Raw genomic sequence first — 57671 nt, forward strand, 5'->3', positions numbered from 1 at the left:
ACGTCGAAGACGATCGTCGCGGTGAACAAGGACGAGGAGGCGCCGATCTTCGAGATCGCCGACTTCGGCATCGTGGGTGACCTGTTCACGGTCGCGCCGCAGCTGCAGGAGGAAGTGGCCAAGCGCAGGAGCTGACGCGCCTCCTGCTGCTCGAAACGGTCAGCCGTCGTCGGGGGTGTGACGGGGGTAGCCGGTGACGGTGACCCGCTGCATGCTCCGGCCCTGTGCGGGTAAGCCGTCCCCCATGACCGATCCCCGCACGCCGTCGCGCCCCCGGGGCGGCCCCACGTCCGGTTCCGAACCGTCGAGCAGCGAGGTGACGGCGGGGCCGGAGTCCGACCTCGTGTCGGTCCGGCCCTTCGCCGTCGACCCGCGCTTCCTCCCGGTCCTGCGGCCGTTCGGCGTCACGGCCGACTCGGGGGCGTACGTCGAGCTGGACCGGGAGCTGTTCCGGGTCCGATTCGGCCCGTGGACGCTGACGACGCCGGTGCGCAACCTGGCCGGTGCGCAGCTCACCGGACCGTTCAGCGCGCCGAAGGTGATCGGTCCGCACCTGTCCCTCGCCGACCGCGGCGCGACGTTCGGTACCAACACCGAGCGCGGGGTGTGCGTCCGGTTCCACCTCCCGGTGACCGGTCTCGACCCGCTCGGGATCCTCCGGCACCCGGGGGTGACCGTCACCGTCGGGGATCCGGAGGGGCTGGCCGCCGCCGTCGAACGGGTCGCCGCGGCGACCCGGATCTCGACGCGCCGGCGGGCGGACCCGACACCGCAGCCCGGACCGGTCCGCCGGATCGGCGCGGTTCTGAGGTACCCGGTGGGCCTGGCGACGAGCGGTCTGCGTTACCTGCGTTCCCTGCCCGGAGTGCAGCGCACCGAGACCGGGGGTGACGCGGGTGACCTGCCGCCCGCGCTGCCCGACGGTGCCCTCGACGCCCACCTGAAGACGATCGGGGAGGGCGCCGGCCCGCTGCTGCACCGCACGTTCCGGATCCGGATCCGGAACGCCGACCTGGACGCCGCGCAGCTGATGGACCGGATCTGTGCCGACCTGGACCGTGCCGCGCCGTCGGAGGTGGTCTCGTTCCGCAAGCTGCGGGGCGGTCTCGGCGACGTCGTGCCCGGTGACGAGTACGTCGTCCGGATGCCGGCGCCGTGGTCGGGCCCGGTGCGGGTGCTCTCCCGTGGGCCGACGTCGTTCCGGTTCGCGACGCTGGCCGGGCATCTCGAGGCGGGGCAGATCGAGTTCGGTGCCCGCGACGTCGGAGACGTGCTGGAGTTCGGCATCGAGAGCTGGTCACGCCCGGGCGACCGGGCCGCTGCGATCGTCTTCGACACGCTCGGTGTCGGCAAGGAGATCCAGCTGTACATGTGGACCCAGTTCTGCCTGACCGCCCGCGTCCTCGCCGGTGGTTCGGCGGACGGGCCGGTGCGGGTCGTCACGCGGCGCAGCGAGTGGCCCCCGCCGGAGACGGCGGGCTGACCGTGTCCGGGCGCCCGGACCGGCAGCATCCACCCCGCACCCACGCCCGCACCCTCGACGAACTCCAGCGGCTCCGACCGGCGGCCGGGCCCGATCGGACGCGCGGTCGGACTGGTCAGCGCGACTCGATCCGGCCGACCGGGCTGCCCGCGAACTCCGCGGCCGCCCTCGTCCAGGAGTCGTCGGCGGGGTCGAGTGCGCTGTGCAGGTAGGCGGTGCCGAGCGTCTGCACGGCGGCGACCCGGCCGGGGTCGGCGTCGGTGGTCTCGGCGGCGTCGTAGCCGGGGATGCCGCCGAGGGAGTGCTCGGCGCCGTACAGCGTGAGCAGGCTCTTGCCGGGCGGGGCGAGCCGGTACGGGTCGGCGGACCAGCCGGGGCCGACGGTGGTGAGGGGGCTGGAGTCGGCGTCACCCATGACGACGAGCGCGGGGGAGCGCATCGCGGAGAAGTCGACGTCGAGCCAGGGCAGCTGCTCGATCACGCCGGGTGCGAGGGCGTCCCCACCGCGGCCGGCGGTGGCGAGCAGCACCCCGGCGCGCACCTGCGGTCCGGGCAGGTCGACGGGTGGCTCGGCGGGTTCGCCGGTCCTCGGGTCGAGCACCCGCAGCCCGAGCAGGATGCCCGCGGTCTGACCGCCGAAGGAGTGCCCGGCGGCGACGACCCGGTCCCGGTCGAGTCGGCCGCGTACCTCGGGCACCGCCTGTTCGATCTCGTCGAGCCCGTCGAGTACCCGGACCGCGTCCCGGACCCGGTGCCGCCACAGGTCCGGTCGCCGCGGATCGTCGGGCGCGAGGCCGACCGTGCGCGAGTCGAGGAACTCGGGCTGGAGCACGACGAACCCGTGCGCCGCCCAGTGGTCGGTCAGCGGGCCGTAGGCGTGCAGCGACGAGCCGAAGCCGTGCGCGAACAGCAGCACCGGCGCCGGTCCGGTTCCGCCCGCCGGGGCGGAGACCCGCAGCCGCAGGTCGGGCCGACGGCCGCGGACGGGGAGCGTGACGGGTGCGACGGACACGACCGGGGCGGTGGGAGCAGGCACGGAGACCTCCGGATTCATAGAACGACTGTCCTAGCAATAGTTGGTAGAACGACTGTGCTAGAAAGTCAAGGACGTCGTACGCGGAGGTGGGGCACGCGATGGTGGGACGGCCGGTGGACCACCGGCGGCGGGCCGAGCTGCTCGACGCCGCGGTCGACCACGCGTCGGAGCAGGTCTTCGCCGAGCTGTCGTGGCGTTCGGTGGCCGCGGCGCTGGGCGTGTCCTCGACGACGCTGGTCCACCACTTCGGGACCAAGGAGCAGATGCTCGACGCGATCCTGGGGCGGTTGCGCGAGCGGGTCGCCCTCGTCACCGCCGGGATGGCGGGCGACGGGGCGGACCTGGCGACCGCGGCGCGGGCGGCGTGGAGGTGGTGCTCGGACCCGCGGCAGGAGGCGACGTTCCGGCTGTTCTTCGCCGTGTACGGCCGGGCGGTGCAGTCCCCGCAGGACTACGCCGAATTCCTCGACCGGATGGGGGCGGAGTGGACGGCCTCGCTGTGCGCGGCGCAGGGGCCCGGCGTCGATCCGGCGGTCGCCGCGGTCCGCGCGACGCTGGTGACGGCGACCCTCCGCGGACTGCTGGTCGACCTCCTCGCGGGGGGTGACCGGGCACGGGTGCAGCGGGCGGCCGAGCTCTTCCTCGACGGGCTGGCCGGCTCCGGCTGACCGCCGTGTCGGCGTCCCCCGTACGTCCGGCGCGCGCTCTCGGCGCCGCCACAGCAGCGCCACGGCACCGCTGCCCTCACCGCCGGTCCTCGGTGCCGGTGCGGGCGCCGGCGTCCGGCGTGGTCGAGCAACGTCCGGACCCCGGAGCCGGCGGGGGTCGGCTCCGCCGCGCGCGGCGGCGCAGGACGGCGCGGACCGCCGCCCCCGCGACCGCGAGGAGCAGGGCCGCGAGCAGGACGTTCGCCGTCACCTGCTGCGCCGCGACGAGCCGGGCCGCGGTCGTCGAGCCCCGGGCGAGCAGGCGCCCCAGGGTGAACGTGACGAGCCCCCAGGTGGCGGCCACCGGGATGCTGACCGCCGCGAACCGGTGGTACGGCAGGACACGGCTCGTGACGCGGGGGACCAGGGTGCGGACCACCGCGAACCACTGGCCGAGCGCCACTGCGAGCACGGGGCGTCGCTCGGCGAGCCGGAGGACCCGTGCCGCTGCGGCCGGCATGCCGCGCCCGCTCCGCAGAGCCGCCGGGCCGCCCCGTCGTGCTCGCCAGTAGCCCAGGCTCGGTCCGACGGCGCCGGCGACGGCGGCGGTGGCACCCGCGGCGACACCGGGCACCGCGCCGGTCCCGGCCAGGACGCCCAGCCCGACGGTCACGCTGATGCCGGGCAGCACGACACCGACCAGCAGGCCCGACTCCGCGACCAGGGCCATGGCGGCGACGAGGAGCAGGCCCGCCCCGAGGCTGCCCGCGAGTGCCGCCATCCCGTCGACGATCACGGGATCTCGCGACTCCCCGGTCGCCGACCCCCGTCGCCCCCCAGCATCCGGTCGGACGCCAACAGGGCCGACGGCCCGCCCGGTGCGCGACCACCCCACTGTGCGGCGGGACCCGGCGGACCCGGCGGGGACGGCCGGAGGGCCCGCGCGACCGCCGGCCCGGCCCCGGATCCCGGTGGCCCCCGGCCCCGGCGCGGCGGGACCTGGGCCCACGCCACGGATGCCGGCGCCGTCGAGGGGGACGACGCACCGCCTAATCGATAACGACATCCGGTACTGTCAGGGCGTGGCCCCTCCCTCCTTCGGCGTCATGCTGTTCACCCACCGCTTCCCCGGGCAGAGTGCGACCGAGGTGTTCGCGCTGGCCGCGGACGTCGCGCAGGCGGCCGAGGCGCACGGGTTCGCGTCGGTGTGGACCACCGAGCACCACTTCCTGACCGGCTACGGAATCAACCCCTCCGCGACGACGCTGGCCGCGTTCCTGCTCGGCCGCACCCGGCGGGTGCGGGTCGGCACGGCCGTGACGATCCTGCCGACGCACCCGCCGGTGCACGTCGCGGAGCAGGCGGCGTTGCTCGACCAGCTCTCCGGCGGCCGGTTCGATCTCGGCGTCGGCCGGGCCGGTCCGGTGGTGGACCACGAGGTCCTCGGCACCGGCATCGAGCGGTGGCGCACCGGGTTGCCCGAGGCGCTCCGCCTCGTCCTCGACTCCTTCACCGGGCGGGTGTCCGCCGACTCCGAGCACTACCGGTTCCGCGAGGTGGCGCCCGGCCCGGAGCCCTACACGCGTCCGCACCCGCCGGTGCACGTGGCCGCGACCTCGGCCACCGGGGTGGAGCTCGCCGCCCGGCACGGCCTGCCGATGCTGTTCTTCTTCTCCCAGACCGCCGACGAGCAGGCGCGGTTGGTCGCCGAGTACGAGCAGCTCACCGCGGCGCGGCCGGCGCACGGCACCGCGGTCCTGGCCCACGTCACCGACTCGGTCGCCGAGGCCGAACGGGTCGTCCACGAGCGGCTGGCGCCGGTGTTCGCCTCCGGCTACGCCGAGTACGTGATGGTCGAGGAGTACCGCGGCCCGCGGCCCACCCCCGACGAGCTGGCCGCGGGCATCCTCGCCCGCCAGCCGATCGGGCCGCCCGAGCTGTGTGTCCGCCGGCTCGTCGACCTGGTCCGGGGGAGCGGGGCCGGGCGGGTGCTGCTGCACGTCGAGTCCTCCGGCGAGCGCGACGCGGTGCTCGCCAACGTGGAACGCCTCGCGACCGAGGTGCTGCCCGCCGTCCGGAAGGAACTGGAGAACCCGTGAACGACACCTACGACGTGGTGGTCGTCGGCGGTGGGCCCGCGGGCCTGTCGGCGACCCTCGTGCTCGGCCGCCAGCGGCGCCGCGTCCTGCTCGTCGACGCCGGCGAGCCGCGCAACGCCCCGGCCGCCGAGATGCACATGTACCTCGGCCGCGACGGTGCGGACCCGGCGCAGCTGCTCGCCGACGGCCGCGCCGAGGTCGACGCCTACCCGACGGTGACCCGCCGGGCGGGCCGGGTCACCGGCGTGCGCGGCGCCCTCGACGACTTCACCCTCGACCTCGACGACGGCACCGCCGCGCGGGCGCGGCGGCTGCTGCTGGCCGGCGGCCAGGTCGACGAGCCGCTCGACGTGCCCGGGCTGGCGCAGCGGTGGGGCGTCTCGGTGTTCCACTGCCCGTTCTGCCACGGCTACGAGACCACCGGCATGGCGCTCGTGGTGATCGGCAACGGCCTGGCCGGGATGCTCGCCGCCTACGTGCGGGACCGGTTCAGCGACGACGTCGTCCTCGCCACCCACGGCCCCGCCGAGCTGCCCGGCTGGGTCGCGGCGAACCTGGAGGCGCGCGGGGTGCGGGTCGTGGAGTCCCCGATCACGGCGATCGAAGGAGACCTGGGGGCGCTCGAGCTGCGCTTCGCCGACGGCACCACCCTCGCCCGCGACGGCGTCTACCACCGCGCCCCGACCCGCCCCGGCACCGCGCTGGCCGGGAGCCTCGGCGCCACCGTGCTCGACGACGGCGCGATCGCCGTCGACGAGTGCGGCCGGACCTCGGTCCCGGGGGTCTCCGCCGCCGGCGACGCGGCCCGTCAGCCCGGCCTGCCCGACGGAGTGACGCTGGTGAGCGTGGGCGCCGGGAACGGCGTCGCCGCGGCGGTGTGGCTGGAGCAGGAGCTGTTCCGGACCGGCCTACCGGTCGCCCCCGGGCAGGGGTGAGCCCGCCGGGCGCCCCGGGTGCGCACCCGGGGCACCCTGGTCAGTACCGCAGCTCGTCCACCGAGGGGTCGGCGGACAGCCGGGCGGCCGTCGTCACCGGGTCGAGCACCTCGGCGGCCCGGCCGAGACCGGGCGGGACCCGGCCCGCCAGCACGTCGGTGACGGCGAGCGCGGTGAACGCGCCGGTCAGGGCGAGCGAGTCGGTGGACCGCAGCAGTGTCCGGCGGGCGCCGTCGGCGTAGCGCGCCGAGGCGAGCAGCGTGATGGCGACGCCGTGCGCGGCCACGTCGGCGTCGGCGGCGGCGATGACGGCGTCGACGTGCGCCAGCGGGTCCCCCGACGCCCAGGCCGACGCGAGGGTGTCCGGCAGACCCGGCCCCGGGAACACCGAGTAGGCCCGCAGCTGCGACACACCGGTGTCCGCGGCCAGGCGCTGCGCCTCGGCGGTGAGCAGCGGCACGGCGTGCACCGGACCGTCGAAGCCCGGCAGCGAGACCGCGGGCTGCACCGCCAGCGCGGCCTCGACCGGGCCGCCGTCGCGCCACAGCGCCCGGGACAGCCCGTAGCGGGGCGGGACACTCAGCAGCACGTCCGCCGCCGCGGCCGGGGTCAGCCGGTCGGCGCCACCGACGTAGAGGTCCAGCCGCCGGGCCCCCGGCGGGAGCAGGCGCGGCAGGAGCCCCGACAGCCCGGGCACCACCCCCGTGCCCAGCACGACCGAGCGGTCGCCGGTCGGGATCGGGTCCAGGTCGCCGGCCGGGTCGACGAGGTGGGCCCCCGCGGCGAGCGCCGCCGCCAGCACGACCGGGGTGAGCCGCAGCGACGGTCCCGCGCACTGCACGACGACGGCCGCGCCGGCGCAGAACCCGGCCAGGGCCTCGGCGTCACCCGCGTCGACCGGCACGGCCTCGGCCCCGAGCGCGGCCGCCGGTGCGGCGAGCGCGCCGGCGTCGCGGGCCCCGAGCCGCAGGCGCACCCGGCCCGTCGCGGCGAGCCGTCGCGCCGCGGCCCGCCCGGTCGCCCCCGAGGCGCCCAGCACGGCGACGAGCGGACGGGGGGCCCGGGCCATCAGGAGGCCCGCCCGGCCGCCGCCACCCCGGCGACCGTCGGGTCGGCGAGGAAGGCCCGTACCGGCACCGGGTGGTCCAGCTCCGCGGCGAGGCGGGCCAGCACCCGGATCGCGAGCAGCGAGTCGCCGCCCGCGGTGAAGAAGTGCACGGTGCGGTCCAGCACCGGGACCTCCAGGAAGTCCTCGAACACCTCGGCCACCGCCTGCTCCGCGCCGTCCGCGGGCGGGCCGGGAGCGTGCGTGCGACCGGTCCGGGGCAGCGCGCCGATGCGCAGCCCCTCCCCGGGGACGGGGTCGAGGGCCTCGGGCAGCTCCGGCACGGCGTCCCAGCCGGGTCCGTCGGCCAGCGCCGTCGCGAGCTCGACCAGCTCGGCGAACGCGGCCGTCACCTCGTCGTCGACGAACAGCTCCGCGACCAGGGAGAACACCAGGACGAGGTGCTCGTCGATCTCGAAGCAGCGGGTCTCCAGCGCCACCTGCGGGGTGCGCAGGTGGTGGGTGTAGTCCCCGGCGCGCACCCTGCCCAGCGGTCCGGCCTCGCTCGGCAGCGGGCTGCCCATCGCGGCGTCCATCCCGATCGTGGACTGGAACACCACCGGTGCCACCGGGCGGTGGGTCCCGCGCCGGCGCCCGACCTCCCGGGCCACCTCGACGCCCGGGACGAGCGCGTGCGCGGCGTGCTCGGCGAAGGTCCGCTGCACGGATCGGGCCAGCTCGGCGAACGACGCCCCGGTCTCCGGGACCACCGGCAGCAGCATGGTGGTGGCGAAGCCGCCGATCATGCGGTGCACGTCCGGGTGCAGCGGCAGGCGTCCGGTCTGCAGGGAGTTGAGCAGCATCCGCCGGTGTCCCGACCAGCGGGCCAGCACGACGGAGAACGCCGTGAGCAGCGCCGTCGCCGGGGTGACCCGCTGGTCGCGGCAGGCCGCGCGCAGCGCCGCCCAGCGGGCCGGGTTCAGCCGGAACTCGCGGTGCTGCATGACCGTGGGGGTGACCTCCTGCGGGTCGACGACCAGCGGCAGCGCGGGCGGGGCGGGCAGCGCGTCGATCCGCTCCCACCACCAGTCGCGGTCGGCGCTCCGGCCGCGGGTTCCGCGCAGCGCCCCGACCGCCTCGACGTAGTCGCCGGGGTCGATCTCCAGGGGGTCGAGCACCGCGTTCCAGTCCTGGGCGAGTGCCAGCAGCTCACGGGTGAGCACGCCGGCCGACCAGCCGTCGAACAGCAGCAGGCTGAACGCGCCGTGCAGCAGACCGGCGTCGCCGGGCAGCAGCGTCAGCCGGATGTCCAGGCCGGGGCCGGACACCGGGTCGGGCCCGCTGACGTTCATCAGGTCCCGCAGCGCGGCGAGCCGGGCGTCGATCTCCTCCGGTGCGGCGTCGCGCAGGTCCAGCACGGTCGGGGCCGGCAGTGCCCCCGGCGCCCCGGTGGGCAGCACGTACTGGCGGCCGTCGGCGTCGACCCGGGCGCGCAGGCCGGGCTGGCGCCGGGCCAGCCGCTCCAGGGCGTCGGTGAGGGCCTCCGCCGCCTCGTCGCCGTCGATGCCGTCGAGGGGGTAGTCGACGTAGTAGTGCGCCGAGGCGTAGGACAGCTCCCAGCCGTCCTGTTGGCCGACGAAGTAGCCCTGCTGCAGCGGCAGCAGCGCGAACGGGGCGTGCGGGTCGGCGCGCCGGCGGGTGATCGCGGGCAGTGATTCGGCCGTGGGATCGCTCACCCGATCGGCGACGAGTGCGGCGATCTCGCCGACGGTGGTGTCGACCCGGACCTCGGCCAGGCCGAGTGCGACGCCGAGGCGCTGCCGGATCAGCGCCGACATGCGCACCGCCAGTACCGAGTCACCGCCCAGGACGAGGAAGCCCACGTCGTCGGGGATCTCGGCGGGTGGCAGGTCGAGCAGCTCGGACCAGACGGTCGTGATCTCGGCGGTGTGGTCGGCGGTCGGTGGGGCGGTCATACCGGGAGACGGTAGACGATATTGACAATCAGACTCAATAAGGCGAGAGTCGCTGCGGCGCCGCGCCGGTCACCCACCCGTGTCACACGTGCGCCTCCGCCCCGAACCCCCGCACCCGGAAGGGACAACCGCATGACGGTCCGGCTCGACGACGTCCTCGCCTGCCTCGCGGAGGTGCTGGACCGGCCCGACCAGCTCCCACCGGACGTGCCGCTGACCGAGCTGGGCCTCGACTCCTTCACCGCGGTACGGCTGCGCCGGCGGCTGCGCGAGGAGACCGGTCTCAGCCTGCCGCTGCCCGACTTCCTCGGGGGCGCGACCGCACGCACGGTGGCCGCCACACCCGCCGGGGAGCCCGCTCCCGCGGCGGACCCGCAGGCCGCCGCGACCGCCGCACCGGCGTCGCCGCCGGACGGCACCCCGTTCCCGCTGACCGCCGTGCAGAGCGCCTACCTGGTCGGCCGGGACCCGGCCTTCCCGCTCGGCGGGGTCGCGACCTTCTGGTACCAGGAGTTCGACCGGGTGCCCGACGGCGACCCGCTCGCCGACCTCGACCGTCTCGCGGCCGCGTGGGACGTCCTCGTGCGCCGGCACCCGATGCTGCGCATGGTCGTCGGCGACGACGGCCGCCAGCGCGTGCTCCCCGAGGTCCCCGCGACGCGGATCGCCACCGCCGACCTGCGCACCGACCCCGACCCGGACGCGCGGCTGGGCGCGCTGCACGAGGAGTGCTCGCACCAGGTGCGCGAGCCCGGGACGTGGCCGCTGCACGACCTGCGGGCCGCGCTGCTCCCGGACGGGCGCACCCGCCTGCACATCGGCATCGACGTGCTCGCGCTCGACCTCACGAGCTGGATGGTGCTGATGCGGGAGTGGGGCGAGGTCGTCGCCGACCCCGACGTCGCGCTGCCGCCACTGCCGACGACCTTCGCGGCCCTCACCGCGCGGACGACCACCGACCCCGCCGAGCGGGCGCGCCGCGACCGCGACCGCGCCTACTGGGCGGACCGCGCACCGCTGCCCGCCGGACCCGCCCTGCCGTGGACGGGGCTGCCGTGGACCGACCCGCCCGCCGACCCGGCACCCCGGATGACCCGGCACACCGCCGTCCTCGACGCCGACGCGTGGAGCCGGCTGCGCGCCGCCGCGGCCCGGCACGGGCTCAGCCCGACCGGCGCGCTGCTCGCCGCGTTCGCGTTCGTGCTCCACCGCTTCGGCGCCGAGGAGCCCTTCGCCCTCAACACCACCCTGTTCGACCGCGACGACGTCGCCGCCGGTGACGACACCCCGGGCCTGGACCGGGTGGTCGGCGACTTCACCAGCACCGTGCTGGTCGCCGTCGAGCCGCCGGACCTGCGCACCCGGGACGGCTTCGCCGGGTTCGCCGAGCGCGTCAACCGGCGGTTCTGGGCGGACCTGGAGCACCGCTCGGTGCCGGGGGTCGAGGTCACCGCGGGGACCGCGGGTCCGCGCGACCCGCGCACCGGGCTGCCCGCCCCCGCGCACCCGGTGGTGTTCACCAGCGGGCTCGGGCTCACCGGGGACGGCCCGGCGGCCACGGACTGGCTGGGGGAGGAGGTCTGCGGGATCTCCCAGACCCCGCAGGTGCTGCTCGACCACATCGTCCACGACGCGGGCGGCGTGCTCCGGGTGCACTGGGACCTGCGGGCGGGCACCCTGCCCGACGGATTCGTGCCCGGGCTGCGCGACGCCCACCGCACGCTGCTGTGCCGGCTCGCCGACGAGCCCGGCGCCTGGACCGACCCCACGCTGGGGCACGACCCGTCGACGGCCGCGGCCGAACCGGTCGGGCCGAACCCGTTCACCGCCCACGGCCCGCTCCTCGACGACCCGTGGCGCGCCGCGGTCCGGCCGGGCCGCCCCGCGCTGCTCGACGCCCGCGGCTGCGTCGCCACCGACGTGCTCGCCGCCCGCGCGGACCGCACCGGCGCCGCGCTCGCCGGCCTCGGTGCCGGGCCGGGCGAGCTGGTCGCGGTCTGCGTGGACAAGGGGACCGCGCAGGTCACCGCCCTGCTCGGGGTCCTCGCGAGCGGCGCGGGCTACGTCCCGGTCGAACCGTCGTGGCCCGCCGCGCGGATCGCCTCCGTCTGTGCCCGCGCAGGACTGCGGCACGCACTCGTCGCCCCCGGGGACACCACCGTGTGGCCCGACGGGGTGCGCACCCACGTCCTCGACGCCGACGGGGTCCTCCACGGCACCGCCGCGACCCCGCGCCGCCCCGACCCCGGCGACCTCGCCTACGCGATCTTCACCTCCGGGTCGACCGGCACCCCGAAGGGCGTCGGGATCGCCCACCGCGCCGCCCGCACCACCCTCGACGACCTCGAGTCCCGCTACCCGCTGCGCGCGGACGACCGGGTGCTCGCGCTGTCGGCGTACAGCTTCGACCTGTCGGTCTACGACGTCTTCTCGGTGCTCGGCGCCGGCGGCGGGGTCGTGCTGCCCGACGCCGACCGGCAGCGCGACCCCGGCCACTGGCTGGACCTCATGGCGGCCCACCGCGTGACCGTGTGGAACACCGCGCCCGCGCTGCTGGAGATGCTCGTCGAGTACGCCGAGATCGAGCCCGACGCGACGCGGCGCGCGCTGGCGTCGCTGCGCCAGGTCTTCCTGTCCGCCGACTGGATCCCGGTGACCCTGCCCGACCGGCTGCGCGCACTCGCCCCGCAGGCACGGGTGGTCGGGCTCGGCGGCGCCACCGAGGCGTCGATCTGGTCGATCTCCTACCCGGTCGACGAGGTCGACCCGGCCTGGCCGAGCATCCCCTACGGCCGCGCACTGGGCGGCCAGAGCTTCCACGTCCTCGACCCCGACGACGGCAGTCCCTGCCCGGTGGGGCGGCCGGGGGAGCTGTTCATCGGCGGCGACGGGCTCGCCGAGGGCTACGTCGGCGACCCCGACCAGACCGCGGCCCGCTTCGCCGTGCACCCGACCACCGGCACCCGCCTCTACCGGACCGGCGACCTCGGACGGTGGCGCCCGGACGGCACCATCGAGTTCCTCGGCCGCACCGACCGGCAGGTGAAGATCCGCGGCCACCGGATCGAGCTGGGGGAGCTGGAGGCGACCCTGGACCGGCTGCCCGCGGTCCGCCACGCCGTCGCGCGGGCGGTCCGCGGCCCGGACGACCGGCCCCGGCTCGTCGCGTTCGTGGTGCCCGCGGACCCGGCGACCCCGCCCGGCGACGGCGAGCTGGCCGCCGCGCTGCGCGCGGCGCTGCCGCCGTACATGGTGCCCAACCGCTTCGTCGTGCTGGCGGAGCTGCCGATCACCGCCAACGGCAAGGTCGACCACGGGGCCCTGCCGAACCCGTTCGCGGCCCGGTCCGGGCCGGCCGCCCCGGTGCCCACGACCGCCCCGGTGCCCACGACCGCTCCGGTGCCCCCGGTCTCCGCGACCACGGCTCCGGTCGCGTCCCCGGCCGCGGCGGCCGGATCCGCCACCCCCGCCGCCGCCCCCGCCCCCGTGGCACCGGCGCCCGCGGCCCCGCCGACCGGGGCGGAACCGGCCGTGGCCACCGCGGCGGGCGGTCGGGCGCACGCGGCCCCCGGATGGCCCGCGGTCCCGCCGCAGGGCATCGAGCTGCGGCTCACCGTCGGGTGCGACGGCATCGGTCCCGTCGACGCGCTCGCCGTCGCCGCACCGTGGGTGCAGCGGCTGCGCGCCGAGCTCCACACCCACGGCGCGACCGTCGCCGAACGGACACCCGCCGAGGGGCTCGTCGAGCTCGTGGTGACGGCCCCGGCCCTGTCCACCGCCCCGGCCCCGGCGACCCCGACGCCGGCGACCCCGGCCGCGCCTCCCGCACCGGCCTCCCCGCCCGCGGCCACGGGAGCCCCGGACCCGCTCGTCGAGCGGACCGTCGCGCGGGTGTTCAGCGACCTGCTCGGCGGCCCGGTCGAGGTGGGCACCCCGTTCTTCCAGCTCGGCGCGTCCTCGCTGACCCTGGTCCTGGCCCACCGCAGGCTCGTCGAGCTGGACCCGCAGCTCACCGTCGTCGACCTGTTCGCCCACCCCACCGTCCGCGACCTCGCCCGGCACCTCACCGCGACCCCGACCCCAACCGCGACCCCGACCGCGACCCCGACGGCGCCGACCGGGGCCGGCGCACCCCCACCGGTGCCGGACCCACCGGCCCCGGAGCCCGGCGGCGGCCGCGCCGCCGGACGCCGCGCCGCCCGCGCCCGCGCCGTGGCGGTGGCCGGATGAGCGACACGCACGAGCCCGTCGCCGTCGTCGGCATGGCGTGCCGGTTCCCCGGGGCCGACGACCTCGACGCCTTCTGGCAGCTGCTCGTCGACGGCCGCGAGGGCCTCACCCGGGTCGACCCGGGCGCCGTGCCGCGCGCCCTGCGCGAGCGGCCCGGCTACGTCCCCGTCGCCGGGATCCTCACCGACCAGGACCGCTTCGACCCGGCCCCGTTCGGGCTGACCGGGGCCGAGGCCGACCTGCTCGACCCCCAGCAGCGCCTGTTCCTCCAGACCGCCTGGCACGCCCTGGACCACGCCGGGCACGGCGGTGTCCGGGACGCCGGTGCGGTCGGGGTGTTCGCCGGGTCGATGCAGTCGAGCTACCTGGCCTCCAACCTCGCCGACCGGTGGGACCCCACCGGCGCGGGCCCGGACCCGCTCGGGAGCCTCGCCACCGCCATGGCGACCCAGCCGGACTACCTGCCGTTGCAGACGGCCTTCCGGCTGGGTCTGTCCGGGCCGGCCGTGGCGGTGTCGACGAGCTGCTCGACCTCGCTGGTCGCGGTGCACCTGGCCGTGCAGTCGCTGCTGAGCGGGGAGTCCGACACCGCGCTCGCCGGTGGGGTGTCGCTGATCGTGCCGCAGGGCCGCGGCTACGTGCACGTGCCCGGCGGGATCTTCTCCGCCGACGGACACGTGCGGCCCTTCGGCGCCGCGGGCAGCGGGATCGTCTACACCCAGGGCGTCGGCGTCGTGGCGCTGCGCAGGCTGTCCGACGCGCTCGCGTCCGGCGACGTGGTCCACGCCGTCGTGCACGGCACCGCGGTCAACAACGACGGCGCCGACAAGGCCGGGTTCACCGCGCCGTCGGTACGCGGCCAGGCCCGGGTCGTCGCCGAGGCGCTCGCCGTCGCCGGGCTCGGCCCCGCCGACGTCGGACTGGTCGAGGCGCACGGCACCGCGACACCGCTCGGCGACCCGGTCGAGGTCACCGCGCTGCGCCGGGTGCTCGGCGACGCCGGTGAGCCGTGCGCGCTCGGCTCGGTGAAGGGCAACATCGGCCACACCAACTCCGCGGCGGGCGTCGCGTCGCTGATCAAGGCCGTGCTGGCGGTGGCGCACCGGAGGGTCCCCGCCACGCTGCACGCGGAACCGGCGAACCCGGCGCTGCGCCTGGACGGGTCCCGCTTCCGGCTTCCCGCGGTCTCCGCGCCGTGGACCGGACCCGTGCACGCCGGTGTCAGCTCGTTCGGCATCGGCGGCACCAACGCCCACGTCGTCCTCGGTCCGGCCCCGCAGCGGGCCCCGGCCGCCGACGACCCCCGGCCGCAGCTGCTGTGCGTGTCCGCCGCGACCGCCGAGGCCGCCCGGGCGACCGCCGCGCGGGTGGCCGCCGTCCTGAGCCCGGGCACGTCCGGGGTGGGGGCCGCCGACGCCGCGCACACCCTCGCCCGCGGGCGGCTCGCGCTGCCCCACCGGGTCACCGGCGTCGGGCCCGCCGCGCTGGCCGCGGCCGCACCGGTCCACGCCGGCACCCCCCGCCTGGTGTTCGCCCTCCCCGGCGCCGGCAGCTCCCGGCCGGGGATGGCGGCCGGGCTGCACCGCGACGAACCGGTCTTCGCCGCCGCGTTCGACGAGGCCGCCGCGCTGCTCGCCCCGCACCTGGGTGCCGACGTCACCGACGCGCTGGACCCCGACGGGCCCGCCGACCGGGTCGCCGACCCCGCGTTCGGGCTGCCCGCGCTGTTCGCGGTCTCGGTCGGTGCGGCCCGGCTGCTGCAGAGCTGGGGTGCCCACCCGGACGCGCTGGTCGGGCACAGCCTCGGCGAGTGCGTCGCCGCCACCGTGGGCGGTGCGCTCGCGCTGCCCGACGCCGCCCGGCTCGTCGCGGCCCGCTGCCTCGCCGCGTCCCGCGCCGCGGGCGGCGGAGCGATGCTCGCGGTCGGCCTGTCCGAGGACGCGCTCGTGGCCCGGCTGCCCGGCGCGCTGGACCTCGCCGTGGTCAACGGCCCGTCGGCGTGCGTGGTGTCCGGCCCCGCCGCGGACGTGGCCGCGTTCGCCGCCGCCCTCGCCGCCGACGGCGTCGCCCACGCGCCGCTCGCCGTGTCCGCCGCCATGCACTCCCGGGCGATGGACGCCGAGCAGTCCGGACTGGAGGCCGCGCTCGCCGGACTGGCCGGCACCGCGCCGCGGATCCCGGTCGCGAGCACCGTCACCGGCCGGCTCGCGGGCGCCGAGCTGGGCACCGCACGGCACTGGGCCGAGCAGCTGCGCCGCCCGGTGCGGTTCGCCGACGCCCTGGCGGCCGCCGTCGGGGAGGGGCCCGCCGTCGTCGTCGAGGTGGGGCCGGGCACCGCGCTGTCCCGGCTCGCCGCCGGGGCGGCGGGGGTCGTCGCGACCGTGCCGCTCCTCGACGCCGGTCCGGGCGACGCCGGTCCGGGCGGCAGCGGGTCGGACGACACCGGGCCGCACGAGACCGGGCCGGACGACACCGCCGCGGCCCGCGCCGCGCTGGGACGGCTGTGGGCACACGGCGTCCCGGTCGACCCGGGCGCCCCGGCCGGGTCCGGACGCCGCCGCGTCGTGCTGCCCGGCTACGCCTTCACCCGGTCCCGGCACTGGATCGACCCGCCCGAGCCGGCCACCGGCACCGCCCCCGACGAACCGCTGCAGATCCTCACCTGGGAGCCGGTCCCCCCGGTGACCGGCCGGCCGGACGGCGGATGGACCGTGCTCGGTGACGGCCCGCTCGCCGACACCCTGCGGGAGCGGCTCACCCCCGGCCCGGACGTCATCGTCGTCGGCCCGGACCCGGGCGCCGACCCCGCGACGGCCGTGGCCGGGTTCGGGGCCCGCGCCGCCGACCTGTCCGACGACGACGCGCCGCGGCTGCTGCTGGTGACCCGCGGCGGCGCCCGGATCGCCGCCGACGGCCCGGCCGACCCCGCCGCGGCCGCACTGCGCGCGCTGCCGCGGGTGCTCGGCCAGGAACGGCCCGGCCTGGCCTGGGCCACCACCGACCTCGGCGCCGATCCCGACCCCACCGCCCTCGACGCCGACGCCGACGCCGACGCCGACACCGGTGCCGGGTCGGGTTCCGGGACCGACCGGGAGGCCGGGCTCGTCCTGGCCGAGGCCGCCGCCCTGGCCGCCGGTGGCGCCGGTGCGGTGACCGCCTGGCGCGGCGGCACCCGCTGGCGGCTCGCCCTGCGCGGCTGGGACGCCGAACCGGACCACACGGCCGCCGCTCCCGCACCGGGGACGGCGGTCGTCATCGGCGGCGCGGGCGCGGTCGGGCAGGTCGTCGCCCGGCGCCTCGCCGCGGCCGGGCACCGCGTGGTCGTCACCTCCCGCACCGGGCGGGACGGCACCCGCGCCGTCGACGCCACCGACCCCGCCGCGACGACGGCCCTGCTCACCGAGCTGGCCGCCGACGGGCCGCTGTCGGTCGTCGTCCACGCGGCCGGGGTGCTCGCCGGTGCCGAGCTGGACCCGCTCCGCGAGCTCGACGCCGGCCGGGTCCGCGCCCAGCTCGACGCCAAGCTCGGCGGTGCCCTGGCCCTGCACCGGGCGGTCACGGCGCTGCCCGCCGACCGGCGCCCGTCCCGCGTGCTGCTGATGTCCTCGGTCGCGACGCTGCTCGGCGGCGTCGGCACCGGGGCCTACGCCGCCGCCAACGCCGCGCTCGCCGCCGTCGCCGGGCCGGGATGGCAGGCCGTGCACTGGGACGGCTGGAGCGTCGGGACGGGCGCGACCGCCTCGGCCGCGCTCGACGCGACCACCGGCGGCGACGCGCTCGACCGGGTGCTCGCCCTGCCCGCCGTCGACGAGCTGGCGGTCACCGCCTCGCCGCTGGCGCCCCGGATCGCCGCGGCCGGTCGGCCCCGGGCCGCGTCCGCACCCACGGGTCCCGCCCTCGACGGCGTCGAGGGGGAGGTCGCGGCGCTGTGGGGCGAGCTGTTCGGCACCCCGGTCACCGACCCGCAGGACGACTTCTTCGCCCTCGGCGGGCACTCGCTGCTCGCGACGCGGATGCTCGCGGCCCTGCACGACCGCCACGGCGTCGGGCTCGCCCTGCGCGACCTGCTCGCCGCCCCGACCGTCGCCGGGCTGGCCGCCCTGCTGACCGGGGGAGCGGCCGCCCCCACGGCCCCGGACCCGGTCGCGGCGGGGCAGGACGGTGTCGCCGACGACGGGACGTTCCCGATGACCCGGGTCCAGCACGCCTACCGGGTCGGTCGCGACGGCGGCTACGACGACGGCGGTGTCCCCTGCTACTTCTACCTGGAGTACGACGCGGACGGGCTCGACGTGCCGCGGCTGGAGGCCGCCTGGAACGTCGTCGTCGCCCGGCACCCCATGCTGCGCGCGGTCGCCACCGCCGACGGCCGGTTCCGCGTCCTCGACGACGTCCCGCACTACCGGATCCGGGTGCACGACCTCACCGGCGCCGGCCCGGAGCGGCGGGAGTCCCGGCTCGCGTCGCTGCGCGAGCGGATCTCGACGCGGCCCGGCCCGCCGGACCGCTGGCCCCTGGCGACGATCCAGGCGGCCCTGCTCCCCGCGGGCCGGGTACGGATCCTGATCGGCGTCGACGTGCTGGTGTGCGACGCCGCGTCCTGGTGGATCGTCGAGGACGAGTGGCGGGCCGCCTACGCCGACGCCGCCGACCCGCAGGCGCCGCCGTCGCTGCCCCCGCCGCCCCGCACCCACCCGGCGGCGTGCACCGCCGCACTGGCCGCGCGTACCGCCGGACCGGAGGGCCGTGCCGCCGCGGACTGGTGGCGCGGACGGCCGGTCCCCGGTCCGCCCGCGCTCCCGGTCCGCACGCCGGCGTCGCCGGGCGGACGGCCGCCGCGGTTCCGCCGCCGGGTCCACCGGATCGCCCCGGAGGACCACGAGGCCCTGCGCGCGCAGGCCGCCCGCCACCGCGTCACACCGACCGCGGTGCTGCTCACCGCGTTCACCGACGTGCTCGCCGAGTGGGCGGGTACGGGCGGGTTCGGCGTGCTCCTCACGCTCTTCGACCGCCCGCCGGGCACCGCGGGCGTCGTCGGGGACTTCACCTCACTGGTCCTGCACAGCACGCCGGAGACCCCGCACCCGGTGTTCGCCGAGCGCGCCGCCGCCACCCAGGCCCGGCTGTTCGACGAGCTCGACCACCGCGCGGCCTCCGCGCTCGACGTGCTGGCCGAACGCTCGGCCCGCACCGGTGCGGTGTGCCGGGTGCCGGTGGTGTTCACCAGCGCGCTCGGCCTCGACGACGGCCGGTCCCCGGAGTGGCTCGGCGAGCAGGTCGCCGCGCTGTCCTCCACCCCGCAGGTGTGGCTGGACCACCAGGTCGTCGAGGTCGCGGGCGAGCTGCGGCTGCAGTGGGACGGCCCCGAGGGCGTCCTGCCCGACGACGAGCTGGACGCCGTCACCGCCCGGCACGCCGAGCGGGTACGCCTGCTGGCCACCGACCCGGCGGCCTGGGGCCCGTCCCCCGCCCCCGACCCGGCGGCCCCGGCCCCTCCTCCGGTACCTGCCCCGGTGGCGACGGTGCGTGCGGACGCGGCCGACGCGGTGATCCCGCTGCGCGGCGGGGACGACCCGGACCGGCCCGCGATCGTGCTCGTCCACCCCTCCGGCGGAGACGTGCTCTGCTACGTCGAGCTCTCCCGGATGATCGACCGCCGGTTCGACGTGCTCGCCGTCGCCGACCCCCACCTGTCGCTCCCGGCACCCCACCCCGACGCGCCGGAGACGGTGCCCGCCCTCGCGGCCGCCCACCTGGCCGCGCTGCGCGCCGCCGGACGGCGCGGCCCGTGGCTGCTGGGCGGCTGGTCGATGGGCGGCACGCTCGCCCAGGAGATGGCCGTCCAGCTGACGGCGGCGGGGGAGTCCGTCCCGCTCCTGGTCATGGTCGACTCCAACGACCCGGCGCACATCCGACCGGTTCCCGGCACCGGGACCGGGCTCGACCGCGCCGTCGCCGTCCGGCACCTGCGGGCGCTGGAGGCCTACCTCGGGGCGGACCTCGACGCCGACGGGCTCACCGGCCCCGGCGCCCCGCCCGACCTCGTCGCGGCCGTCGCGGACCGGCTGCGCGACCACGGCCTGCTGGGCCGGGCCGAACCGGACGCGGCCGTCCTCGGGCGACTCGCGGTGACGGCACGGCACCTGCGGGCGCTGGCCGCCCACCGGGCGCAGCGACTCGACGCCACCGGCACCGCGACCGTCCTGGTCCGCGCCGAGCGGCGGGCGCCCCGCAACTCCGGCATCGGCATGGGCGTCGACGACACCCCACCCGGTGCCGGGCCCGACCTCGGCTGGTCGGCGCACCTCGCCGGCCCGCTGCAGACCGTCGGCGTCGACGCCCACCACTACGGCGTGCTGCACCGGCCCGCCCTCCCCGACGTCGGCGCCGCGATCGACGCGGCGCTGCTCGCACTCCTGGAACGGATCGCATGAGACGACTGCTCGCCGCGGGCCTGCTGGCCTGCGCCCTCCTCGCCGGCTGCGCGGCCCCGGCACCCACCGCCGCCGGTCCGGCGGACACGGTCCGCTACGTCGCCCCCGGCTCCGGCGGGGCTGCCGTGGACGACCCGCACGGGATGCTGCCCGCCGAGAGCGACATCGTGCGGATGGCACTGACCTACGACGTGCTCACCGTCCCCGGCGACGACGGCTCCCCGCAGCCCCGGCTGGCGACGTCGTGGACCCCGGACCCCACCCTGACCCGCTGGACCGTCCGCCTGCGCGACGACGCCGTGTTCGCGACCGGCGCGAAGGTCCGGGCCGCGGACGCGCTGTTCTCGCTGCGCCGGATGGCGTCGAAGTCGGCGGAGAACTTCGGCCGGACGGCGATGTTCGACCTCGCCGCCTCGCGCGCCACCGACGACACCACCCTCACGCTGGTCACCCGCGCGCCCTACGCCGAGGTCGGGACCGCGCTGATGGGCGCCACCTTCGTGGTGCCTGAGGGCAGCACCGACTTCACCTCCGGCCTCGTCCCGGGCTCCGGACCGTTCCGGCCGGTCCGCTCCGACGCCCAGACCACCGTGTTCGAACGCAACGACGCCTGGTGGGGGCCGCGCCCGCCGAGCCGGGTGATCGAGGTCCGGGCACTGGCCGACCCGCAGGCCCGGGCCCAGGCCGTGCTGTCCGGCGAGGCCGACCTCGCCGGCAGCGTCCCGCCCACCGCCGCCGACCAGGGGGCCGCTGCCGGGCTGAGCGTCGTCCGCAAGCCCGGCGCGACGATGTACCCGCTGGTCATGCGCACCGACACGGCGCCCTTCTCCGACCCGCGGGTCCGCGAGGCGATCCGGCTCGGCGTCGACCGGCGCCAGCTGCTCGACGCCGTGTTCGGCGGCAAGGGGCTGCTGGGCAACGACCTGATCACCCCCACCGACCCGAGCAGCCCGCGCGACCTCCCGCAGATCGAGCGCGACGTGCCCCGCGCCCGCGCGCTGATGGCGCAGGCCGGCCTGGCCGGCGGCGTCGACGTCACGCTGCACACCACCACCGCCTATCCGGGCATGGACACCGCGGCGACCCTGCTGTCCCAGCAGCTCGCCGAGATCGGGGTGCGGGCACGCATCGAGGTCGGCCCGCCGGACACCTACTTCAGCACCGTCTACGGCGCCGAGCCGTTCTACGTCAGCTTCCTCGGCGGCATCCCCTTCCTCGACGTCGTGCGGGTGGCGCTGACCCCCGGTTCGCCGACCAACGAGACCGCCTGGGCGGACCCGTCGTGGAACGCCCGGCTCGCCACCGCGCTGGCCGAGCCGGACACCGAGCGGCGCCGCGCCGGGCTCGGTGCCCTGCAGACCCGCCTGCGCGACGAGGGCGGCTACCTCGTGTGGGGCGTCGGTGACCGGCTCGACCTCGCCGCGCCCGGGGTGACCGGGGTGTCCCCGGCGATCGGGTTCGGCGCCGGCTTCCTCGACCGGGTGCACCGCGACCGATGACCGACGTCCGACCCGGCCGGGCGCCGGGCCGCAGGCGGGCGGTGACCCGTGCGGCGGCCCGCGCCGTCCTGCGGGCCGCCGGGCTGCTCGCCGGGTCCGCGGTGGTGGTCTCCGCCGCCACCGCGGCCCTGCCCGCCGACGCCGTGACGGTCCGGGCGGGCGGCCGGGTCGACCCGGCCGCGCTCGCGGAGCTGCGCGCCGCGGCGGGCCTGGACCGGCCGTGGCCCGCCCGGTTCCCGACCTGGGTCGCCGGCCTGCTCACCGGGGATCCCGGACGGTCGCTGGTCAGCGGCCGTCCGGTCGCCGACCTCGTCGCCGGACGGGCCGGGACCACCGCCGTGCTGGTGGTCGCGGCCCTGGTCGTGGCCGTGCCGCTCGCCGCGCTGCTCGCCCGCCGGCGCGGCGCCGCCGTCGCCGCGGTCGGTTCCGCGGTGCCCCCGGTCGTGGTCGCGGTCGGGCTCGCGACGCTGCTGTCCGGCGTCCTGGGCTGGGTCCCGCCGGTGTCGCTGCTGCCGCCCGGTGAGCCCGCCTGGGCCCGGCCCGACCTGCTCGTCCTGCCCGTCCTCGCGCTGGCGCTGCCGTCGGGCGCGTTCGCCGCGGGCCAGCTGCGCGGGGTCGTCGAGGACGTCGCGGCCCGGCCGTTCGTGCGCGACGCCGTGCTGCGCGGGGTCCCCGCGCCGGTCGTGGCCCTGCGCTACGCCGGCCCCTTCGTCGCGGCCCCCGCCCTGCGGGTGCTCGCGGTGACCGCGGGCTCGCTGGTCGCGGGCAGCACCGTCGTCGAGACGCTGTTCGGGGTCGCCGGGCTCGGGGAGCTGCTCGTGGGCGCCGTCGCCACCCGTGACCTGCCGGTGGTCTCGGCGGTGGCGCTGCTCGCCGCGTCCGTGGTGGTCGCGGGGATGCTGGTCGCCGACCTCGTCGCCGCCGCGGTGGGCCGCCCGTGAGGCGCGCCGTGCTCCTGCCCGGCGGGCTGCTGCTCGGCCTGCTGGTCGCGCTGCCCGTCGCGGGTCCGCTCGCCGGTGGCGACCCGCTGCGGGTCGTCGCCGCGCCGTGGTCCCCGCCGCGGCCCGGCCTGCCGTGGGGCGCCGACGTCCTGGGCCGCGACGTGCTCGCCCGGGTGCTCGACGGCGGCACCGGACCGGTCACGACGGCGGTGGCCGCCGCCCTGCTCGCCACGTCGATCGGCACCGCCGGAGGGCTGTGGGTGGGGTGGACCGGCGGGCGCCGCGCGCGCGCCCTCACCGCGCTGAGCGACCTGCTGGTCGCGGTGCCGCTGCTGCTGCTCGTCCTGGTCGCCGCGGTGACGCTGCCCGGGCCGGCCGCGGTGGTCGTCGGCACCGTCGTCGGCGGCGCGCCGCTCACCGTCCGGGTCGTCGCCGACGCCACCGCCCGGGCCCGCACCGCGGGCCACGTCGAGGCCGCACTCGTCCACGGCGAACGCCCGGTCGCGGTGCTGGTCCGCGAGGTGCTGCCCGCGCACGCACCCCTGGTGGCCGCCGACCTCGCCGGCCGCGCCGTGCTCGCGCTGCAGCTGGCCGCGGCCACCTCGGTGCTCGGGTTCGGCCCGCCGCCGCCGGCCCCGGACTGGGCGGTGATGCTGCGGGAGAACCTGCCCGGGCTGACGGTGAACCCGGCCGCGGTGCTCGCACCGGCCGTCGCGCTCGGCGCCGTCGCGACGGTGCTGGCCGTGGTGTCGCTGCGGCTCGTGCCCGCACACGCCGGTACGACGCGGGTCCCCGGCGGTCCGGTGCCGCCCGGCCCCGGGCTCACCGTGCGCGGGCTGCGCGTCCTCGACCACGACGGGCGCGTCGTCCTCGACGGCCCCGACCTCGACGCGCACCCCGGGGAGGTGGTCGCCGTCGTCGGCTCGTCGGGGAGCGGCAAGACCACGCTGCTGCACGCGGTCCTGGGCACCCTGCCGGGGGGCCTGCGCGCCGTCTCGGGCGGTGTCGGCTGGGACGGCGCTGCGCTGCCCCGGAGGCGCGCCTGGCGACGACGCACACTCGGGCTGCTGGGGCAGGACCCGGCGCTGCACCCGCTGCGCGACGCCCGGGCCCAGCTGCCCGTCCCCGACCCGGACGCGGCGCTGCGCGCGGTCGGCCTCGACCCGGCGGCCGTCGGGGGGCTGCGGCCCGACCGGCTCTCCGGGGGCCAGGCCCGCCGGGTCGCGCTCGCGAGGGCGCTGGCCGGCGACCCCGCCCTGCTCGTGCTCGACGAGCCCACCGCGGGCCTCGACCCCGCCGCGACCGCCGTCGTCGTCGCGCTGCTGCGCGCCCGCGGCGGCGTCACCCTCGTCGTCACCCACGACCCGGCCGTCGCCGCGGTCGCCGACCGGGTCGTGCGGGTGGGCGCCCCCGCGCCGCCGCCGTCCCCGGCCGGTCCGCCGCCGTCCGGGGACGGAACACCGCCGTCGCCCACCACGGCGCCGGTCCTCGACGCGCGCCACGTCACCACGGCCGTCCCCGGCGCCGCCGCGGACGTGGACGTGCCCGTGCGGCCCGGCGGGCTGACCGTGGTCACCGGGCCGTCCGGCTGCGGCAAGACCACCCTGCTCCGGGCACTGGCCGGGGTGCGGCCGGTCACCGGGGGCACCCTCGCACTGGCCGGTGCCGCCACACCGTGGCCGGTACGCGGCCGCACCCCGGGCGTCGTCGCGCTGGTCGGGCAGCACCCCGTCCACGAGCTCAACCCGGCCCGCACCGCGGGGGCCGCCGTCGCCCGCCCGCTGCGCCGGCTGCACGGCCTGTCCGCCGCCGACGCCCGCGCCGAGGCGGTCCGGCTGCTGGGCGCCCTCGGCCTGCCGCCCGAGGTCGCCGGACGGCGGCCGGCGGCGCTGTCGGGCGGGCAGCGGCAACGGGTCGCGCTGGCCAGGGCGCTGGCCGTGCGCCCCGCGGTACTGCTCGCCGACGAGCCCACCGCCGCACTGGACGCGGCGACCACGGCCGCCGTCCTGGACCTGCTCGACGCCGCCCGCGCCGACGGCCTCGCCGTGCTCGCCACCACCCACGACCGCGACCTCGCCGAGCGCGCCGACCACGTCGTCGACCTCACCCCACCCGCCCCGACCCCGCCACTCCGACCGAGAGGAACCGCCCGGTGCGCACCGAACCCACCGCCGACCCGACCCACCCCTGGATCGCGCGCATCACCCGGGGCGAGGACCTGACCCGGGTCGTCGTCGACCCGGCCGCGCTCGTCCCGCCGGACGGCGCCCTCGTCGTCGAGCACCGCGAGCACTGGAGCGAGGTCTACGACTGGACCTACTCCGACCCGTCGCCACTGGCCGGGTGGCGGGCCTCGGGGACAGGCGCGCCGCTGCCCGCCGCGCACATGGGGGAGTGGGCCGACCGCACCGCCGAGCTGGTGCTCGCCGCGCGCCCCCGCCGGGTGCTGGAGCTGGGCTGCGGCACCGGGATGCTGCTGGAGCGGATCGCCCCGCACGTCGACGCCTACGTCGGCACCGACATCGCGGGCGAGGTCGTCGACCGCCACCGCGCCATCGCCGCGCCCGGGGTGGGGGTCGTGCGGGCCGCCGCGCACGAGGCCCGCTCGGCCGCCGTGCAGGAGGCGCTCGGCGGGCGGGCACCGGACTGCGTGGTGATCAACTCGGTGACGCAGTGCTTCCCCGACCTCGCCTACCTGACCGAGGTGCTCCGCACCGCGACCGCGGTCGTCGCGGCCGGGGGGACGGTCGTCGTCGGCGACGTGCGGCACGCGGGCCTGCACCTGCGGCACTGGCGGGAGACCGTCACCGCCACCGAGCCCGCCCTCGACGACGACACCCTGGCGCGCACCGTCGCCGACCGCGCCGCGGCGGACCGCGAGCTGCTGGTCGACCCGGCCGCCCTCGCCGCCGCGGCCCTCGCGGGCGGGCGCCGGATCGCCGTCGCCGTGCACGCCAAGACCCTCACCGACGACACCGAGCTCTCGCGCCACCGGTTCGACGCCGTCCTGCACGTCGACGCAGACCCCGGTCCGGTCCCGCAGGTCCTGGACTGGACCGGCGACCCGCTGGCCGGGACGGAGCCGGTCGTGATCCGCGGCATCCCCAACGCGCTGCTGTGTCCCGGCCCGCACGCGGTCACCGCGGCCCGGCTGCGCACCGACCTCGCCGGTCACGACGCCGCCGTCCTGCTCGACCCGGACGACCCCGAGCTGCTGGCGGTCGCCCGGCCCGCCGCCGCGGCCGCCCGGCCCGCCGCCGGGCCGGCCGGCCCGGGCCGGGCCCACGAGCCGTTCCCCGCGTTCGTGCGGAGCCGGGTCGGGCCGCTCGCGCGGCGGCTCACCGGCACCGACGCGACGGTCCTGCTGCCCGTCGTCGGGCCGGACGACGTCGCCGCGGCCGACGCCGCCGGCCGGGCCGCGCTGCCCGGCGGCGGCCCGGCCGGCGACGCGGGCCCCGCCGACGCGGGCCCCGCCGACGCGGGCCCCGCCGACGCGGTCGCCCGGCTCGACGCCGTCGCGCTGCACGCCATGGCCTCGGTGCTCGACGCGGGGGACCCGGAGGTCGCCCCGCGGCACGCGTGGCTGGTGCGGCGGTGGCGGGCCGAGCTCGCCGCGCACGGCGACCCCGGGCCGCAGCCGGACGGCGCGCTGCACGCGGCCTGCACCGACCTGGGCTACCCGCCCGCGATGGTCGAGTTCTTCGCCGCCGCCACGGCCCACCTGCCCGGCCTGCTGCGCGACGAGGTGCCGCTGCAGGCGCTGCTGTTCCCCGACGGCGAGATCGCCACCGCCCTGGCGAGCTACCAGGACAACACGGTCAACACCTACCTCAACGGGGCGCTGGCCCACCTCACCGCGACCACCGCACGGACCCGGGCGGAGCCGCTGCGCGTCCTGGAGCTGGGCGGCGGCGTCGGCGGCAGCACCCGCGCCGTCCTCGACGGCCTGGGGGAGGCGCCGGTCGACTACCTGTTCACCGACGTCTCCCGGTTCTTCCTCGACCTGGCCGCGACCCGGTTCCCCGGGGTGCGGACCGCGCTGCTCGACGTCACCACCGACCTGGCCGCCCACGACGGCCGCCACGACCTCGTCGTCGCGGCGAACGTCCTGCACAACGCCGTCGACGTCCGCGCGACGCTCGCCGCCGTCCGCGGGGTGCTGGCCCCCGGCGGGGTGCTCGCCCTGGTCGAGTCGACCCGCGAGCACCTCCCGGCGCTGGTGTCGATGCAGTTCCTCATGTCCGCGCGTCCGGGCACGGCCGCCGCCGGCAGCGGGGACCTGCGCGCCGGCACCGACCGGATCTTCCTGACCGAGCGGCAGTGGTGGGCCGAGCTCGCCGCCGCCGGTCTGCGGCCGGTCGCGGCGCTGCCCCGCGGAACGGACGACCTGCGGGTGCTGGGGCAGCAGCTGCTCCTGGCGACGCCGTGAGCCCGCCGCCCGGCCCGGCGTGCCGGGCGGCGGACGGTGCGGAGCGGGACGGGGGCCGGACATCGGGTCCGACGGTGCGTTGCCTGGGGCACGGTCGTCCTCCGGCGCACGCCCCGCGCGCCGGCGCGGGCGCCGGGGAAGGTGGGCCCGTGTTCGGCGAACCCCTGATGGCGACGTGCCGGACCTCGGCGGGCGACGCCGCGTCCGACCGGGCGGACCTGCGCAGCCCGGTGCCCCTGCGGACCCGGGTCGAGGCCGCCGCCGCGGCGGGGTTCCGCGGGTTCGGCCTGCTGTCGGCCGACCTCCCGGCGGCGATGCGCGCCCACGGCGGGTTCGACGGGGTCCGCGCGCTGTCCGAGGAGAACGGCATCACCCACGTCGAGCTGGAGAACGTCCCGGCCTGGTGGTCCGACGACGGGCCGGAGCGGGAGACCGCGGACGCGGTCCGCGACCTGCTGCTGGCCGCCGCACCGGCGTGGGGGGCCCGCCACATCACGGTCACCCCGGACGGGACGGGCGCACCGTGGGACCCGGCGCGCGCTGATCCGCCCGGCGCGCGCTGATCCGCTCGGCGCGCGCGTCCGGACACGCGCGCCGAGCGGATCACCGCGCGCCCGGCCGGGGTCGGCCCACCCCGCTGCGCGCGAGCAGCGCGAACCCCTCGTCGAGGCCCACCCGCGGCGCCCAGCCCAGCGCGTCCCGGGTGCCGCGCTGGTCGAACCAGTGCGCGGTGCAGAGCTGCCCGGCGAGGAACCGCGTCATCGGCGGCTCACCCGGCAGGGGCAGGGCCGCCCAGAGCGCCTCGGCGAGCGCGCCGCCCGCCCGCGCCACCCCGGCCGGGACGGCGTACCGGGGCGGGGGCGCCCCCGCCGCGTCGCAGATCGCCGCGACCAGCTCGGACACCGGGCGCGGCTCGCCGTTGGTCACGACCAGCGCGCGTCCGTCGAGGCCGGGGCAGCGGTCCAGGGCCGCGACCAGCGCGTCGGCGGCGTTGGTCAGGTAGGTCGTGTCGATCAGCGCGGCGCCCGACCCGACGCCGACCAGCGTGCCCGCACGGGCGCGGGCGACGATGCGGCCGACGAGCTGGGTGTCCCCGGGCCCCCACACCAGGTGCGGCCGCACGACGACGACCGCGGGCCGGCCCCGCCGCCCGCCGCCCGCGCCGAGCGCGACCAGCTCGGCCAGTGCCTTGCTGCGCGCGTAGTGCCCGCGGGCCCGTGCGGGGTCGGCGGGCCCGGCGCCCGCGCCGACGAGCGCGGCCCCGGCGTGCGCGACCGCCGGGGAGGACACGTGGACGAGCCGCTCCACCCCGGCGACGCGGCAGGCGCCCAGGACGGTGCGGGTGCCGGTGACGTTGCTGCGCTCGAACTCCGGCCACCGCCCGGTGATGCCGACCCGCGCGGCGAGGTGGACGACGGCGTCGTGGCCCCGCACCGCCGCGGCGACCGCGGGGGCGTCGGCGACGTCGGCCAGCACCTCGGCGTGCCCGGTCCCGGACGGCCTGCGCTGCAGCACGGTGACCGTGTCGCCGCGGTCGGCGAGCATGTCGGCCACGGTCCGGCCGAGCACCCCGCTCGCCCCGGTCACCAGGACCCTCACGGTCGCCCGCCCGCCCGCCGCCCGGCCAGGACGAGCCCGGCCCAGCGGGCGACCCGGGCCCGGTCGATCTTCGCGGCGTGCCGGACGTCGAGCGGCAGCCGGTCGGTGACCAGCACGGCGGCGACCTCGCGGCCCGCCGCGTGCCGCACCGACCTCGCGAGCGCCGGGCGCGCCGTCCCGGAGCGCCCGCGCGCGCCCTCGCGGGACAGCACGACCACGACCAGCTGGGTCCCGGGCGGGCCGACCCCGACGACGGCGACGAGCCCGCCGGTCACCCGCTGCACCCGCTGCTCGATCCCGACCGGGCCCACCGGGCCCTCCGGCGTGGTGACGACGTGGGCGAGCCGGCCCTCGACCCACACCCGGCCCGTGTCGTCGAGGTGCGCGACGTCGCCGCTGCGGTGCCACCCCGGGTCACGGGAGGTCTCCCGTTCGGTGCCCCACAGCCGGTCGTAGCGGTCCTTGACGTGCCCGGCGCGGATGCAGAGCTCACCGGTGACGCCGGGGGTGTCGGTCAGCGGCCCGGTCGCGTCCCCGGTGGGGGTCAGCGGGCTCACCCGGACCGCGACGCCGACGAGCGGGCGGCCCACGCACACCCCGTCCCCCGATCCCGCGGCGTCGATCCCGGCGAGGGTGATGTCGGTGACCGGCAGCGCCTCGGTCATGCCGTAGGGGGTGTGCGGCTCGGCGTGCGGGAGGACCGCACGCAGCGCGTGCAGCAGCGCCGCCGGCACCGGCGCCCCCGCCGAGACGACGAGCCGGACCCGGGCGAGCGCGGCCCGGTGCCGCTCGCAGGTCGCGCCGCCCGCGGTCGCGACGACGGTGCGCAGCGCGGCGGGCGAGGCGAACACGACGGTGGCCGCGACGGCCGCCGCGGCCTCGGCCAGCGCGACGGCGGTGAGCCGGCCCGGGACCGGTGCGTCGGGCACGGCCGCGGCGATCCCCAGCGCGGCGCCGTAGAGGGCGAACGGCGGGAACGCGGCGACGAGCCGGTCCTCGGGCGTGATGCCGAACGCCGTCCGCAGTGCCGCGACCTGCGCCGTGGCCTGGCGGTGCCGGTAGACCACGCCCTTCGCCGGGCCGGTGGAGCCGGAGGTGAACAGGACCGCGCACTCGGCGTCGGCGGACGGCGCGGGGGGCAGGGCCCGCCCGCGCCCGGCCCGCGCCAGCCCGGCCAGGTCCGCGCCGACCCCCAGGAGACGGCGGGTCACCGGGGACAGGGTGTCGGTGGCGATCCGGCGCCCGGGGATCCCCGCGAGCCGGGCGAGCGCGAGCCCGCGCGCGGCGCCGACGACGTGGTCCGGGGCGGCGCCGCGCAGGGCCCGGGCCAGCCCGGCCGGGCCGAGACCGGGGTCGGCGACCACGATGACGGCCCCGGCCCGCCAGCACGCGTAGACCGCGGCGGTCAGGTCCGCGCCGGGCGGCACCAGCAGGGCGACCCGCTCGCCCGGCCGCACCCCGTGGGCCGCGAGCCCGGCCGCGATGTCCCGCACCCGCCTGCCCAGGAGCGCGAACGAGACGTGCCGTCGCAGCCCCGCGAGCTCCACGACCGCGGTCGACGGGTCGTCGACCCGCTCGTCGAGGCCCGCCCACAACGCCGGGCGCGCGGTCGACGGGGGCGCGGGGGCGGGCCGGCCCCCGCCGCCGGTGACCTCCTCGACCCACGCCCAGGTGTCCCGCGCGGTCCGCGGGGCGTCCTCGGTGACCAGGTGCGACGCGGTCTCGTACCGGTGGACGTCGGCGTGCGGGACCCGGGCCAGCAGGTCGCGCAGGTAGCGGTCGGAGAACACCGGGTCGCGCGGCCCCCACAGCGCCAGCACCGGGACGTCGCCGAGATCGGCGAGGCCCGCCTTCACCCGGTCCAGGACCGGGGTGCTGGGGTGCCCGGGTTCGAGCGGGATGTCGGCGACGAAGTCGCCGACGGCGCGGCGGCGCTCCGCGCTGCGGTAGGGCTCGGCGAGCGCGTCGCGCACCGCCCCGTCGAGCGCGGGCCGCGAGAGCACGCCCGCGGCGCGCACGAACACCGGCGTCGCGGTGCACACGCCCGCGCGCAGCAGCGGTGTCCGGGCCAGCCGGATCAGCGCCGGGGCGGGGGAGCCCGCGGGCTGGTGCACCCCGGTGTTGGCCAGGACGACCCCGCGCACCTGCGCCCGGTGGGCCAGCGCCCAGCCCAGCGAGATCGGCCCGCCCCAGTCGTGCCCGACCGACACCACCGGCCCGGTCACCCCCAGGGCGTCGGTGACGACCCCGAGGTCGTCGACCCGCCGGCCGAAGGTGCGCGGCTCCGCGGTGCGGTCGGAGTGGCCCATGCCGAGCTGGTCGACCGCGAGGACCCGCCACCCGGGCGGTGCGTGGTCGAGGAAGCGGCGCCACAGGTAGGACCAGGTCGGGTTCCCGTGGACGCACAGCATGGTCCCGGTGCTCGGCTCGGCGCCGTTGTCGAGGACGTGCCAGGTGCGCGGCACGCCGTCGGCGTCGTCGGCGGTGACCAGCCTCGACCACGCCGGGTCCAGCCCGGGCAGCCGGGGCGGGAGCGTCGCGGCGACGGTCGCGCGGCTCACCAGACGACCTCGGCGAAGCAGGCGTTGAGACCCGAGCCCACGCCGACGAGCAGGACCCGATCGCCCGTGTCGAGGGAGTCGGCCTGCCCGGCCAGGGTGTAGGGCACCGCGGCCGGGCCCATGTTGCCGCGGGTCGGGAAGGTCAGCGGGACGCGGGCGCTGTCGATGTCCAGCGCCCGGCACATGGCCCGGGTGTGGACCTGCGACACCTGGTGGGCGCAGTAGCGGTCGACGTCGCCCCAGCCGAACGGGTCCCGCGCGTCGGCCCACAGGGCGCGCCCGAGGGCGACGCCGGCGTCGAGCAGACCGCCCGCGTCGGTGCTCATCCCGTCGAGGTCACCGATGCACAGCCGGTGGTGCTCGGTGGCGGCGCGGATCGCGCCGCCGCGGAACCGGTGCCCCGCGGGGTGGTCGTCGGCGCGGCCGAGCACCATCGCGGCCGCGCCCGAGCCGAGGGTGAGGGTGGCGAACTGCGACAGCACGTCCTCCCGGGTGGAGTCGGGCCGGGCCAGCCGTTCGAGGGTGATCTCCTGGGTGTGCCGCGACCCCTCCCCGTCGACGATCAGGGCGTGGTCGATGCGGCCGGCGTCGATCAGCGAGGCGGCCAGCTGCATGCCGTTGAGGAACCCGAGGCAGGCGTTGCCCAGGTCGAAGTTCACGCACGTGGTCGGCAGACCCAGCGCGGAGTGCACCGCGACCGCCGAGGACGGCTCGAGGTGCGACCGGGCCACCGAGGTGTCGATCAGCAGCCCGATCCCGGCCGGGTCGACGCCCGAGTCGGCGAGGGCCTTCGCCCCCGCGAGCGCCGCCGCGTCGGTGAAACCGACGTCCGGCTCCCACCACCGTCGCTCGGTGATCCCGGCCAGCCCCTCCAGCAGACCCGGCCGAAACCGGAGCCGCCGGTAGGTCGCGCCCAGCCGGTCGTCGATCTCCGCGGAGGTCACGACCGTGGGAGCGTCGACCCCGCAGACCGACACGATCACCGTCGAGTCGTGGTGGAACAGGGTGGTGCCGTTCATGCATGCCTCTCGTGAGGGGGTGCGGACACGATCGTGCGGGTCACGGCTGCCGGGGCCGGCCCTCGTCGTCGGGCCGGCCGGCCGTCTCGATCTCCCGGTCTGCCGTCCCGGCGCGGTCGGCGGCGCGCCGCTCGCTCGCGACGAGCTCGGCGTCGTGCGCCTCGTTCCGCGCCTGCGCCAGCGCGCGGGACTCGTCGGCGGGGTCCGGCCGGAGCAGCGACCCGGGGACCGGCTCGCCGGCCGCACCCAACTGGTTCATCCGCTTGGGCACCGAGGCCCCCTGGTAGGCCAGCGGGACGGGGTGACCGGCCGGGTCGACACCGCCGATCGACTGGTGGACCTCGATGAACTCGCCGTGCGGCAGCCGCCGGACGACGCCGACCGCGATCCCGTGCTCGAGCACCTGCCGGTCCGACCGCTGCAGGCCCAGGCACCAGCGGTAGGCCAGCCAGTACACGACCGGGGGCGCGACGAGCAGCAGCAGCCGGCCCGCCCAGGTGGTCGCGTTGAGCGAGATGTGGAAGAAGTAGGCGATCCAGTCGTTGAAGCTCGACAGCACAAGGACCATGTAGAACGCGATCGCCATCGCCCCCAGTGCCGTGCGGACGGGGACGTCGCGGGGGCGCTGCAGCAGGTTGTGCAGCGCGTCGTCGCCGGTCATCCGGCGTTCGATCGACGGGTAGGCCCCGGCCAGCACGAACAGCACCGGCAGGAAGGCCGCGGTCGGCAGGAACGTCGAGGGGATCGTGTAGGTGCCGAAGAGGTAGAACTCCCACGGCGGGAAGATCCGCGCCATGCCGTCGGACCACATCATGTAGAAGTCCGGCTGCGACCCGGCGGAGATGTGCGCGACGTCGTAGGGACCCATGTGCCAGATCGGGTTCATCTGGAACAGCCCCGCGACCAGACCCAGCACTCCGGCGACGACGAAGAAGAACGCGCCGGCCTTCGCCGCGAACTGCGGCATGATCCGCACGCCGATGACGTTGTTCTCGGTCCGGCCCGCGCCGGGGAACTGGGTGTGCTTCTGGTACCACACCAGGCCCAGGTGCGCCGCGATCAGCGCGAGCAGCAGCCCGGGCAGGATCAGCACGTGGATGATGTAGAGCCGCGGGATGATCTCGGTCCCGGGGAACTCGCCGCCGAACAGCGCCCAGTGCACCCAGCTCCCGAGCACCGGCACCGACAGCGTGATGCCGGAGGCGATCCGCAGGCCGACCCCGGAGAGCAGGTCGTCGGGCAGTGAGTAGCCGGTGAAGCCGGTGAAGGTCCCCAGCAGGATCAGGACGACGCCCATGATCCAGTTGGCCTCGCGCGGCTTGCGGAACGCGCCGGTGAAGAACGTCCGGAACATGTGCACGAACATCGCCGCGAGGAACAGCAGCGCGGACCAGTGGTGCAGCTGACGCATGAACAGCCCGCCGCGGACCTCGAAGGAGATCTCCAGGGTCGACTCGTAGGCCCGGGACACGGTCACCCCGCGCAGCGGGTCGTAGGGCCCGTTGTAGACCACCTCGGCCATCGACGGGTCGTAGAACAGCGCCAGGTAGACGCCCGTCACCACGAGGATGACGAAGCTGTAGAGGGCGACCTCGCCCATCATGAACGACCAGTGCGTCGGGAAGACCTTGTTGAACTGCTTCCGCAGCCCCGACGCCGGGTGGTAGCGCTGGTCCAGCTGGTCGGCGCCCGAGGCGACCCGGTCGGGCCGGGGGGACGAGGCGGTGGCGGGGCTCATCGGGTCCTCCTGCGCATCGCGGGACCGGTTCCCGCCGGTGCGCTCACGCCGGTTCGGGGTCGGAGGCGGCGGCGTCCCGTTCCGGGCGGGACAGCACGGGCCGGGTCCGCCAGGTCGGCCGCGAGGCCCGTGGGCGCGCCGAGCCGGGGCGGCGGGCCGGCCACGGGCCGGTCGTCGCGGTCGCGCAGCGGCACCGTTCGAGGTCGACGGTCACCTCGCCGCAGCGGTCGCACACGTGTGCGGGCATGGGAAGCTCCTGACACCGGAGGGAGACGTGCCGAGACGTCGGAGGATCCGTGCGCGCCCGGCGGTCGAGGACGACGACCGGTCGGTCGGCCGGCAGATCACCCGGGACGGTCACGCAGCGGGACGCCGGGGGCCGGGGCGGGACGAGCTGGTTTCACGGTGGCACACCCGGCGGCGATCGGCCACCGACGACGGCCGCCCCCGCCCTCCGGACGGGCGCCGGAGACCGCCCGGCGGGAACCGGACGCCGGCGGTCGGCGCTCCCGTTGCCGGAGTCCGGCGGTCGTGCGACCGTGGACGGACAGCGACCACGTCCCGCCGCCATCGTGACGACGAGCCTGGTCGTCGGCTCCGGGGCGCCGTATCGTGGCCCCGGTAACCTCTCGCCCCTGCCCCCGGCGAACCCGTCAGCAGTGTCCGTGACGTGTCGGGACGACACCCGTCCCGCGTCCCGGACCCGGGTTCGGGGGCCGTGCGTCGGCACCCGCCCGCCACCGACCGGCCGGCTCCCGCCGCGTCCGGCGACGAGGGGGCAGTCCCATGATCTCCGTCCTGGATCGAGGACCTCGCCTCCGGCGGCGTCATGGCTGAGCTCCGGCGGCTCCCGGCTCCGGTCACCACCGTGTGGGACTGGCAGATGCACGCCGCCTGCCGCGAGACCGACGCCGGCGTGTTCTTCCATCCGGCCCGCGAGCGTGGTCCGGCCGCGGCCGCCCGGGACGCCGCCGCCAAGCGGGTGTGCGCCGTCTGCCCGGTGATCGAGGAGTGCGGCCTGCACGCCCTGCTCGTGCAGGAGCCCTACGGGGTGTGGGGCGGTCTCACCGCCGGCGAGCGCCACGACCTGCTGCGCGCCGGACCGAGCGCCCTCCGGCGCCTGGCGGCCCGTACCCGTACCCGACCCGAGGAGTGCGCACCGCCCATGGCCGACTTCCGTGCGAGCACCACCGTGAACGCCGACGCCGCGGCGCTGTTCGCCTTCCTGTCCGACGTCCGCAACCTGCCCCGCTACTTCTCCCGGATGACCGCGGCCCGATCCGGCGACGGGAACGAGGTGCACACGGAGGCGGAGACGCCGGACGGCACCCGCGTCGAGGGCGACGCCTGGTTCGACGTCGACCGGGACGCCCGGCGCATCGCCTGGGGTTCCGAGGGTCCCGGCGACTACCGCGGCTCCCTCGAGGTCACCGACATCGGGACCGGCAGCGGGCCCGGCTCGCAGGTCACGGTGTGGCTGCACACCACCCGGGTCCCCGATCACGACGGGACCGTCCAGGGCGGTCTCGACGCGACCGTCGCCGCCGTCCGGCAGCTGGTCGAGGAGCACTACCCGATCACCTGAACGGTCCCTGCCACCCCCTGCCCGGACCAGACCGATGGAGGTACCTCCGTGACCGCTGCACCACCGTGCCGTCCGAGGCCGGCGCGAACCCGGCGGATGGTCCCGACATGAGCCGGGTCTGGCACGAGCCCGCGGAGACCTCCTGGTCGCGCCGGCCGGGCCGGCTCGCCGTGCTGCACCGCACGGCGGCCGCCGTGTTCGGGCTCGTGCTCTGCGGCTTCGGTGTGCTGGGTCTGGTGGACCGGCTGGACTGGTTCGACACCGAGGGCGTACCGATCGCGGGGCTGTCCACCAACGGCCTGCTCGCGGGGATCTCGCTGGTCGTCGGCGGGCTGCTGATCGCGGCGGCGATCGGCGGTGAACGCATCGCCTCCACCGCGCTGACCGTGGCCGGGGCGGCGTTCATGCTCTCCGGGATCGCGAACGTGCTCGTGCTGCCCACCTCGTGGAACATCCTGGCGTTCGGCATGTCGAACGTCGTGTTCAGCCTGGTGTCCGGGGCGTTCCTGCTGATCCTGGGCGGCTGGGGCCGCTTCACCGGCCGGCTGCCGCCCGAGAACCCGTACCGCCGTGAACGCCACCCCGGCGAGGACCGCGACGGTGCTGAGCCGGAGGAGCAGCCGGGCGACGGCGAGGCCCCGGACGGGTCGGCCGACCGGCTGCCGACCGCCTACCACGGCGTCGTCGAGATCGCCGACGTCATCGACCTGGCCGAGGCCGAACGCGCCGTCTCCCGGCGCGGCGCGACCCGCGCACAGGCCGACGGCGTCACCGAGGCCGGCCGGACCCGGCGGGGGGAGGACCGGATCGCCGGCTGGCGCCGGACCCGGCGCGGGGACGGCTGAGACCGGCCCCGCCCAGAACCGTGCACGACCCAGCACCATCGACGAGGAGAACCATGACGAGCACGCAGTCGAACAGCCGCAGCGGCACCACGAACATCGCCGAGTTCGGACACGAACTCTGGTCCTACCTGACCGGGAAGGGCGCGGTCGTCGAGTACAGCTTCGACCAGCTGTCGGTCGAGGTGCCGAAGACGACCGGTCCGGACGCCGAGCGGGCGACCTGGAAGCTCGACGGCACGATCAGGATCAGGACGACGGACCGGGACAACCCCGGCTCGGTCGGCCACGCCGAGCCCGGGGCCTGAGCCACCGTGCCGGACCTGGAGGCCTTCCTCACCGAGCTCGACGCGCTGGACCCCGCACCGGCCGGGATCGAGGTCGACGCCGACCTCCTGGTGCGGGTCGAGCTGCCCACCGGCGTCTCGAGCACCGCCCGGGTGGTCGGGCGGGGTCGCCGGGTCGAGGTCCACGTGCAGCGGCCCGAGGTCCTGGCCGGTGCACTGGGCCGGGCCGAGCTCGGCCGGGTCGCCGAGGTCCTGGACGGCGGCGGGATCACCGTCGACGTCCGGGGGCCGGCCGGGCCGGTGGCCACCCTGGGGGCCGGTACGCGGAGCCGGGTCGGCGCGGTCCTGACCGGCAGCCGCCGGGTGGCCGTGGCGCCCGCCGCCGCGGTCCGGCTCGGGTGGTCCCGCGCGCCGCTGCGGGCCGCCCTCGCCGCCGCGGGCGGTGCGGCCGCGGCGACGGTCGTCCTGTGGGCCGTCCGGGCCGTCCGCGGGCGGTCGTGACGGTCCTCGTGGCCGGGGCCTCCGGGTTCGTCGGCCGGCGGCTGTGCCCCGCGCTGGAGGCCGCCGGCCACCCGGTGCGGGCGATGACCCGCCGCCCGGGGGACTACCCGGGAGCCGGCGAGGCCGTCGGAGGTGACGTCGGCGACCCCGGGTCGCTGGACGCCGCGCTGGCCGGCTGCACGGCCGCCTACTACCTGGTCCACTCGCTGGACCACGCCGACTTCACCGACCGCGACGCCCGCGCGGCGAGTGCGTTCGCCACCGCCGCCGCGGCGGCCGGCGTCGGGCGGATCGTCTACCTCGGCGGACTCGGCGAGGACGACGACGACCTCTCCGCGCACCTGCGCAGCCGGCGCGCGGTCGAGCACCTGCTCGGCGCGACCGGCGTCCCGGTGACGACCCTGCGCGCCGGGATCATCGTCGGCCACGGCGGCATCTCCTGGGAGATGACCCGTCAGCTCGTCGACCACCTGCCCGTCATGGTCTGTCCCCGGTGGGTCCGGACCCGCACCCAGCCGATCGCGGTCGCCGACGTGGTCCGCTACCTCGTCGGGGTGCTGGACCTCCCCGGCGGCCTCGGTCACCGGTTCGACATCGGGGGTCCCGAGATCCTGGCCTACCTCGACATGATGCGACGGGTGGCGGCCCTGCGGGGGCGCACCCTGCGGGCGCTGCCCGTCCCGTTGCTGACCCCGCGGCTGTCGTCACGGTGGCTGTCGCTGGTGACCGACGTCGACGTCCGGACCGGTCGGTCGCTGATCGACTCGATGGGGAACGAGGTCGTCGTCCGCGACGACAGCATCCGGGAGCTCGTCCCGTTCGACCCCATGGGCTACGACGACGCGGTGCGCGTCGCGCTCGCCGAGCGGGCGCGGGCGGGCGCGGCCTGAGCCGGGCACGGGAGGCCGTACGGCTCCCCGTGCCCGGTGCCCGGGCGCGTGGTGCCCGGGCCGTGCGGTGCTCAGCGGTTCTTGGCGCAGACGCACCCCCGCGAGGACCCGCCCGCGATCTTCGCCGAGCAGAACCTCCGGTCGATGGCGTCGTGGTCCGCCCAGCGGTGCGGGCAGACCGGGCAGAGGTCGTCCGGGCGGGTGTCGTCGGTGTCGGGTGCGGGCTGCCGGTCGTCCATGCTGGTGGTGCTCCTTCGGGGGTCGCCCCGAGCGGACCCGGGGACGGGTCAGGGGGCCGGTGGCCCGGTGGGGCGGCGCAGCGGGGCGCCGACCGCGTGCAGGTGACGCAGGACCTCGGCGTAGGACCGCAGGGGCCCGGTCCGGGTGTAGGGCAGGCCGTGTGCGGTGCAGAACGCCTGCACCAGCGGTTGGGCGCGGCGCAGGTGCGGGCGCGGCATCCGCGGGAACAGGTGGTGCTCGACCTGGTAGTTCAGGCCACCCATCGCGAGGTCGAGCACCCGGCCGCCGAGCACGTTGCGCGAGGTCAGCACCTGCTTGTGCAGGTGGTCCAGTCGCCGTCCCGCCGGGATGACGGGCATGCCCTTGTGGTTCGGCGCGAACGCCAGCCCCATGTACACGCCCCACAGCCCCTGGTGGACGAGGACGAAGACGACCGCCTGCAGCGGGTCCAGCACCCAGAACACCGCGCCCAGGTAGCCGACGGCGTGCGCGACGAGCAGCGCCGCCTCCAGCCGCGGGCGGGGGACCTCACGACGGACGACCGCCCGGACGGCGGTGACGTGCAGGCTCCAGCCCTCCAGGAACAGCAGCGGGAGGAACAGGTACGCCTGGTGGCCGATCATCCACCGCACCGGCCCGCGCGCGGCGGCGGCCTGCTCGGGGCTGAAGGCGAGGACCGGGATGTCGATGTCCGGGTCGTCGTCGGCGTGGTTGGGGTGGGCGTGGTGGGCCGTGTGCTGGACGACCCAGGAGCCGTAGCTCAGCCCGACGAGCCCGCCGTGCAGGTAGCCGACGACGTCGTTGGCGCGCCGGCCGGTGAAGATCTGACGGTGGCCCGCGTCGTGGCCGATGAAGGCCAGCTGCGTGGTCACGACCGCGAAGAACACCGCGAGCAGCAGCTGCCACCAGGACGGGCCGAGCCACACGAACGCGGTGAGGCCGCCGGCGAGCAGGACCGCGTTCGCCGCGAACAGGAGCAGGTAGGCGCGGCGGGCCTGCTGCAGCAGACCCGCCCCGGACACCAGGGCGGCCAGCTCGCCGAACCCGCCCGCCGTCGTCGGAGGGGTGCCGCGGGTGGACGGTTCGGTGGGTGGGGACGTCGTCATGCGTGTTCTCCGATCGACCCTCGGGACACGGGGCGGGCGGTCCGGACGACCGCTCGGTCCGCGCGTCGGAACGAGCCGCCGGGGACAGGGGCGACCACGGGACCGGAGCCGGTCCGGGAGCGGTCGGGACCGCGCCACGGGACGGCACGGTCACGCCACCGCAATGTGGCACACGGTGGGTCGGACCGCACGTCCGGCGTCACGGCCTGCGGGGCCGGACGTGCCGGGGCGGGGACGGGACCTCCGTGCTGAACGTCGACGGGGACAGCTCCCCGGCGACGACTCGGCCGGCGACCTCGGACAGGCGCAGGTTCTGCCGCCGGCAGTACCGCCGGAGCCGGCCGAAGGCGTCGTCCATCCCGAGCTGCAGCGCGTGGGCGAGGACACCCTTGGCCTGCTCGATGGTCACCCGGCTGTTCAGCGCGGTCTGGAGCTGTTCCTGCACCGTCTCGCGGTGGCGGATCGTGCGCTCGGACAGGATCCCGATGGTGGCGACGTCGGCGAGCGCCTGGCCCAGCCGCAGGTCGGCCTCGGGCAGCGGGCCCGGCCTGCGGTGGAACAGGTTCAGGGCGCCGATCGCCCGGTGCCGCAGCCGCAGCGGCAGCGCGTGCACCGACCGGAACCCCCCGTCGGCCCGCGCCGCCTCGACGAAGCGCGGCCAGCGACGGGCGGCCTCGTCGGAGCCGGTGATGTCGGGGATCAGCACCGGCGTGCCGGTGCTGAAGCAGTCCATGCACGGCCCCTGGTCCGACTGGAGCTGCAGCAGCTCCATGGTCCGCGCGTCCTCGCTGGAGGCGGCGACGGCGCGCAGCTCGCGGCGCGAGTCGCCGAGCAGGATCCCGGCCGCCTCGGCGTCGAGCAGCGACACGCAGTGCGCCGCGAGTCGGTCGAGCAGGTCGATGACGTCGTAGTCGTCGACCAGGGTGTCGGCGAGCGCGACGAAGGCGAGGGCCACGTCCTGCTCGCGGTCGGGTGTTCTCATGACGGTCCTCCTGGGTGTGTCCGCGGCATGGTCACAGGGTCTCCTCGGTGAACGCGAGCCGTCGGGCGACGACCTCGCGGGCGACGTCGGCGAGCAACATGTCGTGCGCGAAGGCGTAACCCCGCATGCGGGCGAGCGCCTCGGTGGGCGAGCAGCCCAGCTGCGCCAGCACCATGCCGGTCGCCTGGTGCACCTCGGCCCGGTACCCGATGGTCTCGTCCAGCCACCGCTCGGTGTGACCGACGGGGCCGGGCCCGTCCGGTGGCACCGGGGCGCTCGCGGCCGGCCCGGGCATGGTGCGGCGCCCCAGGAACAGCCACGTCGTCGTGTCGGCGACCGCGGACAGGTCGCTCCACTGGTCGTCGGCGAGCTGACCCGGCGCGATCCGGTACAGGTCGAGCACGCCGAGGGTCACCGCACCCCACTGCAGGGGCAGGGCGAACAGGGCGCCGACCGCGGTCCGCTCGGCGACCGCGGCGGCGAACAGCGGCCACCGGGCCGTGTGGAGGTCGTGGTGCAGGTCGGGGACCAGCACGGGGCGGCCGCTGGCGGCGGCCTCCATGCAGGCGCCCTCGTTGAGGCTGAACTGCAGGTCCTCCAGCAGACGGGCGGTCGCGTCGGTCGCGGCCAGGATGGTCCGGGTGGCGGCGGTGGGCAGCAGTGAGATGGCCGCACCGTCCACGTCGAGGCCGTCGACGCAGGCCCGGCAGACCTGCTCGGCGAGCTCACGTTCGTCGGCGGCTCCCGGGGCGCTCGCGACGACGGACCGGGTCACCGCCCCGCGCTCACCCACGCCGGTCGCCGTCCCGGTGGCCCGGACGGACGGGGGTGGACCCGAGGGGACACGGAGGAGGTCGACCGTCGGACATCAGCACCGGCTCTCCGACCACGCCCGTGCGGGGCACGGCCGGGGGTCGATCGTGGTTCGCCGGGGCGGCGGCCGCCGCTCACGCCCGGCGTCGCGCGCCGTGGAGCCGTGATGACCTCGGTCGGCCCTCACCGTATCCGCTGCGCCGGGGACGCGGTCGTCGCGACCCGCGGGTGTCCGGGTGGGCCGGCCGGCGGGAACCGCGCCCCGTGGACGGGCCCCGTCGCCCCGGCCGGTTCCCGTGACGTCCGGGCGGCGTCCGGTACGACCGCGTCCCCCGGACCGGGGTCGCCGGGCAGGGCCAGGTCGGCGACGTGCACGTGCACGACCCGGTGCCGGACGTGGCGGGCGACCGCGCCGCGGACCTGTCGGTCGATCTTGGGGACCGTGGCCGGATACCGGCCGACGACCGCGATCTCCACCGTGTCCGGCCCGATCCGGACGCCGCGGACCCGCCGGCCGGGCAGGTAGGTGGCCACCCCGCCGAACTCGCCCGCGGTCAGGCCGGCGACGGCGGGCCGGTCCTCGACGAGGCGGGCCAGCAGCTCCGGATCCGGGTGGTCGGGCCGGTCGTCGCTCACCGGGGCGGGACCGGACACGGACGGGCCGCGCGGATCGTGACGAGGCTGGGCACCGGAAGGCTCCGTCCGTGGAGGCGATCGGTACACCAGGGGTCCGGGGCGTACGGCTGACACCCTGACGGTAAGCCGGGCGGCGGGGGGCGGGCAACCGGACCGGTGGGACCTCGGATGTCAGCACCTCGTCGTCCGCGGGTGCGAGCCGGGGTCGGAGACGACGGACCGGCCGGAGCTGCCGGGGACCGCCGCCGCGTCCCGCGCCCGACACCGTCCCCGGCCCGGGTCTCAGTGCGCCGCGTCCACCACGTCGTCGCGGGTCAGCCGCCGCCGGAACACCCAGAACGTCCAGGCCTGGTAGGCGAGCACGACCGGCGTGACGACCGCGGCCACCCAGGTCATGATCGTCAGCGTGTACGCCGTCGACGCCGCGTTCACCACGGTCAGCGAGAAGGCCGGGTCGGTCGTCGACGGCAGCACGTCCGGGTACAGCGACCCGAACAGCGTCACCGCGACGGCGACGATCGCGACCCTGGTCGCGGTGAACGACCGGCCCGACCGGCCCCGGACGGCGGCGAGGGTCCCGCCGGCCAGGCCGAGGGCCGCGACCAGGACCGGGGCGACGATCCACACCGGGGCGCCGTCGAGCAGCGTCCAGACCAGGAACGCCGCACCCGCCGGGATCGCGCACAGCCCGGCCGTCACCGCGACGGTGGTGGAGCGCTCGCGCACCGGGCCGTCGGTCTTCAGCGCGAGGAAGGCCGCCCCGTGCAGGGCGAAGACCAGCACCGTGGTGACGCCGCCGAGCAGCGCGTAGGGGTGGAGCAGGGTGAGCAGCGTGCCGGTGAACTCGTGGTCGGCGTCGAGCGGGACACCGTGCACGATGTTCGCCAGCGCCACCCCGAGCAGCAGCGCCGCGGCGAGCGACGAGCCGGTCAGCACGCGGTCCAGCACCGGGGCCCAGCGCGGCTCCTTCCCCCGGTACTCCAGCGCGATCCCGCGCAGGATCAGCGCGACGAGCAGCAGCAGGAACGCCAGGTAGAAGCCGGAGAACAGGCTCGCGTACCACTCGGGGAACGCGGCGAAGGTCGCGCCGCCCGCGACGATCAGCCACACCTCGTTGCCGTCCCACACCGGGCCGATCGTGCCGAGCGCGACGCGGCGGTCGGGCTCGTCACGGGCGACGACGGGCAGCAGCATCCCCACCCCGAAGTCGAAGCCCTCCAGGCAGAGGTAACCGGTCCACAGGACCGCGATCAGGACGAACCAGACGTCGACGAGTGCCATGTCGGTCCCCTCCTCAGTAGGTCGGAACGGGGGCGGTGGTCCCGGCCGGCTCCGGGTCGGCGACGCCCGCGGGCGGCGGCGGACCGGCGCGCACGGCCCGGACGAGCAGGACGACCTCGACGACGGCCAGCGCGCCGTAGAGCAGCGTGAACACGACCAGCGAGGTGAGCACCGACGCCCAGCCGACGCTCGGCGAGACACCGTCGGCGGTGCGCAGCACGCCGTAGACGACCCAGGGCTGGCGGCCCGCCTCGGTGAAGATCCAGCCCGCGGAGTTCGCGAGCAGCGGCGCGGCCAGACCCAGACCGGCGGCCGGGCCGAACCAGCGCGGCAGCCGCCGCGTCGCCCGGGAACGCCGGGTCAGCCACAGCCCGACGACGGCGAGCAGCGCCGCCAGCAGCCCGAAACCGATCATCAGCCGGAACATCCAGTAGCTGAGCGGGATGTCCGGTGTGTACAGACCCGGCCCGAACGCGGCGACGGCCCTGTCCTGCAGCTGGTGGACGCCCTCCACCTCGCCGTCCCAGGTGCCGGTGGCCAGGAACGACAGCAGCCGCGGCACCCGCAGGCTCCACAGCTCGCGGGTGCCGTCGAGCGAGCCGATGGTGAACACCGAGAACGACGCCGGCGCGACGGTGTCGTAGAGCGCCTCCGCCGCGGCCATCTTCATCGGCTGCTGCTCGGTCATCAGCCGGGCCTGCAGGTCCCCGGTGAGCACGACGCCGAGGCTCCCGGCCAGCGTCGTCCACAGCCCGACCCGGATCGAGGGGCGGAAGACCTCGGGGTGGCGGTCTCGCACCAGGTTCCACGCGCTGATCGCGACCAGGAACATCCCGGCCGTCACCAGGCAGGCGGCCAGGGTGTGGGAGAAGGCCCCGACGGCGGTGGAGCCGGTCAGCAGCGCACCGAAGTCGGTCAGCTCCGCCCGGCCGGTCGCGGCGTTCACGGTGGAGCCGACCGGGTGCTGCATCCAGGAGTTCGCGGCGAGGATGACGTAGGCGCTCAGCACCGTTCCGATCGCGGCCAGCCAGATGCAGGCGAGGTGCACGCCCTTCGACAGCCGGTCCCAGCCGAAGATCCACAGACCGAGGAAGGTCGACTCCAGGAAGAAGGCGAGCAGGCCCTCGATCGCCAGCGGGGCGCCGAAGATGTCGCCGACGAAGCGGCTGTAGTCGCTCCAGTTCATCCCGAACTGGAACTCCTGCACGATGCCGGTGACGACGCCCATCGCGAAGTTGATCAGGAAGAGCTTTCCCCAGAACCGCGTCGCGCGCAGCCAGCGGTCGTCGGCGGTGACGAACCAGGTGGTCTGCAGGCCCGCGACGAGCAGCGACAGGCCGATCGTCAGCGGGACGAACAGGAAGTGGTAGACGGTGGTGATCGCGAACTGCCACCGCGCGAGGTCGAGATTCATCACGCCCCTCCGGAGCCGGCGGGTCCCGGGTGGACCCGTCACCCGATGGTCGTCCGGACCGGGTGGGCGGGCTCCGGGCGAAGGTCGGTCCGCGGCGTACCGGACGGCCCGCCCGGCCCGGGGCGAAGGTCCCGGGCCGGACCCGGGTCAGCCCGGGTCGACCAGGTCGGCGGCCGGGCGTCGCGGCGTCGCCGGGACGGGGACCCCGTGGCCCAGGCGCAGGACGACCTGCGGGGGACGGTCCCGGGCGAGTGAGCGGCGCACCCGCTCCCGCACGTCGGGGACCTCCACCAGCTGGGACACCGGCGACGCCGACAGGCCCTCGGCGGTCGCGGTCAGCAGCACCCGCGCCAGGGCCTCGCCGGCGCGCAGGTCCTCGCGGGGGCCGTCGAGGTGCGAGGTCAGCACCGCGATCAGCGGGGCCGACTCGAACGCGGCCGGCGCGGGCCGCGGGTGGCCGGGCCCGCCGAAGTCCCGCGTCACCCACGGCTGGTTCGGGGCCGGCAGCGGCCTGCCCGCCGAGGCGGGGACGCCGTCGTCGAGGCCGCCGTGCCGGCCGGTCCAGGCCGCCATCTCCGCGACGAACGCCGGGTCGGCGGACTGGCGGGCGTGCGCCTCGCGGGCGAGACCACCCAGCACCGCGAGGTCGTCCGGGTCGGTCACCAGCTGCAGCCAGGTGCCCTCCTCGAACGCGGCGCGGGTGAGCGCGAAGCGGATCGGGTTCGGCACCGGGACGTCGGAGAACGGGCGCCGGTTCGTGTGCCGGCGCGGCACCGCCTCCAGCAGCCGTCGCTGCTCGGGGGTGGCCGGCATCGCCGCGCCGCGCCGGACCACCGCGAGCAGCTCCGGGTCCGACGGGTCGGGGAGGCGGGTGACGAGCGGGCGGATCCCGGCGCCGGCCAGCGCGAGACGCAGCCCGTAGAGCGCCGCCCCGCAGCCGATCCGCAGCTCGCGGTCGGTCGGGTCGGCGACCGGCAGCCGTCGCGCGGGGTCGGCCCGCAGCTCGAGGTGGTCGGCGCCGACCCGGAACCGCCACGGCTGGGCGTTGTGCAGCGACGGCGCCAGGCCCGCCGTCGCCAGCACCCGGGCGGTCGCCGCGGCGTCGAGACCGAGGCTCGGGGTGACCGGCGCGTCCGCGCCGACGGTGTCCATGATGTGCGTCCCTCCCGGCGACCGGGCGTTCACCGGTGCCTCCGTGGCGATGGTGGGCGCCGACGCCGCCGGTGGGACAGGTACGAAGGTCCCGGCCCGTGCCGGGCGCCCGCCGTATCGTCGGCCCGGTGACGACGACGGACGAGGGACACGGTCGCGGGGACGGTGACGGGCAGGGCGAGATCTCCGGTCTGCTGGCGGGCCTGCGCCTGGACCAGCTGATCGGCGAGGTGCAGGACCGCCTCGCCGAGATCGCGTCCACCCGGCGGCGGACGCAGCGGCTGCTCGACGCGGTGCTCGGGGTCGCGGCCGGTCTGGAGCTGGACACCACGTTGGAGCGGATCGTGCAGTCCGCGGTGGACCTGGTCGACGCCCGCTACGGCGCGCTGGGCGTGCTCGCACCGGACGGCAGCATCGCCCGCTTCGTCGACGTCGGCCTGGACGAGGCGACCCGCACCGCGCTGGGACGCCCGCCCGAGGGCCGTGGCCTGCTCGGCCAGCTGATCGCCGACCCGCGTCCGCTGCGCCTGCACGACCTGTCGGCGCACCCGTCCTCGGTCGGCTTCCCGCCCCACCACCCGCCGATGCGCAGCTTCATCGGCGTCCCCGTACGGGTCAGCGACGCCGTCTACGGCAACCTCTACCTCACCGAGAAGCGCACCGGCACCGAGTTCACCGCCGACGACGAGCTGATCCTCATGGCGCTCGCCGCCGCGGCCGGGATCGCCGTGCAGAACGCCGACCTGTTCGAGCAGGGACTGCTCCGTCAGCAGTGGCTGGAGGCTCTCGCCGAGATCCGCGGCGAGGTGCTGGCCGGTACCGGCGAGGCCGACACGCTCGCGCTCGTCGCCCGGCGCAGCCTGGAGCTGTCCCGGGCCGACGGGACCCTGATCGCCCTGGGCCCCGACGACGACGGCGGCTTCCGGGAGGGCGCGACCGCGGGCCGTCCGCCGCCGGCAGGCGGTCCCGACGACGCGCTCCTGCGCCGGGCCGTCGAGCTCCGCCAGCCGGTCCTGGCCGACGTCACCGACGCCCCGGTCGGCGTCGACGGCGCCCGCGGGCCGGTCGTCGCGGTGCCGATGCGGGCCGCGAGCCGGGTGAGCGGGGTCCTGGTCGCCCGCCGCGCCCCCGGCGACCCTCCGTTCCGGCCGTCGGAGGTGCCGCTGCTGGTGTCCTTCGCCGACCAGGCGGCGCTGGCGCTGGAGCTGGGGGACAAGCAGCGCACCCAGCGCGAGCTCGCGGTGCTCGCCGACCGCGACCGCATCGCCCGCGACCTGCACGACCACGTCATCCAGCGGCTCTTCGCGGTCGGCCTCACCCTGCAGGGCACGCTGCGCCGCGCCGGCGTCGACGCCGCGGGCGCCGCCGTGCGCGAGCAGGTCGGGCAGGCCGTCGACGAGCTGGACCGCACGGTCCGCGAGATCCGCACCTCGATCTTCGACCTGCACACCGCGGACCAGGGCGGCGGCGGTCTGCGCCGGCGGCTGCTCGACACCGTCGCGCACGTGACGGCCGCGTCCGGGATCGACGCGACCGTCGACACCGCGGGACCGGTCGACACCGTCGTGCCCGCGCACGTCGCCGTGCACCTGCTGGCCGTGGTGCGCGAGGCCGTGTCGAACGCGGTCCGCCACTCCGGTGCGGCCCGGCTGCACGTGCGGGTCGCCGCCGGGGAGGAGCTGTCCGCGGAGGTCACCGACGACGGCTGCGGCATCGCCCCCACCGGCCGGCGCAGCGGGCTGCGCAACATCGCCGACCGCGCGGCCGAGCTCGGCGGCACCTCGGTCGTCGAGCGCGTCGCGACCGGGGGCACCCGGCTGCGGTGGACGGTTCCGCTGGGCTGAGCGGGTCAGCGCCCGTGGCGGCGCTCGACGGCGTAGACGGCGGCCTCGGTGCGCCGGGAGAACCCGAGCTTGTGCAGGATCGAGGACACGTAGTTCTTCACGGTCTTCTCGGCCAGGTGCAGCGTGGCGCCGATCTGGCGGTTGGTGAGCCCGTCGGCGACGAGCCCGAGGATCCGCTGCTCCTGCGGGCTGAGGGTGTCGTAGCGGGGGTCGGCGTCGGGGTCGGAACCGCCGGTGCGCAGCCGTGCCAGCACCGCGGCGGTCGCCCGCGGGTCGAGCAGCGAGCCGCCGGCGGCGACCGTGCGCACGGCACCGACCAGGTCGACGCCCGCGACCTGCTTGAGCAGGTACCCGGCGGCCCCGGCCATGATCGCGCCGAACAGCGCCTCGTCGTCGGAGTACGAGGTGAGCATCAGGCAGGCCGGCGGCGGGACGACCGCCGAGCGCAGGTCGCGGCACACCGAGACGCCGTCGCCGTCGGGCAGCCGGACGTCGAGCAGCGCGACGTCCGGGCGCAGCGCGGGGATGCGGGCGAGGGCCTGCGCCGCGGTCCCGGCCTCGCCGACGATCTCGATGTCGTCCTCCATGCCGAGCAGCTGGGCCAGCCCGCGGCGCACGATCTCGTGGTCGTCGAGCAGGAACACCGAGATCGTCATCGTCGTCCTCCGGGCCGGGTCGTCGTCGGACCGAGGCTAACGGGCGTTCCGGGCACACCGGGCGGGCCGAAGGTCCCGGCGCCCGGGTGCTCCCGGTCACGGGGACACCGGTGCAGCAGTCGGCGCAGCAGGCTGTGCGGCAGCCGGTGCGGCCGTCAGTGCAGCAGGACGTCGGCGGGCCTGCGGCGCGGTGTCTCCGGGAGCTCGGCGTCGTCCTGGGGGCGGCCGACGCGCAGCAGCAGCTGCGGGTGGTCGGCGGTGCGCAGGACCTGCCGGGCCAGGTCCGCCCGGGTCCGCGAGGTCTCCAGCACCCGCGAGAGCGGGCAGGTCGCGAGACCGGACGCGGTGGCGGCGAGCAGCACGACCCCGGCCGCCTCCCCGGCGGCGAGCCGGGCCGGGTCGTCGTCGGCGCGGGTGGTCAGCACCATGATCGTGGCCTCGTCGCGGACGGCGGCCCGGGCCGGCAGCGAGCCGCCCGGGAAGCGCACGCCCAGGTCGGGGCCCGGCCGCCACGGTGCGCCGCGGGGGAGCGACCCGGCCGGGACCCCGTCGTGCGAGCCCGGGTAGCGGTGGGTCCAGACCAGCAGCTCGGCGGCCTGGCCGGGGCGGGCGCGGACCTCCCGCGCCGCCGTGTCCTCCAGCGCCGCGAGGTGCTCGCGGGCGACCGCGTCGGTCACGGTGTGCAGGGTGGCGCCGTACCGCGCCGCGTGCTCGCCGAGGACCGCGCGGGCGTGCCGCGAGTCCACGCCCTCGCGGAAGGGCCGCCGGTCGGTGCGCCGGCGCGGGATCGCCCGGGCCAGCGCCGCCACGGTGTGGTCGGCCGGGTCCGGGGGCGCCCCGGTGAGCCGGACCGTCGCCAGGTGGTTCCGGTCCCCGGTCGGGTGCCGGGTGATCTCGTGACCCGCCCCGAGCGCGGCGAGCGCGACGTGCAGGAAACCCAGCGCGGACCCGCAGCTGACCAGCTGGTCGCGCCGGTCGGGGTCGGTGAAGGGCAACCGCCGGTCGGGGTCGGCGTGCAGCTCCAACCGGTCGGTCGCGACCCGCCAGCGCCACGGCTGGGTGTTGTGCACCGAGGGGGCGCGCACCGCCGCCGAGAGCGCGCGCCACAGCACCTCCGGCCCGGACGACGACGCCGCCGTCACCGCGACACCGCCGCGGCGGCGAGCCCGGCCGTCCACTCCCGCCCGCCGGGTGTCCCGGCGGTGTGCAGCCGCACCGGGAGATCCAGGTCCGGCGCCGGCACCGGGTGCGGGCGGCCGTCCCCGGCGGGCGCGGCGTCGACCATCCACAGCGGACGGACCCGCAGCACCGTCGCGTGCCGGTGCAGGAACCGGCTCGCGGCGGCGCGGGCCCACGGCCTGCCCCACGCCCCGACGAGCACGACGCCGGCGACCCCGGCGAGCGTGCGGGCGTCGCCCGCCCGGACGACGAGCGGGCGCAGCCCCTGCCCGGCCAGCTCGGCACCGGCCACCGCGACCATCACCGTGAGCTCCCCGCGCACCCCGACCTCGATCATGGTGACCTCCTCCGTCGTCCCGGGTCCGATGCTCCGCCGGGAACGACGGGCGGGGCAGGGCCGGGCGGCACGCCCGGCCCGGGCCGAAGGTCCCGCACTACGACTTCGGTCGGAGGCCGTGGCCGTTCGATCGATGTGCGGAGCCGGACGGCGTTCCTAGCGTCCGCCCCGACCGCGACGAGGGGACGGGAACGATGCGAGGACGACGGAACCTGATCCGGGCCACGGTGCCGGCGCTGCTGGCCGGGCTGATCGGTGCGGCGGTCGCCGCACCCGCGGGGGCGGCGGAACCCGCGGCGGGGCCGGAGTGGGGCCCCTGCCCCGCGGACGTGGTGGCGCCGCTGGTCGCACTGCAGTGCACGCAGATCCCGGTGCCGCTGGACCACGGCAGCCCCGACGCCGAGCAGATCACGATCACGGTGTCCCGGCTGGCGAGCACGAAGCCGGAGAAGCGCCGCGGGATCCTGGTCCTGAACCCCGGGGGTCCGGGCGGGTCCGGGCTGGCGTTCGCGAACGATCTGGTGAAGCGCGGTCTGCCCGCGAGCGTGCAGGAGAGCTACGACATCATCGGGTTCGACACCCGCGGGGTCGGCCACTCGGACCCGGTGAGCTGCGGGTTCACCACCGACCAGGACTACATCGGCAACATCCCGCCGTACGCCGCCGACGACGCGGCGGTCCTGCGGACGGCCGAGGTCGCGCGGGAGGTGGCGCAGCGGTGCGCGGCGAACGACCGCAACGGGCACCTGCGGCACGTCACGACCGCCAACGTCGCCCGGGACATGGACCGCATCCGGGCCGCGCTCGGCGAGGAGAAGGCGAGCTTCCTCGGCTTCTCCTACGGTTCGGCGCTCGGGGCGGCCTACGCCTCCCTGTTCCCCGACCGCTCCGACCGCGTCGTGCTCGACAGCAACATCGGTGACACCCACCTCGACCCCGAGGGCATCCGCCGCTACGCACTCGGCGCCGAGGAGACCTTCGGGGACTTCGCCCGCTGGGCCGCCGACCGGCACGGCACCTACGGGCTGGGCGCCACCCCGCAGGAGGTGCGGGCGACCTACCTCCGGCTCCCCGTGCGGCTCGACGACCGGCCGTCGGACGGGGTGGACGGGCGGGTGTTCCGGGCGGCCACCTTCGTCGGTCTGTACGGCCCGACCCTCTACGGCAGCACCGCCGCGGCCTGGCAGTCGCTGCTGTCCGGCGACGCGCCGCCCGCCCCGGCGCCGCCCGCCCCCGCGCCGCCCCCGGGCCCGTCGCCGCAGGACAACGCGTACACCGCGTTCCTGGCCACGACCTGCAACGACGTCGCCTGGCCGCGGGACGTCGCGGTGTACCAGCGGGCGGTGGCGCAGGACCGCGAGCGGTTCCCGGTGTACGGCGCGGCGAGCGCGAACGTGCTGCCCTGCGCCTTCTGGCCGTACGAGCCGGCCGAGCCGCCGGTCCGTGTGCTCGACGAGGGCCCGGCGAACGTGCTGATCGTGCAGAACCGCCACGACCCGGTCACCCCGCTGCGCGGAGGTGAGCTGCTGCGGGAGAAGTTCGGCGACCGGGCCCGGCTCGTCGTCGAGAACGGGAGCGGACACGGCGTGTACGCGGGCGTCGGGGACACCCCGTGCGCGTTGGGGGTCACGACGTCGTACCTGGTGGACGGGACGCTCCCGCCCGACGACGTGCTCTGCCGCTGACCCGCCCGCGGCGGCTCAGCCGACGGCGGCGCGCCGGGCCGTCCCCGCGGCCGGGCTGCGCTCGTGCACGAGTGCGCCGAACACGAGCGCGAACACGCCCCAGACGACGACCTGCGCGCCCAGTGCGGCGGCACGGAAGTCGTAGAGCACCGTCGCCGGGAAGTCGGCAGGCGTCTCGGCGACGGCGGGCAGCAGCGACCCGACGACGAGGGTCACCACGAGGTAGCCGACCCCGGCGGCGACGACGGCGTTCCACCGGCCCAGCCGCGGCGTCAGCCGCTCGGACGCGACCACGGCGACAACCATCAGCGCGATCGAGACGACCACCATGAGCAGGAACAGCCCGGTGCGCGAGCCGATGGTGTCGTCGGCGGTGGAGGCGGGCGGGTTCGCCGGGTAGTTCACCAGCGGCACCAGCACCGCCGAGACGAACCCGAGCAGCGTGACGACCACCGCGGTTGACCGCGAGCCCAGCGGCGCCAGCCGTCCGCGCGCGACGGCGAACACGAGGGCGAGGATGCCGCCGATCGCGATTCCGTAGACGACGTAGGCGACACCGAGCCCGACGTTCGCCTGGACGGCGCGGCTGACCAGGTCCTCGTGGGCGTGCTCGTCGGAGGCCGCGGCCATGGCGTCCTCGAAGGCGATCCCGCCGTCCAGCGGGGGCTCGCCGAAGAACCGGGCGAACAGGTAGGCCACGACACCCGCGGCCAGGCCCGCGATCATGCCGCGGACCAGCAGAGCTCTCACGATCACGTCCGGCTCCGCGTCAGTGGCAGGGGAAGCCGAGCAGGTGCCGGCCGTCGTGGACGAACTCGTGGATCATCGCGCCGGGCACCAGCGAGGTGACGCCCTGGTCGATGCCGACCAGGTACAGCAGCACGAGCATGACGACGCCGGCGAAGATCGCCCACGGTGCGATCTCGCGCAGCGGGATGGGAGCCGGCACGGCTCCGGTGAGCGGTGCGGGGACGGCGTGGGTCATCGGTCGCTCCGGGGTCCGGGGGTGTACATCTGAACAGATGCACAGAGAAATGGTGCGCGCGGTGTCAGGGGTCGTCAAGTGACCACGGGGACCTCTCGGCTCACACTGGTGACGCATGCCGCCACGAACGGGACGCGGGGCGCACACTTCCCGGCCGACGAGCCCGTCGCGCCGGGTGCGGAGGCCCACCTGCGCGCCCTGACCCGGCTCCGGGCCGACCGGTTCCGGCACGCGCCGGACCCCGCGTCGGCGGCGACGTGCGCCGCACTGGGCGGCCCGGGGGAGGCTGATCCGGCACTGCGGTCCTGGGACGCGGGCGCCTGGGCGGGCCGCCCGCTCGACGTCGTCGCCGCCGAGGACTCGGAGGGGGTGGCGGCCTGGCTCGCCGACCCGGCGGCGGCGCCGCACGGCGGGGAGTCGCTGCACGACCTGCTCGACCGGGTCCGGGGCGTGCTGGCCGCCGTCGGGGGCGGGCACACGGTCGCGGTGTGCGGGCCCGCCGTGGTCCGGGCCGCCGTCGTGCTGGTCCTGGGGGCGCCCGCCACGGCGTTCTGGCGGGTCGACGCGGGCCCGCTGACCGTCACCGACCTGCGCGGCGGGCCGGACCGGTGGACGGTGCGCGCCACGGGCGCGCCGCAGACCCGGGGCTGAGCGACCACCGTCACTACGTCTGTACATCAGTTCATGTGTTCACGTATGAGTAAGCCGATCGTGACGATCATCCGAATTGTCGTGTCGGCGTCGTGGCCCCGGGGTCCGCCGTCGGGGGAGGGACACCCATGCCTGCGAGACGGATCATGAGTGCCATCGCGGCGGCGACGGCCGTCCTGCTGCTCACCGCCGGGTGCGTGCAGACGACCGGCGGCGCCGGCGGAGGCGCGGACCGCACCCTGACCTTCGCCACGAGCTTCGCGATCGACGACCTGGACCCGGCCGAGAACGCGATCTGGGGCGTCGAGTTCGGCTACGCGGAGCTGCTCATGCGCCCGGACCGCGCCGGCGACCCGACCCCGTGGGTGCTCGAGGAGCTGACCTCGACCGGCCCGCTGACCTGGCGGATGACCCTGCCGCCCGACGCCTCGTTCGTGAACGGCCGCCCGCTCGACGCCGCCGCGCTCGCCGAGCTGATCACCTTCCAGCTGGCCGACAACGCCTCGTTCGCCGCGGCCCTCCCGGGGGCCACGGCGGCGGCGACCGGACCGCACGAGGTCGTGCTCACCACCGGGCGCCCGGCGCCGAACGTGCCCGCGCTGCTCGCCGACGAGTCGATCCTGCCCGTCTACGACAGCGCCGCGTACCGCGCGCACCGCGACTCCGGCGCGCCCGCGTCCGCTCTGGTCGACGCCGGCATCTACACCGGCCCCTACGTGGTGGAGTCCCTGGACTCCTCGGCCGCCCGGCTGGCCCCGCGGGCCGACCACTGGGACGGTCCGCCCGCGCTGGAGGAGGTGACCGTGCGCTTCGTCCCCGAGGCGGCGGCACGGATCCAGGCGGTCCAGGCCGGGGAGGCCGACATCGCGCTCTACCCCTCGCGCGCGACGCTGCCCACGCTGGCGGGCCGCGACGACGTCGCGGTGGTGACCGACGAGCCCACCGGCCCGTCGCTGCCGCTGTTCCTCAACCAGCGCGAGGCCCCCTTCGACGACGACCGCGTCCGCCGGGCCGTCTACGCCGCGGTCGACTACGACGCGATCGCGAACGAGGTCATGCAGGGCCAGTTCCTGCCGGCCACCGGCCTGTACGTGCCGAGCCGGCCGTGGGCGGAGACGACCCAGCGCACCGACGTCGCGGCCGCGGAGCGGCTGCTCGACGAGGCCAGCTGGGTGCGGACCGGCGACGGTCCCCGCACCCGCGACGGCCGCCCGCTGCGCTTCTCGATGCTGACCTACCCCGAGCAGCCCGACTCCGACGCCGTCGCCCTCGCGCTGCAGGCCCAGCTCGCGGAGCTGGGCGTCGGCGTCGACATCCGCCAGGTGCCCGACATCGACTCGGTCCTCAAGACCGGCACCGGCTGGAACTCCGGGATCAGCTCCCGCGGCTTCATCTCCTTCGGCGGGGACTACGTCCTGCCGCTGCAGACCATCGTCCGCAGCGACGGGGAGGCCAACTTCAGCGGCATCGCCGACCCGGAGCTGGACGCGCTCGTCGACCGGGTGGGCGTCGAGCTCGACCCGGCCGCCCGCGACGACCTGCTCCGCCGGGTCCAGCAGCGCATCGCCGAGCGCGGGCACCTCGCCTACGTCGGGCTGCGCAGACCCGCCGTCGTCACCTCGCCCGCGTGGAGCGGCTACGCGATCGAGGGCTCCAACCTGTGGGTCGCCCACGACACGGCGCCGACGGGCTGAGCAGGTGCGCACCGTCCTCCGGCGGCTCGGTCAGGCCCTGCTCACCCTGGCCGGTGCGGCCGTGCTCGTCTTCGGGATGCTCGCGGTCACCCCGGGCGACCCGGCCCAACGGGTCCTGCAGGCGCGCGGGGTCCTGGAACCCACCCCGGCCGCGGTGGCCGCGGTCCGCGCCGAGCTGCGGCTCAACGACCCGCTGCCGGTCCGGTTCGGACGGTGGGCCGGCGACGCCGTGCGCGGCGACCTCGGTGTCTCCTGGCGGACCGGGCGGCCGGTGGCCGCCGAGTTCGCGCAGCGACTGCCCGCGACGCTACGGCTGACCGTCGCCGCGCTCGGGATCGCCGTCGTCGCCGCGCTGGCGCTCGGGACGACGGCGGCACTGGGCGCCGGGCGCTGGCCGGACACGGTGTCGCGGGTCGTGGCCCTCGTCCTGCTGGTGGTCCCCGGGTTCGTCCTCGGGGTGGTGCTGCTCGACCTGGTCGTGGTCCGGGCCGGTCTCGGCCGGGTCATCGCCGACGGCGGCTGGGGCACGGTGCTGCTGCCCGCGCTCGTCCTCGCCACCGGGTCGGTGCCCGTGTGGTCGCGGGTGCTGCGCACGAGCCTGGTCGAGGCCGGCGGTGCCGTGCACGTGACGGTCGCGCGGGCCCGCGGCGCCGGTCCGCTGCGCGTCCTGCTGGTGCACCGGCTGCCGCACGCGCTCGCCCCGTTCCTGACCATGGTCGGGCTGGGCACGGCGGCGCTGATCGGTGGCGCCTCGATCGTCGAGAGCGTGTTCACCTGGCCGGGCGTCGGGCGGTTCACCGTCGAGGCGATCACGGCCCGGGACATGCCGGTGATCGTCGGGTTCACCCTGCTGGCCGTCGTCGCCTACGTGGTGGCGAGCCTGATCCTCGACCTCGTCTGCGCCGTGATCGACCCCCGCCTGCGCGGTGCACGGTGACCGGGGCCGGGATCCTCACCCCCGCGGCACCGCCCGTCCCGCGCGGTCTCGACGGGCGGACCACTCGCGCCCTGCTCGCGAGCCCGGCGGCCCGCGCCGGGCTCGCCATGGCGGCGGTCCTGCTGGTCGCGGCGGTCGTCGGGCCGTGGGTGCTCCCGGACCCCGACCTGCCCGACTACACCCGCCAGCTCGCGCCGCCGTCGCCGGGCAACCTGCTCGGTACCGACCACGCCGGGCGGGACCTGCTGGCCCGCAGCGTCGCCGGGGCCCGCAGCTCGCTGGGCGCCGCGGTGGCGGTGATGGTCCTGTCCGCGGTCGTGGGGATCGTCGTCGGGACGCTGGCCGGTGCGGTGGGCGGCGCCCTCGACACCGTGCTCACCCGCGCCACCGACGTCATGCTGGGGCTGCCGACGCTCGTGCTGACCCTCGCCGTGGTCGGTGTGCTCGGACCCGGGCACCTCAACCTGGTGCTGGCGATGGTGGTGACGAGCTGGGCCTCGCTCGCCCGGCTCGCCCGCAGCGTCGCGCAGGGCGCCCGGCACCGGCCGGACGTCGTCGCGGCGCGGATGGCCGGGGTCGGACCGGTACGGGCGGTCCTGACCCACGTCGTCCCCGGGGTCACCGCCCAGGTGTCGGTGGCGGCCACCCTGGGGCTCGGCGACGCCGTGCTGCTCCTGGCCGGGCTGTCCTTCCTCGGGCTGGGCACGCAGCCGCCCACCGCCGAGTGGGGCACCATGCTCGCGGCCGGGCGGGAGACCTTTGCCTTCGCGCCGTGGCAGCTGATCGGGCCCGGGGCCGGGCTGGTCCTCGCCGTCGCCGCGGCGACCCTGGTGAGCGACGCGCTGCGCGATGTGACCGACCCGCGGGGGCACCGGTGAGCGCGCTGGAGGTCCGCGGCCTGACCGTCACCTACCCGGACGGCCACCGGGCCCTCGACGACGTCGACCTGCGCATCGACGACGGCGAGCGCTGGGCCGTCGTCGGCCGCTCCGGGAGCGGGAAGTCCACCCTGGTCCGCACCGTGCTGGGCCTGCTCCCCGCCGGGACGACGGTGACCGGCAGCGTCCGGGTGTCCGGTCGCGAGATCCTCGGTCTGCCCGAGGTCAGGGGCGTGCGGAACTCGTGGCTGACGCCTGCGAAGAAGTCGGTCTTGGCGCGGTCGAGCTCGGCGAGCGCCTCGGCCCGCTCGCGCTCGGCCTCGTAGGCGCCCGCGGCGACCAGCGCGGCCCCGACCTGGCCCGCCAGGAGGTCGACGAACGCCCGGTAGCGCTCGTCGAAGGTCCGGAACGGGTTCAGCCCGACGACCAGCGCCCCCCGGATCCGGGTCTCGCCCTGCGCCCCGGCGAGCGGGACCAGCACGGCGTGCGACGGCGGCCGGTCCCAGGCGCCCCGGGGCAGCCCCGGCAGGCGGGCGGCGAGGTCGTCGACGACCGCCGTGCCGCCCTCGCGCACCGGGTCGAGCGGCCAGCCGGCCTGGTCGGCCCCGGGCGCGTCGGCCGCGATGCCCGCGGATCCGGCGAGCCGGGTCCCGCCGTCCTCGGTGAACTCGTAGACCAGCCCGAACGGCACGTCCCGCGGGTTACCGGCCAGCGCGCGCCCGACCGCGGCGTACACCTGCGCCCCGGTGCGGGTCGGCCCCAGGTCGGCGGCGAGGTCGCGCAGCGTCTGCATGCGGCGTTCGCTGAGCACGCGGTCGGTGTTCTCGGTGACCACGCACAGCATCCCGGCGACGGCGCCGTCCTCGTGCAGCGGGCTGTAGGAGAAGGTGTGGTAGGTCTCCTCGGGGTAGCCGCTGCGCTCGAGGAACAGCAGGAGGTCCTCGTCCCAGGTGGCCCCACCGCCGGCGAGCACCGACCCGATCAGCGGGCTGACGTCGTCCCAGACCTCGGCCCACACCTCGCGCGCCGAGCGGCCGAGCGCCCACGGGTGCTTGCCGCGCAGCGTGTCGCGCCGGTAGGCGTCGTTGTAGAACATCGTGAGGTCCGGGCCCCACGCCATCCACATCGAGAACCGGGAGTCGAGCAGCATCCGGACGACGCTGCGCAGCTCCGGTGACCAGCGCTCGGGCGGGCCGAGCGGATGGGAGGACCAGTCGTGGGCCGCCATCGCGGCGTGGACGAGGTCGGACTGCGTGCTCTCGACCGCGTCGTCGTCGCCGCGCATGAACCACCTCCTCGGCCCCGTCGGACGGCTGTGGAAAATCTAGCCGACCCCGTCCGGACGTGCGCCACTCATCTCCGCGGGCGGTGCTGGACAGCCCCGGAGCGGCGGGTTCCACGCACACGTCCCCCAGACGATCCGCC

Annotated in this window: 45 protein-coding genes and 2 pseudogenes; 24 read left to right on the top strand and 23 right to left on the bottom strand. The window is 77.0% G+C overall.

The genetic code is table 11. The features are described 5' to 3' along the window. Window positions 1-135 (top strand): annotated as a pseudogene (locus WHI96_RS23405) (electron transfer flavoprotein subunit alpha/FixB family protein); the annotation flags it as partial. Window positions 136-244: 109 nt separating this feature from the next. After that, window positions 245-1483 carry a DUF1990 domain-containing protein gene (locus WHI96_RS23410; RefSeq protein WP_345653426.1) on the top strand — a complete coding sequence of 413 codons (1239 nt, stop codon included), beginning with the start codon at window positions 245-247 and terminating at the stop codon, window positions 1481-1483. A 115-nt stretch (window positions 1484-1598) separates the two neighbouring features. Here WHI96_RS23410 and WHI96_RS23415 read toward each other — a convergent pair whose 3' ends face one another. Then, complete coding sequence (locus WHI96_RS23415) at window positions 1599-2519, bottom strand: alpha/beta hydrolase family protein (RefSeq protein WP_345653423.1); 921 nt, start codon at window positions 2517-2519, stop codon at window positions 1599-1601. Between the two features lie 98 nt (window positions 2520-2617). On the opposite strand from WHI96_RS23415, the gene WHI96_RS23420 reads away from it, so the two are divergent. Then, window positions 2618-3187, top strand: coding sequence for a TetR/AcrR family transcriptional regulator (locus WHI96_RS23420; protein ID WP_345653420.1), 570 nt, complete (start codon window positions 2618-2620; stop codon window positions 3185-3187). Window positions 3188-3263: 76 nt separating this feature from the next. Here WHI96_RS23420 and WHI96_RS23425 read toward each other — a convergent pair whose 3' ends face one another. Continuing rightward, window positions 3264-3947 (bottom strand): DedA family protein, encoded by a 684-nt coding sequence (locus tag WHI96_RS23425; RefSeq protein WP_345653417.1) that lies wholly within the window; start codon window positions 3945-3947, stop codon window positions 3264-3266. Window positions 3948-4248: 301 nt separating this feature from the next. Here WHI96_RS23425 and WHI96_RS23430 point away from each other — a divergent pair, with 301 nt between their 5' ends. Continuing rightward, entirely contained in the window at window positions 4249-5265 is a 1017-nt protein-coding gene (locus WHI96_RS23430) for an LLM class flavin-dependent oxidoreductase (protein WP_345653414.1), read from the top strand. After that, the gene (locus WHI96_RS23435) at window positions 5262-6200 is read left to right on the top strand and encodes an NAD(P)/FAD-dependent oxidoreductase (RefSeq protein ID WP_345653411.1); all 939 of its coding nucleotides are present in this window, start codon (window positions 5262-5264) and stop codon (window positions 6198-6200) included. Before WHI96_RS23430 ends, WHI96_RS23435 begins: the two co-directional genes overlap by 4 nt. Before the next feature lie 40 nt (window positions 6201-6240). Here the strand turns inward: WHI96_RS23435 and WHI96_RS23440 are convergent, their stop codons facing one another. Then, entirely contained in the window at window positions 6241-7269 is a 1029-nt protein-coding gene (locus WHI96_RS23440; RefSeq protein ID WP_345653408.1) for a saccharopine dehydrogenase NADP-binding domain-containing protein, read from the bottom strand. Beyond that, window positions 7269-9221 carry a phosphopantetheine-binding protein gene (locus WHI96_RS23445; RefSeq protein ID WP_345653405.1) on the bottom strand — a complete coding sequence of 651 codons (1953 nt, stop codon included), beginning with the start codon at window positions 9219-9221 and terminating at the stop codon, window positions 7269-7271. Before WHI96_RS23445 ends, WHI96_RS23440 begins: the two co-directional genes overlap by 1 nt. Window positions 9222-9353: 132 nt before the next feature. Between WHI96_RS23445 and WHI96_RS23450 the strand changes: the two genes are divergently transcribed. The 7 genes from WHI96_RS23450 (at window position 9354) to WHI96_RS23480 (ending at window position 27317) form a co-directional block, all read left to right on the top strand. Next, window positions 9354-13451 (top strand): non-ribosomal peptide synthetase, encoded by a 4098-nt coding sequence (locus WHI96_RS23450; protein ID WP_345653400.1) that lies wholly within the window; start codon window positions 9354-9356, stop codon window positions 13449-13451. Further along, entirely contained in the window at window positions 13448-19885 is a 6438-nt protein-coding gene (locus WHI96_RS23455; protein ID WP_345653397.1) for an SDR family NAD(P)-dependent oxidoreductase, read from the top strand. The genes WHI96_RS23450 and WHI96_RS23455 overlap by 4 nt, the downstream gene beginning before the upstream one ends. After that, entirely contained in the window at window positions 19882-21384 is a 1503-nt protein-coding gene (locus WHI96_RS23460; RefSeq protein ID WP_345653394.1) for an ABC transporter substrate-binding protein, read from the top strand. Before WHI96_RS23455 ends, WHI96_RS23460 begins: the two co-directional genes overlap by 4 nt. Beyond that, window positions 21381-22325 carry an ABC transporter permease subunit gene (locus tag WHI96_RS23465; RefSeq protein ID WP_345653391.1) on the top strand — a complete coding sequence of 315 codons (945 nt, stop codon included), beginning with the start codon at window positions 21381-21383 and terminating at the stop codon, window positions 22323-22325. The genes WHI96_RS23460 and WHI96_RS23465 overlap by 4 nt, the downstream gene beginning before the upstream one ends. Then, window positions 22322-24547: an ATP-binding cassette domain-containing protein gene (locus WHI96_RS23470; protein ID WP_345653388.1), complete on the top strand. Its 2226-nt coding sequence runs from the start codon at window positions 22322-22324 to the stop codon at window positions 24545-24547. The genes WHI96_RS23465 and WHI96_RS23470 overlap by 4 nt, the downstream gene beginning before the upstream one ends. Then, window positions 24478-26754 (top strand): class I SAM-dependent methyltransferase, encoded by a 2277-nt coding sequence (locus tag WHI96_RS23475; protein ID WP_349302443.1) that lies wholly within the window; start codon window positions 24478-24480, stop codon window positions 26752-26754. The genes WHI96_RS23470 and WHI96_RS23475 overlap by 70 nt, the downstream gene beginning before the upstream one ends. Before the next feature lie 149 nt (window positions 26755-26903). Next, a complete protein-coding gene (locus WHI96_RS23480) occupies window positions 26904-27317 on the top strand; it encodes an IolE/MocC family protein (protein WP_345647314.1) in 414 nt (137 codons plus the stop codon). 40 nt (window positions 27318-27357) lie between these two features. Here WHI96_RS23480 and WHI96_RS23485 read toward each other — a convergent pair whose 3' ends face one another. From WHI96_RS23485 to WHI96_RS23505, 5 genes are read right to left on the bottom strand one after another with little or no spacing between them, the layout of a single operon-like run. Beyond that, on the bottom strand, window positions 27358-28341 hold the full coding sequence (locus tag WHI96_RS23485; RefSeq protein WP_345647317.1) for an NAD-dependent epimerase/dehydratase family protein: 984 nt from the start codon (window positions 28339-28341) through the stop codon (window positions 27358-27360). An 8-nt stretch (window positions 28342-28349) separates the two neighbouring features. Further along, window positions 28350-30914: an alpha/beta fold hydrolase gene (locus WHI96_RS23490; RefSeq protein WP_345647320.1), complete on the bottom strand. Its 2565-nt coding sequence runs from the start codon at window positions 30912-30914 to the stop codon at window positions 28350-28352. After that, window positions 30911-31933 carry a 3-oxoacyl-ACP synthase III gene (locus tag WHI96_RS23495; RefSeq protein WP_345647323.1) on the bottom strand — a complete coding sequence of 341 codons (1023 nt, stop codon included), beginning with the start codon at window positions 31931-31933 and terminating at the stop codon, window positions 30911-30913. Before WHI96_RS23495 ends, WHI96_RS23490 begins: the two co-directional genes overlap by 4 nt. Window positions 31934-31973: 40 nt before the next feature. Further along, a complete protein-coding gene (qcrB, locus tag WHI96_RS23500; protein WP_345647326.1) occupies window positions 31974-33671 on the bottom strand; it encodes a cytochrome bc1 complex cytochrome b subunit in 1698 nt (565 codons plus the stop codon). A gap of 43 nt (window positions 33672-33714) precedes the next feature. Then, the gene (locus WHI96_RS23505; protein ID WP_345647329.1) at window positions 33715-33918 is read right to left on the bottom strand and encodes a hypothetical protein; all 204 of its coding nucleotides are present in this window, start codon (window positions 33916-33918) and stop codon (window positions 33715-33717) included. Between the two features lie 582 nt (window positions 33919-34500). Between WHI96_RS23505 and WHI96_RS23510 the strand changes: the two genes are divergently transcribed. From WHI96_RS23510 to WHI96_RS23530, 5 genes are all read left to right on the top strand, one after another. Next, a complete protein-coding gene (locus tag WHI96_RS23510; protein ID WP_345647331.1) occupies window positions 34501-35256 on the top strand; it encodes a WhiB family transcriptional regulator in 756 nt (251 codons plus the stop codon). Window positions 35257-35363: 107 nt separating this feature from the next. Continuing rightward, on the top strand, window positions 35364-36101 hold the full coding sequence (locus WHI96_RS23515) for a DUF4383 domain-containing protein (protein WP_345647333.1): 738 nt from the start codon (window positions 35364-35366) through the stop codon (window positions 36099-36101). Window positions 36102-36154: 53 nt separating this feature from the next. Further along, window positions 36155-36406, top strand: coding sequence for a hypothetical protein (locus WHI96_RS23520; protein ID WP_345647336.1), 252 nt, complete (start codon window positions 36155-36157; stop codon window positions 36404-36406). Window positions 36407-36412: 6 nt separating this feature from the next. Further along, window positions 36413-36886: a hypothetical protein gene (locus tag WHI96_RS23525; RefSeq protein ID WP_345647338.1), complete on the top strand. Its 474-nt coding sequence runs from the start codon at window positions 36413-36415 to the stop codon at window positions 36884-36886. Further along, a complete protein-coding gene (locus tag WHI96_RS23530; RefSeq protein WP_345647341.1) occupies window positions 36883-37776 on the top strand; it encodes an NAD(P)H-binding protein in 894 nt (297 codons plus the stop codon). Before WHI96_RS23525 ends, WHI96_RS23530 begins: the two co-directional genes overlap by 4 nt. A 71-nt stretch (window positions 37777-37847) precedes the next feature. Here the strand turns inward: WHI96_RS23530 and WHI96_RS23535 are convergent, their stop codons facing one another. From WHI96_RS23535 to WHI96_RS23570, 8 genes are all read right to left on the bottom strand, one after another. Further along, window positions 37848-38015: an RGCVC family protein gene (locus WHI96_RS23535; protein WP_345647344.1), complete on the bottom strand. Its 168-nt coding sequence runs from the start codon at window positions 38013-38015 to the stop codon at window positions 37848-37850. Between the two features lie 48 nt (window positions 38016-38063). Further along, window positions 38064-39122, bottom strand: coding sequence for a fatty acid desaturase family protein (locus WHI96_RS23540; RefSeq protein ID WP_345647347.1), 1059 nt, complete (start codon window positions 39120-39122; stop codon window positions 38064-38066). Window positions 39123-39321: 199 nt separating this feature from the next. Next, window positions 39322-40104 (bottom strand): GAF and ANTAR domain-containing protein, encoded by a 783-nt coding sequence (locus WHI96_RS23545; RefSeq protein WP_345647350.1) that lies wholly within the window; start codon window positions 40102-40104, stop codon window positions 39322-39324. A gap of 31 nt (window positions 40105-40135) precedes the next feature. Next, window positions 40136-40879: a GAF and ANTAR domain-containing protein gene (locus WHI96_RS23550; protein WP_345647353.1), complete on the bottom strand. Its 744-nt coding sequence runs from the start codon at window positions 40877-40879 to the stop codon at window positions 40136-40138. Window positions 40880-41100: 221 nt separating this feature from the next. After that, on the bottom strand, window positions 41101-41553 hold the full coding sequence (locus WHI96_RS23555; RefSeq protein WP_345647355.1) for a hypothetical protein: 453 nt from the start codon (window positions 41551-41553) through the stop codon (window positions 41101-41103). 282 nt (window positions 41554-41835) lie between these two features. Then, entirely contained in the window at window positions 41836-42834 is a 999-nt protein-coding gene (gene cydB, locus WHI96_RS23560; protein WP_345647358.1) for a cytochrome d ubiquinol oxidase subunit II, read from the bottom strand. Window positions 42835-42847: 13 nt separating this feature from the next. Next, window positions 42848-44248: a cytochrome ubiquinol oxidase subunit I gene (locus WHI96_RS23565; protein ID WP_425571633.1), complete on the bottom strand. Its 1401-nt coding sequence runs from the start codon at window positions 44246-44248 to the stop codon at window positions 42848-42850. 147 nt (window positions 44249-44395) lie between these two features. Next, on the bottom strand, window positions 44396-45400 hold the full coding sequence (locus WHI96_RS23570; RefSeq protein ID WP_345647363.1) for an Acg family FMN-binding oxidoreductase: 1005 nt from the start codon (window positions 45398-45400) through the stop codon (window positions 44396-44398). Window positions 45401-45528: 128 nt separating this feature from the next. Here WHI96_RS23570 and WHI96_RS23575 point away from each other — a divergent pair, with 128 nt between their 5' ends. Next, window positions 45529-47244, top strand: coding sequence for a sensor histidine kinase (locus tag WHI96_RS23575; protein WP_345647366.1), 1716 nt, complete (start codon window positions 45529-45531; stop codon window positions 47242-47244). Window positions 47245-47249: 5 nt separating this feature from the next. Here WHI96_RS23575 and WHI96_RS23580 read toward each other — a convergent pair whose 3' ends face one another. The 3 genes from WHI96_RS23580 to WHI96_RS23590 all read right to left on the bottom strand — a co-directional run bounded on the left by WHI96_RS23580 (window position 47250) and on the right by WHI96_RS23590 (window position 49416). Then, window positions 47250-47900 (bottom strand): response regulator, encoded by a 651-nt coding sequence (locus WHI96_RS23580; protein WP_345647369.1) that lies wholly within the window; start codon window positions 47898-47900, stop codon window positions 47250-47252. Between the two features lie 155 nt (window positions 47901-48055). Further along, window positions 48056-49042: an Acg family FMN-binding oxidoreductase gene (locus WHI96_RS23585; RefSeq protein ID WP_345647372.1), complete on the bottom strand. Its 987-nt coding sequence runs from the start codon at window positions 49040-49042 to the stop codon at window positions 48056-48058. Continuing rightward, window positions 49039-49416 carry a hypothetical protein gene (locus WHI96_RS23590; RefSeq protein ID WP_345647375.1) on the bottom strand — a complete coding sequence of 126 codons (378 nt, stop codon included), beginning with the start codon at window positions 49414-49416 and terminating at the stop codon, window positions 49039-49041. The genes WHI96_RS23585 and WHI96_RS23590 overlap by 4 nt, the downstream gene beginning before the upstream one ends. A gap of 194 nt (window positions 49417-49610) precedes the next feature. Here WHI96_RS23590 and WHI96_RS23595 point away from each other — a divergent pair, with 194 nt between their 5' ends. Next, complete coding sequence (locus tag WHI96_RS23595) at window positions 49611-51101, top strand: alpha/beta hydrolase (protein ID WP_345647378.1); 1491 nt, start codon at window positions 49611-49613, stop codon at window positions 51099-51101. Window positions 51102-51116: 15 nt separating this feature from the next. Here WHI96_RS23595 and WHI96_RS23600 read toward each other — a convergent pair whose 3' ends face one another. Beyond that, a complete protein-coding gene (locus WHI96_RS23600; protein WP_345647381.1) occupies window positions 51117-51857 on the bottom strand; it encodes a CbtA family protein in 741 nt (246 codons plus the stop codon). A 13-nt stretch (window positions 51858-51870) separates the two neighbouring features. Further along, window positions 51871-52086, bottom strand: coding sequence for a CbtB domain-containing protein (locus tag WHI96_RS23605; protein ID WP_226356148.1), 216 nt, complete (start codon window positions 52084-52086; stop codon window positions 51871-51873). A gap of 108 nt (window positions 52087-52194) precedes the next feature. On the opposite strand from WHI96_RS23605, the gene WHI96_RS23610 reads away from it, so the two are divergent. The 5 genes from WHI96_RS23610 to WHI96_RS23630 all read left to right on the top strand — a co-directional run bounded on the left by WHI96_RS23610 (window position 52195) and on the right by WHI96_RS23630 (window position 56572). After that, window positions 52195-52737 carry a histidine phosphatase family protein gene (locus WHI96_RS23610; RefSeq protein ID WP_345647386.1) on the top strand — a complete coding sequence of 181 codons (543 nt, stop codon included), beginning with the start codon at window positions 52195-52197 and terminating at the stop codon, window positions 52735-52737. A 146-nt stretch (window positions 52738-52883) separates the two neighbouring features. Next, window positions 52884-54431, top strand: coding sequence for an ABC transporter substrate-binding protein (locus tag WHI96_RS23615; RefSeq protein WP_345647389.1), 1548 nt, complete (start codon window positions 52884-52886; stop codon window positions 54429-54431). 4 nt (window positions 54432-54435) lie between these two features. Continuing rightward, window positions 54436-55368 (top strand): ABC transporter permease, encoded by a 933-nt coding sequence (locus WHI96_RS23620; RefSeq protein WP_345647392.1) that lies wholly within the window; start codon window positions 54436-54438, stop codon window positions 55366-55368. After that, window positions 55365-56246 carry an ABC transporter permease gene (locus tag WHI96_RS23625; protein ID WP_345647395.1) on the top strand — a complete coding sequence of 294 codons (882 nt, stop codon included), beginning with the start codon at window positions 55365-55367 and terminating at the stop codon, window positions 56244-56246. The genes WHI96_RS23620 and WHI96_RS23625 overlap by 4 nt, the downstream gene beginning before the upstream one ends. Beyond that, complete coding sequence (locus tag WHI96_RS23630) at window positions 56243-56572, top strand: ATP-binding cassette domain-containing protein (protein WP_345647398.1); 330 nt, start codon at window positions 56243-56245, stop codon at window positions 56570-56572. Before WHI96_RS23625 ends, WHI96_RS23630 begins: the two co-directional genes overlap by 4 nt. 26 nt (window positions 56573-56598) lie before the next feature. Here WHI96_RS23630 and WHI96_RS23635 read toward each other — a convergent pair. Beyond that, window positions 56599-57531: pseudogene (locus WHI96_RS23635) on the bottom strand (PAS domain-containing protein); the annotation flags it as partial. Window positions 57532-57671: the final 140 nt, after the last annotated feature.

Origin of the sequence: Pseudonocardia tropica (assembly GCF_040105315.1) — a bacterium.
Classification (GTDB): Bacteria; Actinomycetota; Actinomycetes; order Mycobacteriales; family Pseudonocardiaceae; genus Pseudonocardia; species Pseudonocardia alni.

Coding starts and splice junctions, on each gene's coding strand:
- WHI96_RS23510 (WP_345647331.1), top strand. CDS start 34,501: ATGGCTGAGCTCCGGCGGCTCCCGGCTCCGGTCACCACCGTGTGGGAC.
- WHI96_RS23580 (WP_345647369.1), bottom strand. CDS start 47,900: ATGACGATCTCGGTGTTCCTGCTCGACGACCACGAGATCGTGCGCCGC.
- WHI96_RS23420 (WP_345653420.1), top strand. CDS start 2,618: ATGGTGGGACGGCCGGTGGACCACCGGCGGCGGGCCGAGCTGCTCGAC.
- qcrB (WP_345647326.1), bottom strand. CDS start 33,671: ATGAGCCCCGCCACCGCCTCGTCCCCCCGGCCCGACCGGGTCGCCTCG.
- WHI96_RS23515 (WP_345647333.1), top strand. CDS start 35,364: ATGAGCCGGGTCTGGCACGAGCCCGCGGAGACCTCCTGGTCGCGCCGG.
- WHI96_RS23505 (WP_345647329.1), bottom strand. CDS start 33,918: ATGCCCGCACACGTGTGCGACCGCTGCGGCGAGGTGACCGTCGACCTC.
- WHI96_RS23465 (WP_345653391.1), top strand. CDS start 21,381: ATGACCGACGTCCGACCCGGCCGGGCGCCGGGCCGCAGGCGGGCGGTG.
- WHI96_RS23410 (WP_345653426.1), top strand. CDS start 245: ATGACCGATCCCCGCACGCCGTCGCGCCCCCGGGGCGGCCCCACGTCC.
- WHI96_RS23590 (WP_345647375.1), bottom strand. CDS start 49,416: ATGATCGAGGTCGGGGTGCGCGGGGAGCTCACGGTGATGGTCGCGGTG.
- WHI96_RS23570 (WP_345647363.1), bottom strand. CDS start 45,400: ATGGACACCGTCGGCGCGGACGCGCCGGTCACCCCGAGCCTCGGTCTC.
- WHI96_RS23520 (WP_345647336.1), top strand. CDS start 36,155: ATGACGAGCACGCAGTCGAACAGCCGCAGCGGCACCACGAACATCGCC.
- WHI96_RS23455 (WP_345653397.1), top strand. CDS start 13,448: ATGAGCGACACGCACGAGCCCGTCGCCGTCGTCGGCATGGCGTGCCGG.
- WHI96_RS23605 (WP_226356148.1), bottom strand. CDS start 52,086: ATGACCCACGCCGTCCCCGCACCGCTCACCGGAGCCGTGCCGGCTCCC.
- WHI96_RS23535 (WP_345647344.1), bottom strand. CDS start 38,015: ATGGACGACCGGCAGCCCGCACCCGACACCGACGACACCCGCCCGGAC.
- WHI96_RS23440 (WP_345653408.1), bottom strand. CDS start 7,269: ATGGCCCGGGCCCCCCGTCCGCTCGTCGCCGTGCTGGGCGCCTCGGGG.
- WHI96_RS23450 (WP_345653400.1), top strand. CDS start 9,354: ATGACGGTCCGGCTCGACGACGTCCTCGCCTGCCTCGCGGAGGTGCTG.
- WHI96_RS23545 (WP_345647350.1), bottom strand. CDS start 40,104: ATGAGAACACCCGACCGCGAGCAGGACGTGGCCCTCGCCTTCGTCGCG.
- WHI96_RS23460 (WP_345653394.1), top strand. CDS start 19,882: ATGAGACGACTGCTCGCCGCGGGCCTGCTGGCCTGCGCCCTCCTCGCC.
- WHI96_RS23595 (WP_345647378.1), top strand. CDS start 49,611: ATGCGAGGACGACGGAACCTGATCCGGGCCACGGTGCCGGCGCTGCTG.
- WHI96_RS23615 (WP_345647389.1), top strand. CDS start 52,884: ATGAGTGCCATCGCGGCGGCGACGGCCGTCCTGCTGCTCACCGCCGGG.
- WHI96_RS23425 (WP_345653417.1), bottom strand. CDS start 3,947: ATGGCGGCACTCGCGGGCAGCCTCGGGGCGGGCCTGCTCCTCGTCGCC.
- WHI96_RS23540 (WP_345647347.1), bottom strand. CDS start 39,122: ATGACGACGTCCCCACCCACCGAACCGTCCACCCGCGGCACCCCTCCG.
- WHI96_RS23565 (WP_425571633.1), bottom strand. CDS start 44,248: ATGAATCTCGACCTCGCGCGGTGGCAGTTCGCGATCACCACCGTCTAC.
- cydB (WP_345647358.1), bottom strand. CDS start 42,834: ATGGCACTCGTCGACGTCTGGTTCGTCCTGATCGCGGTCCTGTGGACC.
- WHI96_RS23495 (WP_345647323.1), bottom strand. CDS start 31,933: ATGAACGGCACCACCCTGTTCCACCACGACTCGACGGTGATCGTGTCG.
- WHI96_RS23445 (WP_345653405.1), bottom strand. CDS start 9,221: ATGACCGCCCCACCGACCGCCGACCACACCGCCGAGATCACGACCGTC.